51 protein-coding genes and 1 tRNA gene (2 of these 52 cut by a window edge) are annotated in these 57671 nt (G+C 70.3%); 27 read left to right on the top strand and 25 right to left on the bottom strand.

The window, feature by feature from the left end:
- A protein-coding gene (locus PV734_RS32880) for an SDR family oxidoreductase (RefSeq protein ID WP_319198788.1) crosses the window boundary here: on the top strand, positions 1–721 show its 3' portion. 29 nt of this gene lie to the left of the window's left edge; 721 of the gene's 750 nt are visible here — the last part of the coding sequence; the start codon falls outside the window, past its left edge; its stop codon occupies positions 719–721.
- Between the two features lie 48 nt (positions 722–769).
- On the opposite strand, the gene PV734_RS32875 is transcribed toward PV734_RS32880, so the two are convergent.
- Positions 770–1507, bottom strand: coding sequence for an ankyrin repeat domain-containing protein (locus PV734_RS32875; RefSeq protein ID WP_319093629.1), 738 nt, complete (start codon positions 1505–1507; stop codon positions 770–772).
- Positions 1508–1582: 75 nt separating this feature from the next.
- Positions 1583–2542, bottom strand: a complete 960-nt coding sequence (locus PV734_RS32870) for a hypothetical protein (protein WP_319093630.1) — start codon at positions 2540–2542, stop codon at positions 1583–1585.
- 178 nt (positions 2543–2720) lie between these two features.
- Between PV734_RS32870 and PV734_RS32865 the strand changes: the two genes are divergently transcribed.
- The 6 genes from PV734_RS32865 (at position 2721) to PV734_RS32840 (ending at position 11112) form a co-directional block, all read left to right on the top strand.
- Positions 2721–3515 (top strand): serine protease, encoded by a 795-nt coding sequence (locus PV734_RS32865; protein WP_319093631.1) that lies wholly within the window; start codon positions 2721–2723, stop codon positions 3513–3515.
- Positions 3516–3908: 393 nt separating this feature from the next.
- A complete protein-coding gene (locus PV734_RS32860) occupies positions 3909–4910 on the top strand; it encodes an AraC family transcriptional regulator (protein WP_319293303.1) in 1002 nt (333 codons plus the stop codon).
- Entirely contained in the window at positions 4888–5232 is a 345-nt protein-coding gene (locus PV734_RS32855; protein WP_319293301.1) for a chorismate mutase, read from the top strand. Before PV734_RS32860 ends, PV734_RS32855 begins: the two co-directional genes overlap by 23 nt.
- A gap of 289 nt (positions 5233–5521) precedes the next feature.
- The gene (pepN, locus tag PV734_RS32850) at positions 5522–8029 is read left to right on the top strand and encodes an aminopeptidase N (RefSeq protein ID WP_319093634.1); all 2508 of its coding nucleotides are present in this window, start codon (positions 5522–5524) and stop codon (positions 8027–8029) included.
- A 228-nt stretch (positions 8030–8257) separates the two neighbouring features.
- On the top strand, positions 8258–9619 hold the full coding sequence (locus tag PV734_RS32845) for a pyridoxal phosphate-dependent decarboxylase family protein (protein ID WP_319093635.1): 1362 nt from the start codon (positions 8258–8260) through the stop codon (positions 9617–9619).
- Positions 9619–11112 (top strand): lysine N(6)-hydroxylase/L-ornithine N(5)-oxygenase family protein, encoded by a 1494-nt coding sequence (locus tag PV734_RS32840; protein WP_319093636.1) that lies wholly within the window; start codon positions 9619–9621, stop codon positions 11110–11112. Before PV734_RS32845 ends, PV734_RS32840 begins: the two co-directional genes overlap by 1 nt.
- On the opposite strand, the gene PV734_RS32835 is transcribed toward PV734_RS32840, so the two are convergent.
- Entirely contained in the window at positions 11109–12914 is a 1806-nt protein-coding gene (locus PV734_RS32835) for a bifunctional metallophosphatase/5'-nucleotidase (RefSeq protein WP_319093637.1), read from the bottom strand. The two genes, PV734_RS32840 and PV734_RS32835, sit on opposite strands and share 4 nt — an antisense overlap.
- A gap of 150 nt (positions 12915–13064) precedes the next feature.
- Between PV734_RS32835 and PV734_RS32830 the strand changes: the two genes are divergently transcribed.
- Both PV734_RS32830 and pyk read left to right on the top strand, forming a co-directional pair.
- A complete protein-coding gene (locus tag PV734_RS32830; protein WP_319093638.1) occupies positions 13065–13790 on the top strand; it encodes an SIMPL domain-containing protein in 726 nt (241 codons plus the stop codon).
- 133 nt (positions 13791–13923) lie between these two features.
- The gene (gene pyk, locus PV734_RS32825; RefSeq protein ID WP_319093639.1) at positions 13924–15360 is read left to right on the top strand and encodes a pyruvate kinase; all 1437 of its coding nucleotides are present in this window, start codon (positions 13924–13926) and stop codon (positions 15358–15360) included.
- A gap of 25 nt (positions 15361–15385) precedes the next feature.
- Here the strand turns inward: pyk and PV734_RS32820 are convergent, their stop codons facing one another.
- Both PV734_RS32820 and PV734_RS32815 read right to left on the bottom strand, forming a co-directional pair.
- Positions 15386–16150 (bottom strand): transcriptional regulator, encoded by a 765-nt coding sequence (locus tag PV734_RS32820; RefSeq protein WP_319293298.1) that lies wholly within the window; start codon positions 16148–16150, stop codon positions 15386–15388.
- Positions 16151–16256: 106 nt separating this feature from the next.
- Positions 16257–16331, bottom strand: a tRNA-Leu gene (locus tag PV734_RS32815).
- 99 nt (positions 16332–16430) lie between these two features.
- Between PV734_RS32815 and PV734_RS32810 the strand changes: the two genes are divergently transcribed.
- The gene (locus tag PV734_RS32810) at positions 16431–17087 is read left to right on the top strand and encodes an ANTAR domain-containing response regulator (RefSeq protein ID WP_319093641.1); all 657 of its coding nucleotides are present in this window, start codon (positions 16431–16433) and stop codon (positions 17085–17087) included.
- Positions 17088–17173: 86 nt separating this feature from the next.
- Here PV734_RS32810 and PV734_RS32805 read toward each other — a convergent pair whose 3' ends face one another.
- From PV734_RS32805 to PV734_RS32770, 8 genes are all read right to left on the bottom strand, one after another.
- Positions 17174–17890 carry an ABC transporter ATP-binding protein gene (locus PV734_RS32805; protein ID WP_319093642.1) on the bottom strand — a complete coding sequence of 239 codons (717 nt, stop codon included), beginning with the start codon at positions 17888–17890 and terminating at the stop codon, positions 17174–17176.
- On the bottom strand, positions 17887–18759 hold the full coding sequence (locus PV734_RS32800; protein ID WP_319093643.1) for an ABC transporter ATP-binding protein: 873 nt from the start codon (positions 18757–18759) through the stop codon (positions 17887–17889). Before PV734_RS32800 ends, PV734_RS32805 begins: the two co-directional genes overlap by 4 nt.
- Positions 18756–20534 (bottom strand): ABC transporter permease subunit, encoded by a 1779-nt coding sequence (locus tag PV734_RS32795; protein WP_319293376.1) that lies wholly within the window; start codon positions 20532–20534, stop codon positions 18756–18758. The genes PV734_RS32800 and PV734_RS32795 overlap by 4 nt, the downstream gene beginning before the upstream one ends.
- A 5-nt stretch (positions 20535–20539) precedes the next feature.
- Positions 20540–21469 carry a branched-chain amino acid ABC transporter permease gene (locus tag PV734_RS32790; RefSeq protein ID WP_319093644.1) on the bottom strand — a complete coding sequence of 310 codons (930 nt, stop codon included), beginning with the start codon at positions 21467–21469 and terminating at the stop codon, positions 20540–20542.
- Between the two features lie 166 nt (positions 21470–21635).
- Entirely contained in the window at positions 21636–22853 is a 1218-nt protein-coding gene (locus PV734_RS32785) for a branched-chain amino acid ABC transporter substrate-binding protein (protein WP_319093646.1), read from the bottom strand.
- Between the two features lie 234 nt (positions 22854–23087).
- On the bottom strand, positions 23088–23777 hold the full coding sequence (locus PV734_RS32780) for a hypothetical protein (protein WP_319293296.1): 690 nt from the start codon (positions 23775–23777) through the stop codon (positions 23088–23090).
- Between the two features lie 139 nt (positions 23778–23916).
- Positions 23917–24381: a hotdog fold thioesterase gene (locus PV734_RS32775; RefSeq protein WP_319093649.1), complete on the bottom strand. Its 465-nt coding sequence runs from the start codon at positions 24379–24381 to the stop codon at positions 23917–23919.
- Between the two features lie 71 nt (positions 24382–24452).
- Positions 24453–26732 (bottom strand): FdhF/YdeP family oxidoreductase, encoded by a 2280-nt coding sequence (locus PV734_RS32770; protein ID WP_319293294.1) that lies wholly within the window; start codon positions 26730–26732, stop codon positions 24453–24455.
- A gap of 192 nt (positions 26733–26924) precedes the next feature.
- On the opposite strand from PV734_RS32770, the gene polA reads away from it, so the two are divergent.
- Positions 26925–29651 carry a DNA polymerase I gene (gene polA, locus PV734_RS32765; RefSeq protein ID WP_319093653.1) on the top strand — a complete coding sequence of 909 codons (2727 nt, stop codon included), beginning with the start codon at positions 26925–26927 and terminating at the stop codon, positions 29649–29651.
- Positions 29652–30323: 672 nt separating this feature from the next.
- On the opposite strand, the gene PV734_RS32760 is transcribed toward polA, so the two are convergent.
- Positions 30324–31271, bottom strand: coding sequence for a DUF4184 family protein (locus tag PV734_RS32760; RefSeq protein ID WP_319093654.1), 948 nt, complete (start codon positions 31269–31271; stop codon positions 30324–30326).
- A 429-nt stretch (positions 31272–31700) separates the two neighbouring features.
- Between PV734_RS32760 and PV734_RS32755 the strand changes: the two genes are divergently transcribed.
- The 3 genes from PV734_RS32755 (at position 31701) to PV734_RS32745 (ending at position 34803) form a co-directional block, all read left to right on the top strand.
- Complete coding sequence (locus tag PV734_RS32755) at positions 31701–33473, top strand: lytic murein transglycosylase (protein ID WP_319093655.1); 1773 nt, start codon at positions 31701–31703, stop codon at positions 33471–33473.
- Positions 33474–33645: 172 nt separating this feature from the next.
- Positions 33646–33780 (top strand): SPW_0924 family protein, encoded by a 135-nt coding sequence (locus PV734_RS32750; protein ID WP_319093656.1) that lies wholly within the window; start codon positions 33646–33648, stop codon positions 33778–33780.
- A gap of 30 nt (positions 33781–33810) precedes the next feature.
- The gene (locus PV734_RS32745) at positions 33811–34803 is read left to right on the top strand and encodes a DUF3068 domain-containing protein (protein WP_319093657.1); all 993 of its coding nucleotides are present in this window, start codon (positions 33811–33813) and stop codon (positions 34801–34803) included.
- Here PV734_RS32745 and hrpB read toward each other — a convergent pair.
- Entirely contained in the window at positions 34793–37318 is a 2526-nt protein-coding gene (gene hrpB / locus PV734_RS32740; RefSeq protein WP_319093658.1) for an ATP-dependent helicase HrpB, read from the bottom strand. The genes PV734_RS32745 and hrpB overlap by 11 nt on opposite strands.
- Positions 37319–37399: 81 nt before the next feature.
- Positions 37400–38212, bottom strand: coding sequence for a class I SAM-dependent methyltransferase (locus PV734_RS32735; RefSeq protein WP_319093898.1), 813 nt, complete (start codon positions 38210–38212; stop codon positions 37400–37402).
- 405 nt (positions 38213–38617) lie between these two features.
- Here PV734_RS32735 and rpsA point away from each other — a divergent pair, with 405 nt between their 5' ends.
- The 4 genes from rpsA (at position 38618) to PV734_RS32715 (ending at position 42597) form a co-directional block, all read left to right on the top strand.
- Complete coding sequence (rpsA, locus tag PV734_RS32730; protein WP_006381002.1) at positions 38618–40123, top strand: 30S ribosomal protein S1; 1506 nt, start codon at positions 38618–38620, stop codon at positions 40121–40123.
- A gap of 399 nt (positions 40124–40522) precedes the next feature.
- Positions 40523–41461 carry a PAC2 family protein gene (locus tag PV734_RS32725; RefSeq protein ID WP_319093659.1) on the top strand — a complete coding sequence of 313 codons (939 nt, stop codon included), beginning with the start codon at positions 40523–40525 and terminating at the stop codon, positions 41459–41461.
- Between the two features lie 87 nt (positions 41462–41548).
- Positions 41549–42157, top strand: a complete 609-nt coding sequence (gene coaE, locus PV734_RS32720) for a dephospho-CoA kinase (RefSeq protein ID WP_319093660.1) — start codon at positions 41549–41551, stop codon at positions 42155–42157.
- Between the two features lie 50 nt (positions 42158–42207).
- Complete coding sequence (locus PV734_RS32715; protein WP_006383215.1) at positions 42208–42597, top strand: tetratricopeptide repeat protein; 390 nt, start codon at positions 42208–42210, stop codon at positions 42595–42597.
- A 51-nt stretch (positions 42598–42648) separates the two neighbouring features.
- On the opposite strand, the gene PV734_RS32710 is transcribed toward PV734_RS32715, so the two are convergent.
- Positions 42649–42912: a DUF6343 family protein gene (locus PV734_RS32710; RefSeq protein WP_319093661.1), complete on the bottom strand. Its 264-nt coding sequence runs from the start codon at positions 42910–42912 to the stop codon at positions 42649–42651.
- A 112-nt stretch (positions 42913–43024) separates the two neighbouring features.
- On the opposite strand from PV734_RS32710, the gene PV734_RS32705 reads away from it, so the two are divergent.
- The 4 genes from PV734_RS32705 (at position 43025) to PV734_RS32690 (ending at position 45864) form a co-directional block, all read left to right on the top strand.
- Entirely contained in the window at positions 43025–43963 is a 939-nt protein-coding gene (locus PV734_RS32705; RefSeq protein ID WP_319093662.1) for an acyltransferase domain-containing protein, read from the top strand.
- Positions 43964–44037: 74 nt separating this feature from the next.
- Positions 44038–44715: a class I SAM-dependent methyltransferase gene (locus PV734_RS32700; RefSeq protein WP_319293291.1), complete on the top strand. Its 678-nt coding sequence runs from the start codon at positions 44038–44040 to the stop codon at positions 44713–44715.
- 47 nt (positions 44716–44762) lie between these two features.
- A complete protein-coding gene (locus PV734_RS32695; RefSeq protein WP_319093664.1) occupies positions 44763–45305 on the top strand; it encodes an MOSC domain-containing protein in 543 nt (180 codons plus the stop codon).
- Between the two features lie 88 nt (positions 45306–45393).
- Complete coding sequence (locus PV734_RS32690; protein ID WP_319093665.1) at positions 45394–45864, top strand: DoxX family protein; 471 nt, start codon at positions 45394–45396, stop codon at positions 45862–45864.
- Between the two features lie 134 nt (positions 45865–45998).
- Here PV734_RS32690 and PV734_RS32685 read toward each other — a convergent pair whose 3' ends face one another.
- Positions 45999–46523 carry an RNA-binding S4 domain-containing protein gene (locus tag PV734_RS32685; protein WP_319093666.1) on the bottom strand — a complete coding sequence of 175 codons (525 nt, stop codon included), beginning with the start codon at positions 46521–46523 and terminating at the stop codon, positions 45999–46001.
- Positions 46524–46640: 117 nt separating this feature from the next.
- Between PV734_RS32685 and PV734_RS32680 the strand changes: the two genes are divergently transcribed.
- The gene (locus PV734_RS32680; protein ID WP_319293289.1) at positions 46641–47342 is read left to right on the top strand and encodes a uracil-DNA glycosylase; all 702 of its coding nucleotides are present in this window, start codon (positions 46641–46643) and stop codon (positions 47340–47342) included.
- A gap of 75 nt (positions 47343–47417) precedes the next feature.
- Complete coding sequence (gene pip / locus PV734_RS32675; protein WP_319093669.1) at positions 47418–48389, top strand: prolyl aminopeptidase; 972 nt, start codon at positions 47418–47420, stop codon at positions 48387–48389.
- A gap of 25 nt (positions 48390–48414) precedes the next feature.
- On the opposite strand, the gene PV734_RS32670 is transcribed toward pip, so the two are convergent.
- Together PV734_RS32670 and PV734_RS32665 are read right to left on the bottom strand one after the other, a co-directional pair.
- Positions 48415–48834: a (2Fe-2S) ferredoxin domain-containing protein gene (locus PV734_RS32670; RefSeq protein ID WP_319093670.1), complete on the bottom strand. Its 420-nt coding sequence runs from the start codon at positions 48832–48834 to the stop codon at positions 48415–48417.
- Positions 48831–49487 (bottom strand): GntR family transcriptional regulator, encoded by a 657-nt coding sequence (locus PV734_RS32665; RefSeq protein ID WP_319093671.1) that lies wholly within the window; start codon positions 49485–49487, stop codon positions 48831–48833. Before PV734_RS32665 ends, PV734_RS32670 begins: the two co-directional genes overlap by 4 nt.
- A gap of 173 nt (positions 49488–49660) precedes the next feature.
- Between PV734_RS32665 and PV734_RS32660 the strand changes: the two genes are divergently transcribed.
- Together PV734_RS32660 and PV734_RS32655 are read left to right on the top strand one after the other, a co-directional pair.
- Positions 49661–51154, top strand: coding sequence for an NCS1 family nucleobase:cation symporter-1 (locus tag PV734_RS32660; protein ID WP_319293287.1), 1494 nt, complete (start codon positions 49661–49663; stop codon positions 51152–51154).
- A 2-nt stretch (positions 51155–51156) separates the two neighbouring features.
- On the top strand, positions 51157–51873 hold the full coding sequence (locus tag PV734_RS32655; protein WP_319293285.1) for an aspartate/glutamate racemase family protein: 717 nt from the start codon (positions 51157–51159) through the stop codon (positions 51871–51873).
- 235 nt (positions 51874–52108) lie between these two features.
- On the opposite strand, the gene PV734_RS32650 is transcribed toward PV734_RS32655, so the two are convergent.
- From PV734_RS32650 to PV734_RS32630, 5 genes are all read right to left on the bottom strand, one after another.
- Positions 52109–52591: a GNAT family N-acetyltransferase gene (locus PV734_RS32650; protein ID WP_319293283.1), complete on the bottom strand. Its 483-nt coding sequence runs from the start codon at positions 52589–52591 to the stop codon at positions 52109–52111.
- A gap of 44 nt (positions 52592–52635) precedes the next feature.
- Positions 52636–53034 carry a RidA family protein gene (locus PV734_RS32645; protein WP_319093675.1) on the bottom strand — a complete coding sequence of 133 codons (399 nt, stop codon included), beginning with the start codon at positions 53032–53034 and terminating at the stop codon, positions 52636–52638.
- Between the two features lie 209 nt (positions 53035–53243).
- Positions 53244–54203, bottom strand: a complete 960-nt coding sequence (locus PV734_RS32640) for a GNAT family N-acetyltransferase (protein WP_319293280.1) — start codon at positions 54201–54203, stop codon at positions 53244–53246.
- 85 nt (positions 54204–54288) lie between these two features.
- Positions 54289–54990 carry a hypothetical protein gene (locus PV734_RS32635; RefSeq protein ID WP_319293278.1) on the bottom strand — a complete coding sequence of 234 codons (702 nt, stop codon included), beginning with the start codon at positions 54988–54990 and terminating at the stop codon, positions 54289–54291.
- 114 nt (positions 54991–55104) lie between these two features.
- On the bottom strand, positions 55105–55761 hold the full coding sequence (locus tag PV734_RS32630) for a hypothetical protein (RefSeq protein WP_319293276.1): 657 nt from the start codon (positions 55759–55761) through the stop codon (positions 55105–55107).
- A gap of 82 nt (positions 55762–55843) precedes the next feature.
- Between PV734_RS32630 and PV734_RS32625 the strand changes: the two genes are divergently transcribed.
- Positions 55844–57671: the 5' portion of a TIR protein gene (locus tag PV734_RS32625; RefSeq protein WP_415924304.1), read on the top strand. It continues 95 nt past the right edge of the window; only the first 1828 of its 1923 coding nucleotides appear in the window; the start codon lies at positions 55844–55846; the stop codon falls past the right edge of the window.

Raw genomic sequence — 57671 nt, 5'->3', positions numbered from 1 at the left:
CCTTGTCACCGGCGGCACCCGCGGAGTCGGCGCGGGTATCGCCCGAGCCCTCGTCGAGGCGGGTGCGGAGGTGCTGGTCTGCGCTCGCCGACCGCCTGAAGTCCCCGTGCCCGGCGTGGAGTTCAGGGCCGTCGACCTGCGGGACCGGACTGCCGTGTTCGACTTCGTCGGTGGTCTGCCCCGCCTGGACGTCCTCGTCAACAACGTGGGGGGCAGTCCTTATCGGCCGCTGGGCGAGGCTGACATCGAGCGGCATGCCCGGGTCGTCGAGCTGAACCTGATCACACCGCTCACCGTCTCCCTCGCCGCGTACGAGCACCTGAAACGGGCCCGGGGATCCGTCGTGATGATCGGCAGCGTCAGCGGGAGCCGCCCCTCGCCCGGGACCGCCGCGTACGGCGCCGCGAAGGCGGGGCTGGAGCACCTCGCCCGCTCGATGGCCGTGGAGTGGGCCCCCGACGTACGGGTCAACACCCTCGTCGTCGGCATGGTCCGCACCGAGCTGTCCCATCTGCACTACGGCGGCAGCGACGGCCTCGACGCGGTCGCCCGCACGGTACCGGCGGGCCGCCTGGCCGACCCGTCCGACATCGGCGCCGCCGCGGTGTTCCTCGCCTCCGACGACGCGGCGTACATCAGCGGGGCGAGTCTGCTGATGCACGGCGGCGGAGAACGACCGGCGTTCCTCGACGCGGCCACGGCGAACAGGGGTGGGGGATGAGGACGTGGTTCATACCCCCGTCCCGGCCCTGAAGGGGCCACCCCCACCTCACCCCACCCCCAACACCTCCTCCAACACCGTCACGATCTCCGCGTGCCCGGTTCCCTGATCAGCGCCGGCCACCACGTTTCCGTCCCGCACCAGCTCCACGGCCACCCCCTCCGCCCATCGCCGCGTCACGTACTCCCCGCCGAAGCCATGCGCACGCCCCAGCCCCGCCCGCAGCTCCGACGCCACGTCCAGCCGCGTCCACCGGCGGGCCTCCGTCAGCGCCTGCGCCCTCGAACCGGCACCGTGCGCCAGCAGCGACCGTACACAGGCGGGCGAGCCCCGGCGGGCGGCCGTGACCAGCGGGGGCTCGCCGGTGGGGCCGGGGCGGTCCGGGTCGGCGCCCGCTGCCAGCAGAGCCACGGACACCGTCGCGTGACCGCAGCGCAGGGCCCAGTGCAGGGCCGTGAAACCGAACGCCTCCACCGCGTCGGGCGCGGCGCCCGAAGCCAGCAGTGCCCGAACGACCTCGGTGTGCCCGCCGCAGGCCGCCCCGCACAGCGGAAGGTCCGAGCCCGCGCTCAGCCGGTCGGGCACGGCACCGGCGGACAGCAGCAGTCGTACGATGCCGGGCGCGTCGCTCACGGCGGCCACGTACAGGGCGGTCTGCCCGTCCTCGTCCACCGCCTCCGGGCTCACCCCGAGGCGCAGCAGCCGTACGACCGCGTCCTCGTCACCCCCGTACACCGCGGTGAAGAGATCACGCTCGCTGCCGATCGGAGGTTCCTGGCCGCTCATACCTTCCGACCTTCGCTCCCGAAGGGCCGGTGAGGCAAAGGGTTTCGGGGTGAAATGCCCCACGCCTCCCCGCCGTCAGGTGTCACACTCCAGCACCGTCCGGCACACCCCGCACCGTGCCCGCACCCGCCCCCGTACCGGCACCCTGATGCGCTGGTGGCAGGTCGGGCAGGGGAACGAGACCCGCAGCAGCGGACCACGGCTGTCGTGTCCGCCGTGGTCGCCGCGGGAGGTGGACGAGCCGGAGGAATCGGGGGAGCCCGGAGCGAAGCTGTACGGGACACCGGTCGGCCGCGACGCGTCCGGCGCGTGATCGTCCTGGGCGTGGCGGCGGTCGCGTGCGTAGCGGCGGCGGCCCGCCCAGCCCGCCGCCGTCAGCGGGGGCTGGCGCGCGTCGCGGCGGGCCAGCTCCAAGCCCGCCCTGTACGCCGTGTACGCCTGCGGGCTGGTGAACCAGATCGCCGGGTCCTCGTCGAAGACCAGCGCCCGCTTGGCCAGGACGTACCCGAACTCCTCCGGTGTGAGATAGCCGAGCTTCTGCGAGGAGGTCGCGTCCTCGCGGAACGCGTCGAGGAGCAGCCAGCCCGCGCCCAGATACGCCGCCGCCGTGTCCGTGAGGATCTCGTTGTCGCGCGTCCCGGGGAAGGACAGGTCGAGTCGGTGCAGATAGACGTGCATCACCTCGTGCGCGAGGGCCGCGCCGATGTCCCTGCGATGGGTGCGGAAACGGTCGTTCAGCTCGATGAAGTACTCGGGTCCCGCCGCCAGTTCGACGTTCGCCGCGTGGGTCATCTCGCGGAAGCCGACGATCATGCGTGCGTCCGGGAGCCGGTAGTGGCGCACCATCTCGCGGGCCACACGCTGCGCGCCCAGATGCAGGTCGTCGGTGTCGCAGAAGGCCACGTCGACCGGGGCCACACTGGTCGCGAAGGTCCGGACGGTGTCGTACGACAGCCTCTTGTAGAGCGCGTTGATCGCGGCCCGCACCGTCTCCAGGTGTGGGTAGCCGTGCTCGACCGGTCCGCCGTTCGCCACGTCCGTACCCCCAAGACGCCCTGAACTCTCTTCCACACCACGTGCCGGGGAGCTGTCGGTAAGAGCGGATTTCCTGCCGTCCGGTTCCGCCGTGGGCACGTGAGATCCACCCTTGTTTCACACCGCCCCGATCTTCATACTTGCGTTCTTTGTCGTCACCCTCACGAAAGGACGTACGTTGACCCACACCTCGTCGGTCGGAAGAGGTTTCTCCCTGGTCAAGCGAGCCGCGGCGGTCGGTGCCGCGGCCCTCACGATCGCGAGCCTCCAGCCGCTCGCCGCACAGGCCGCGCCCGCGCCCGTCGTAGGAGGAACGCCCGCCGCGCAGAGCGAGTTCCCGTGGCTGGTGCACCTCTCGATGGGCTGCGGCGGCGCGCTCTACAAGAAGGACGTCGTCCTGACCGCCGCCCACTGCGTGGACGGCTCCGGCGCCAACACCGGCATCACCGTCACCGCCGGGGTCGCAGACCTGAACGCCTCGGGGGCGATCAAGGTCAAGTCGACCAAGGTCCGCCAGGCGCCGGGTTACGACGGCAACGGAAAGGACTGGGCGCTCATCAAGCTCGCCCGGCCGATCAACAAGCCCACTCTGAAGATCGCCACGACCACCCGGTACAACCGCGGCACGTTCACCATCGCGGGCTGGGGCGACACCTCGGAGAACGCCGGCACCGGCACGACCAAGCTCCTGAAGGCCACCGTCCCCTACGTCAGCGACGCCGGCTGCAAGCTGCACTACGGCAAGCGGCTCGTGCCCGGCGACGAACTGTGCGCGGGCAACCTTGAAGGCGGCGTCGACACCTGCCAGGGCGACTCGGGCGGGCCCATGTTCCGCAAGGACGACACCGGCGCCTGGATCCAGGTCGGCATCGTCAGCTGGGGCGACGGCTGCGCGCGGCCGGGCGTACCCGGCGTCTACTCCCAGGTGTCCACGTTCGCGAAGGACATAGCCCGGGCGGCGTCCGCGCTGTAGGGCCCCGACTCCGGCGGGGCCGCACGGCCTCGCCGGAATCACGGGCACGCGCGCGTGCGAGGGCGTCAGCACCGGTACGCGCAGGTCACTCACTGCCCGACTGCCCGACTGCCCGACTGCCCGGCTGCCCCGGGACGGGGACCGGCCGTGCGGCTCCGTCCAGCTCCAGCGCCCACACCTCGTTCACGCCCTCCCGCGCGGCAGCGGCCCAGGCACGTACTGCGAGCCGCCGACGAGCCGCTCGCGTGCCCCACCCTCACGTCCGGACTCACGTCTGGCGGCGGACAGCGTCCATGGACGAAGATCAGCGTCAGCGCCAGTCGGACCGGGTTCTCGACGGCTCTCGATCGTCGGCCGGGAAGGACGATCACGGCACAGGCGGGAGGAACGCGGATGTACCGCACCTGGATGCGCTTCTTCAGCCCCGCGCCCGCCCACCACCGGCTCGGCCTCGTCTGCCTCGGCGTCGGCCTCCAGCACGGCGCCCTGCCCACCGTCGGTCCGCGCGTCCTCGACCACCACGTGGCCGTCGTCGTGAGCAGCGGCCGGGGCTGGTTCCAGGGCGCCGACGGACACCGCCGGCCCGTCACCGCGCCCACCCTGATCTGGCTCACCCCCGGCACCGCCCACCACTACGGACCCGACCCCGACACCGGCTGGGACGAGGCGTTCGTCGACTTCACCGGGCCCGCGACCGCCACGTACGCCGAACTCGGCTACATCGAGCCGGAGCGGCCCCTCGTGCCCCTCACCGACGCCGGGCCCGCCCGGGCGGTGATCGGGCGCATGGCCCGCGCCGCACGCCGCGACAACCCCATCCTGGAGGTCGAGACGGCCGCCGCCGTCCACGAGCTGCTCGTCGCCCTGCGCCGTACCCGCGCCGATCTCGCCCCCGACGGCGACCAGGTCCTCGCCGCCCTCGCCCGTGACGCCTGCCGCCCCCTGACCGTCGCCGAACACGCCGCCCGGCACGGCATGACCCCCGCGGAACTGCGCACCGCGGTACGACGCGGCGCCGGATGCAGCCCCAAGGACTACATCCTGGGCATCCGCCTCGGCCGCGCCAAGGAACTCCTCGCCGCCACCGCACTGCCCGTCGCCGCCGTCGCCCGCCGCGTCGGCTACGACGACCCCGCCTACTTCTCCCGCCTCTTCACCCGCCGCGTCGGCATGGCCCCCGTCCACTTCCGCGCCCAGCAGGGACGCACGGTTCCCGGCGGCTGGAGCGACCGGGTGCCCGACTCCGCCGCCCCCCCCGACGATCGAACACCCGTACACCGGGTAACGCCGGGATCCCGCCGGTCCCACCCACCCCGCGAAACCCCGACGCCCCCACAAGGCCCCCGGACCGCGCCACGTAATGTGGACGCCCATGACCACCAGCAACAACCGTGAAGTCGACCCCGCGATCCGCGCGGAACTGGGCCGGCTGCGCGAGAGCATCGACAACATCGACGCCGCCGTCGTCCACATGCTCGCCGAGCGCTTCAAGTGCACCCAGCAGGTCGGCCACCTCAAAGCCGCACACCAGCTGCCGGCCGCCGACCCGAACCGCGAGGCCCAGCAGATCGACCGCCTGCGCCGCCTGGCCGAAAGCGCCAACCTCGACCCCGCGTTCGCCGAGAAACTCCTCAACTTCATCATCGCCGAGGTGATCAGACACCACGAGCGCATCGCCGACGACGCCCTCCACGGCGGGAAACCACCGGTGAACTGACCCCCGGGGCGGGACAGCCGGGCACCCGCAGGGGCATGCTGCGCAGCTGACGAGCACTGCGCGTCAGCGTCGCGGGCGCCCGCTGGTTGTCCCACCGCCGCCACCTGGCCCTCGAAGAGGAGGTGCGGAAACCGCGCGCCCGCGTCAAGGACCATGACGTACCAGGCAGCGCCCGGGCCTCGCAAACGGCCCCACAGGCCGGACCTGAGGCAGGGGCGCGCGCACGGACAAAGGCCGTGTACCGATCCGCCCCTGTGCCCTGTCAGCGGCATCAGGCAGCATGTCCTCCATGTCCGTACTGACGCGCGACGAAGCGCAAGCCCGTGCCACCCTCCTGGACGTCCACCGGTACACGGTCGAACTCGACCTCACCACCGGGGACGACACCTTCGACTCCCGTACCGTGATCCGCTTCGCGGTGACGGCGGGCCACAGCGGCGCGGACACGTTCGTCGAGGTCAGGCCCGCCGAGCTGCGCTCCGCCACCCTCGACGGCCACCCCCTGGACACCAGCGGCCTCCGCGACGGCCGACTGCCCCTGACGGGCCTCGCCGAGGGCGAGCACGAACTGCGCGTGGACGCCGCGATGCGCTACTCCCGCACCGGCGAAGGCATGCACCGCTTCACCGACCCCGTCGACGACGAGACCTACCTCTACACCCAGATGTCCCTGGAGGACGCGGCAGCCGTCTTCGCCAACTTCAACCAGCCCGACCTCAAGGCCGTCTTCGAGTTCACCGTGCGCGCCCCCGAGGGCTGGACCGTCCTCGCCAACGGCATCACCACCGAAACCGCCGACGGCCTCTGGCAGGCCGCCCCCACCCCCCGCATCTCCACCTACCTCGTCGCCGTCGCCGCCGGTCCCTGGCACTCCGTCCGCAGCGAACACCGCGGCCTCCCGTTCGGCCTCCACTGCCGCCGCTCCCTCGCCCCCCATCTCGAGAGCGACGCCGACGAACTCCTCGCCATCACGCGCGCGTGCTACGACCGCTACCACGAGAAGTTCGAGGAGCCCTACCCCTTCGACTCCTACGACCAGGCGTTCGTCCCCGAGTTCAACTTCGGCGCCATGGAGAACCCCGGCCTCGTCACCTTCCGGGACGAGTTCGTCTACCGCTCCGCCGTCACCGACACCGAACGCCAGACCCGCGCCATGGTCATCGCCCACGAGATGGCCCACATGTGGTTCGGCGACCTCGTCACCCTCCAATGGTGGGACGACATCTGGCTGAACGAGTCCTTCGCCGAGTACATGGGCTACCAGACCCTCACCGAAGCCACCCGCTACACCGACACCTGGACCGACTTCGGCGTCTCCCGCAAGGCCTGGGGCTACGACGCCGACCAGCGCCCCTCCACCCACCCCGTCGCCCCCGAGGCCGTCGACGACACCGCCGCCGCCCTCGTCAACTTCGACGGCATCTCCTACGCCAAGGGCGCCTCCGCCCTTCGCCAACTCGTCGCCTGGCTCGGCGAGAAGGACTTCCTCGCCGGCATCAACACCCACTTCGCCCGGCACAAGTTCGGCAACGCCACCCTCGCCGACTTCATCGACTCCCTCGCCGCCGCCACCGAACGCGACGTCCACGCGTGGGCGGACGCCTGGCTGCGCACCACCGGCGTCGACACCCTCACCCCCCGCCTCACCAACGGCGACGCCGGCGTCTGCACCCTCAGCGTCCGCCACGACGGCAGCCGCCCCCACCGCGTCGCCGTGGGCCTCTACGACCACGACGTCGCCGGCGACGGCACCCTCGCCCTGCGCGAGCGCCTCGACGTCGACGTCCCCCAGGACGCCCCCCAGCCCATCGGCAAGCGCCCCGCCCTCCTCCTCGTCAACGACGGCGACCTGACGTACGCCAAGGTCCGCTTCGACCCCGAGTCCTTCAAGACCGTCCGCACCGCCCTCTCCGGCCTCCCCGACCCGCTCACCCGCGCGGTCGTCTGGAACGCCCTGCGCGACGCCGTCCGCGACGGCCAACTCCCGCCCGCCGAGTACCTGGAGACCGTCCGCGCCCACCTCCCGCGCGAAACGGACCTCGCCCTCGTCCAAGGCGTCCTCACCTTCGCCTCGACCGTCGTCGCCGACCGCTACCTGCCCTCGCAGGAACGCCCCGCCGCGCTCGCCGCCCTCGCCGCCCTGTGCCGCGACCTCATCCGCCGCACCGAGGACGGCGACCACCCCGGCCTGCGCCTCATCGCCGTACGCCACTTCATCGACGTCGCCGCCCACCCCGACACCATCGCCGCCTGGCTCGCCGACGGCACCGTCCCCGGCGGTCCCGAACTCGACCCCGAACTGCGCTGGCGCGTCCTGGCCCGGCTCGCGGTACTCGGCGCCACCGACGAGACGGCCATCGACGCCGAACTCGCCCGCGACCCCAGCGCCTCCGGCCAGGAAGGCGCCGCCCGCTGCCGGGCCGCCCTGCCCGACCCCGAGACCAAACTCCGGGCCTGGGAACAGATGTTCACCTCGGACGACCTCTCCAACTACCTCTTCGTCGCCACCGCCCAGGGCTTCTGGCAACCCGAACAGACCGACCTCACCGAGGAGTACGTCAAGCGGTACTGGACCGACGCCGTCGCCGTCGCCGCCCGCCGCGGCCCCGCCATGGCCGACGCCGCCGGCCGCTGGGCCTTCCCGGCCCACTCCGTCACCTCCGACACCCTCCGCCTAGGCGAGAAGTGCCTGCGCGACGACGCCCCGATACCGGGCCTGCGCCGCAAACTCGTCGACCAGCTCGACGACCTGGGCCGCGCACTGCGCGTACGGGAAGGGGCACAGGAACGGGCGTAACGCCCCCACGGGGCCCGGAACGGGTACGCGGGGTCGATACCGCGTACGGGTGACGCGTAGGAGCTCAGGAGCACGTGTGGGGCCCCGGGGACACCCCCTGCCCCACACACCCTCCCCACAGCAAGCCCCGTACCCCCTTTCGGGTTCCGATCGTTGGTCTTCCCGGGCGCGTCGCCCCCGTCCCGTCCAAGCTGGAACTCCCCAGCCACGCGCCCCGGGAGGACCACCATGCGTACGCCGCCCCTCGCCTCCGGCGCCGAAGGCCCCGACGCCCTACGGCCGTTGCTCGACACGGTCCTCGGCGCCCTCGCGGACGGCGGACACGCGCGTGGCGGCCCCCTCCCGGCCGGCGGGCCGGCGACCGTCGCCAGACGGGTCCGCGACGCCGTAGGCGACGTACTGCCCGACAAGGGCGACGACAACGCTCTCTACGACGTCGTACGCGCCCTCGCCGAAGGCGCCGCCGACCCCGCACACCCCCACTGCGCCGCCCATCTGCACTGCCCACCGCTCGCCGTCGCCGTCGCCGCCGACCTCGCCGCCAGCGCCCTCAACCCGTCCCTCGACTCCTGGGACCAGGCCCCGGCCGCCTCCGAGCTGGAAACCCTCGTCACACGCGCCCTCGCCGCCGAGACCGGCGCCGCGGACGCCCTCGTCACCACCGGCGGCACCGAGTCCAACCAACTCGCCCTGCTCCTCGCCCGCGAGGCACACCCCGGCGTTCGCCTCCTCCACGGAGCCAACGCCCACCACTCCCTGCCCCGCGCCGCCTGGCTCCTCGGACTCCCCGAACCCGTCACCGTCCCCGCCCCCGCCGGCACCCTCGACCCGGCCGCCCTCGACGAGGCACTCACCGAACTGCCAGGCCCCCGCGGCTCGGTCCTCGTCGCCGCCACCGCCGGAACCACCGACGCCGGACTCATCGACCCACTGCCCCAGATCGCCGCCCTCTGCGCCGCCCACGGCGCCCGGCTCCACATCGACGCCGCCTACGGCGGCGGACTCCTCTTCAGCGGGCGCCACCGCACCAAACTGACCGGCCTCGAACACGCCGACACCGTCACCCTCGACCTGCACAAACTCGGCTGGCAACCCGTCGCCGCAGGCCTCCTCACCGTCAAGAACCCCCACGACCTGACGGCACTCACCCACCGCGCCGACTACCTCAACGCCGACGACGACACCGAAGCAGGCCTCCCCGACCTCCTCGGCCGCTCCCCGCGCACCACCCGACGCCCCGACATCCTCAAGATCGCCGTCACCCTCAAAACCCTCGGCCGCGAAGGCCTCGGCGCCCTCGTCGACCAGGTCTGCGCGCACGCCCAGGAGTTCGCCCGACTCGTCGACACCCACCCCGGCTTCGAACTCCACGACACGCCCACCATCAGCACCGTCCTCTTCCGGCCCGCCGGCGCATCGGACGACACCGTCGCCGCCGTACGCCGAAAACTCCTCCACGACGGACGCGCCGTCCTCGGCCGCGCCCACCTCGACGGCCACCTCTGGCTCAAGGCCACCCTCCTCAACCCCCACACGCGGCCCGACGACCTGGCCGCACTTCTGAAGCTGGTGGAAGGAAACACCCCCTGATGACACCCCCCACACCTCCCGTACCTCCCACACCCACCGACAACCCCGCCACCACCCCCACCCCCGACACCCCCCACGACCTCGTCGGCATCGGCATCGGCCCCTGCAACCTCTCCCTCGCCGCGCTCGCCCACCCCCTCACCGGCCTCGACACCGTCTTCTACGAACAGCACCCCCGCTTCGACTGGCACCCCGGACTCCTCCTCGACGGCGCGACCGTCCAAGTCCCCTTCCTCGCCGACCTGGTGACCCTCGCCGACCCCACCAGCCCCTGGTCCTTCCTCAACTACCTCAAGAGCCGCGACCGGCTCTTCCCGTTCTACTTCGCCGAGCGCTTCCACATCCGACGCGCCGAATACGACGCCTACTGCCGCTGGGTCAGCGAGAACCTGCCCCGACTCCACTTCGGACACCAGGTCGACGCCGTCCGCTGGAACCCCGAACGCGACGTCTTCGAAGTCGACTTCACCCAACTCGACGCCGACGGAGAGGCCGAGGCCCTCGGCCGGACCTACACCAAGAACGTCGTCCTGGGCATCGGCAGCGAGCCCTACATCCCCGAACCCCTCAAACCCCTCGTCGAAGCCCCCACCGTCCCCGTCCTGCACGCGGCCGACTACCTCGCCCACCGCGACCGGCTCCTCACCGCCGAACACGTCACCGTCATCGGCTCAGGACAGACCGGCGCCGAGATCTTCCTCGACCTCCTGCGCCACCGCCCCGCCGGACGCGACAAAATCCACTGGCTGGGACGCACCGAGGCCTTCGCCCCCATGGAGTACTCCAAACTCGGCCTCGAACACTTCACCCCCGACCACACCCGCTACTTCCACGCCCTCGCCGAACCCGTACGAGACCGCCTCGTCGCCGCCCAATGGCAACTCCACAAAGGCATCGGCGCCGACACCATCGCCGCCATCCACGACGAGCTCTACCACCGCACCCTCCACGGGGGCTGGCCCGAAGCCGTCCTCACACCCGGCGTCCACGTCCGCACCGCAGGCCGCGTCGCCACCACCAGAGTCGAACTCCACCTCGAACACACCCAGCAGGGCACCCGCTCCCGCCTCACCACCGACGCCGTCGTCCTCGCCACCGGCTACCGCGACCGCCCCCTCGACCGCATCCTCGCCGGCCTCGACCCCTACCTCCGCCGCGACAACTCCGAACGCCCCCGCATCGACGAACAGTTCAGACTCGACCTCGACCCCGCCATCACCGGCTCCGGCAGCCACGTCTACGTCCAGAACGCCGAACTCCACACCCACGGCGTCGGCACCCCCGACCTCGGACTCGTCGCCTGGCGCAGCGCCGCCATCCTCAACTCCCTCACCGGTGAAACCCCCTACCCCCAGCCCACCAGAACCGCCTTCACCACCTTCGGCCTCGACCAACCACTGCCCACGGTCCCGACCCCCCGCCAGAGCCAGGAGCGGGACAAACGCGAAAAGGGCCAGCACCAAGTGCTGACCCCCCTCGTCGACGGAATCTAGAACACCGGCGTACCGTCGCGCGTCAACTTCCAGTCCACCGAAGCGAACTCCTTCGGATCCAGCACACCCTTCGCCGTCACCCACTCGGAGATCCGCGTCCGGATCTCCGTCGACTCCGACCACAACTCCGGCGCCGACGCCACATGCGGGAACGCCCCACCACCATTGGCACGGTAGTTGTTCACCGCGAACACGAACTGCTGCGCGTCATCCAGCGCCGCACCGTTCCAGGCCAGGTTCTTGATCCGCGAACCCGCCGCCTGCGCGATGTCGATGTCGTACGTCAGCCCCGACACGTAGTCGTAGTTGTAGTCCGGCCGGTTCGCCGCGTTCGTCAACTTGTCGACGTCGACCACCGCGCCCGCCGCCGTCTGTACGAAGTACTGCGCCGAGTACTCCAGGTACGCCCGCACCTGCGCACCCGTCAGCAACTTCGCGACCAGCGTGTTGTCGTACACGTACAGGCTCGACAGATCCCGGATCGTCACCTCGCCCGCCGGGATCTCCGAGGTCCGCGAGAACGGCGACGCCTGTGCGATCACCGGCAGCGAGGCGTACGACGTCCCCGCCAGGGCCGCCTTCACCACGTCCTCCTGGACCTTGGTGATCAGATCGATGATCGGCGCGTCCTTGTACCGCGCCTCCACCGTCGTCAGCGTGGCGGTCGCCGTACCGACCACCTGATTGACGTACGCCACGACCACGTCGTGCTCGTCCTTCAGCAGCTTGGTGATCCTCGGGTCGTCCGCGACCGTCTTCGAGTCGCGTACGGTCGCCGCCACCGACTCGACGGCCCACTTGCCCTTCTCGAACACCAACTCGATGTCGAACAGCGACAGCCGCTCCGCGTACGCCAGCGGCTCCGACAGGATCACGGTCTTGCCGGTCGCCGTGTTGGTGACCTTCAGCTCGGCGATCTCCGTGTGCGCGTGCCCCACCAGAATCGCGTCGATACCCGGCACCTGCTGCGCCACCAGCGCCGCCGAGTTCTCGACGTACGGCAACTGGTCACCGTACGAAGACGTACCCGAAGACCCCGAGTGCGCCGACACCACAACAACATCCGCGCCCATCGAACGCAGCTTCGGCACCCACTTCGCCGCCTGCTCCTCCAGACCCGGGAACGTCAGCTTCCCCTGCACATACGCCTTGTCCCAGATCGCGATACCCGGGTTCGTCAGCCCCAGCACCGCCACCTTGACCGGCGGAGCACCCTTCACGCGGAAGGTCTTCATGAAGTACGGAGGGAAGGCGGGCTTCAACGTCTTCGCGTCCAGCGCGTTCGCACCCAGCAGCGGGAAGCGGCACTGCGACTCGAACTTGCGCAACGTCTCGATGCCGTAGTTGAACTCGTGGTTGCCGAGCGCCACCGCGTCGTACCCGATCGCGTTCATCGCCTGCGCCATGGGGTGCACCGGACCACCCTTGGCGGTGATCGGGTCGACCTTCGCGTAGTAGTACGTCAGCGGAGTGCCCTGAATCGTGTCGCCCGCGTCGAGCAGCAGCGTGTTGCAACGCCCCTTCTCCCTGCGGACCTGCTCCACCAGCGTCGAGATACGGGCCAGCCCCTGCGCGTTGCCCTTCGCGTCGGAGTACTCCGCGTTCTTGAAGTAGTCCCAGTTGAAGATGTGACCGTGCAGGTCGGTCGTCCCCATCACGGTCAGGGAGTACCGCTTCACCGGCTTCACGGGCTTCCTCGCCTCCGCGGCCTGCGCCGCCGGAGCCACGACAGCACTGGTCAGCGCCACCCCCGCCCCGGTCACAGCGGACTTCGTCAGGAACTTCCGGCGGTTCAACGGCATGTTTCGGGCTCCTCGGGGAATGGTCAACGACGCGCGTAGATTCTGACCCGAGCACGACCGGCCGCAACAGTCCCCGAAGGTTTCGATCTGGTGACCGGCAGACACCGGAACACCATCCGCAACCGCCCTACGGCTGACAGAGTGGGACGTATGACCTCCACCCCGGAGCACCCCACCACCCCGACCGCCGTCCCCTACGGCACCCCCGACGCCCCCCGCATCGCCGTCCGAGGCGAAGCCCACCTCGAAGTCGACCCCGAGATCGCCCGCATCGGCATCACGGTCGGAGCACGAGGCACCGACCGCCGCTCAGCGCTGGACGACCTCACCCGCCGCAACGCCACCGTTCTCGACCTGGTGAAATCGTACGGCGACGCCGTCGAACGCCTCGAAACAGGCGCCTTCTCCATCGCCCCTGAACTCACCAAACACGGCCGCGGGGAACGCGTCCGCGCCTACCACGGCCGCGTCCACCTCACCGCCGAACTCACCGACTTCACCGCCCTCGGCGAACTGACCAGCAAACTCGCCGACCTCGACCTCACCGCGGTCGACGGCCCCTGGTGGGCCTTGCGCCCCGACTCCCCGGCCCACCGCGACGCCCGCCGACAAGCGGTACGAGAAGCGGTACAACGAGCCCGCGAATACGCCGAAGCCCTCGGCACCACACTGGCGGCCCTCGTGGAACTGGCGGACGTGGGCGCCGAGGCCGCACAGCCCATGGGATACGAGGCCCAGTCACGCTCACTACGCCGCGCGGCCTTCGCCGGCGCCCAGGTCGCGGACGAGGCGGCACCACTCGACCTGGAGCCCCAGCGCCAGCAGGTCTACGCACAGGTGAACGCCCGCTTCACCATGGCGCCCCCACAGCTGTGATCAGGTCACTCAAATGCTCATCGGAGCGATGGCGCGCACACATAAACGGTTGTCAACAACCCTTCATACAACGGTTGTTGAGTCGTCATGCGCCGCCAATTCGCTACCCACCGGTAAGGCCTACGCTCGAAGTATGCGCCGAGCAAAAATCGTCTGTACCTTGGGCCCCGCCACCGACTCCTACGACCAGATCAAAGCACTGGTCGACGCCGGAATGGACGTAGCCCGCTTCAACCTCAGCCACGGCACCTACGCCGAACACGAGGTGCGATACCAGCACGTCCGAAAGGCCGCCGACGAAACCGGCCGCAGCATCGGCCTCCTCGCCGACCTTCAAGGCCCGAAGATCCGACTCGGCCGCTTCACCGAAGGCCCCGTACTCCTCGAACGCGACGACACCTTCACCATCACCGTCGAGGAAGGAATCGAAGGCGACCGCCAGACCTGCGGCACCACCTACGCGGGCCTCGCCGCCGACGTCACCCCCGGCGAACGCATCCTCGTCGACGACGGCAAGGTCTGCCTCGAAGTCACCACCGTCGACGGACCCCGCGTCCACACCAAGGTCGTCGAAGGCGGAATCGTCTCCGACCACAAGGGCCTCAACCTCCCCGGCGTGGCTGTCTCCGTCCCCGCCCTCTCCGACAAGGACGAAGCGGACCTGCGCTGGGCGCTGCGCACGGGCTTCGACGTCATCGCCCTCTCCTTCGTCCGCAGCGGACGCGACATCGACGACGTCCACCGCATCATGGACGAGGAACACCGCCGCCTCCCCGTCATCGCCAAGGTCGAGAAGCCCCAGGCCGTCGACGCGATCGACGACATCGTCGCCGCCTTCGACGGCATCATGGTCGCCCGCGGCGACCTCGGCGTCGAGATGCCCCTCGAACAGGTCCCCATCGTCCAGAAGCGCGCGATCAAACTGGCGAAGCGCAACGCCAAGCCGGTCATCGTCGCCACCCAGATGCTCGACTCGATGATCGAGAACTCCCGCCCGACCAGGGCCGAGGCCTCGGACGTCGCGAACGCGGTCATCGACGGCACGGACGCGGTGATGCTGTCCGGCGAGACCAGCGTGGGCAAGTACGCCATCGAGACGGTCCGGACGATGGCGAAGATCGTGGAGGCGGCCGAGGAGGACATCCTGGCCAAGGGCCTCCCGCCCCTCACGGACCGAAACAAGCCCCGCACCCAGGGCGGCGCGGTGGCCCGGGCGGCGGCCGAGATGGGCGACTTCCTCGGCGCGAAGTTCCTGGTCGCGTTCACCCAGTCCGGCGACACGGTGAAGCGCCTGTCCCGCTACAGGTCCCCGATCCCTCTCCTGGCCTTCACCCCGGACCCCGCGACCCGCTCCCAGCTGACACTGACGTGGGGCGTGGAGACGTTCCTCGGCCCGCACGTCGACTCCACGGACGCGATGGTCGACCAGGTGGACGAGCTGCTCCTGAAGTACGGCCGCTGCCAGAAGGGCGACGTGGTCGTGATCACGGCCGGCTCCCCGCCCGGCGTCTCGGGCTCCACCAACCTGGTCCGGGTCCACCACATCGGCGAGGACGACAGCCCCAAGTAGGCGTCGGCTGAGGGCCCCTCGCGGTTCAGTGCTTGGGGCCCACGTGGGCGTCCATCAGGGCTACGGAGGCTTTGCGGGCTACGGAGATGTTCTTGGCGTTCGGCTGCTTCCAATCGACGCCGACCTTGTCGAGGGTGTCGGTGTAGAGCTGCTTGATGTCGGGCGAGAGATTCGTGAAGAAGTAGCGCGGGTATTCGTACCGCTTTCGTTCACCTCCGATGACCTTCTCGGTCCAGTTGGTGATTCGGCAGCCGTCGGAGTGGACGAGTCCCCGGATGAACTCCCATGGATGCGAGTCGACGATTGCCTGCTGCCAGTTGTCGAGAACGATCCGGCGCTTGTGCTTCTTGCCGGGCCCGTGCTGTGGGAAGAGGCAGGGCCAGTGGGCGCTGTAGCCGACCACGGAAACGTAGCCCTGGGCTTGGACTCGGTACGCGCGCTTTCCCGGGTTGAGTGTCTGTACGGCCGCTTCGCACGCGTCGATCAGACCCGGCCACGCGTCCGCGCACGCGATGCGCAAGTAGTGCCCCGTGCGTGGATGGGCGCTGATGCAGCCGTCGCCGAGATACAGCCCGAGAAGGTAGGAATAGGCGGCCGTGTCTTCGGGATGGCTCGGGACAGGCCGGCATCGGACGCACGGACTCACCTGCATACGCGGCAATGGGTCGACTCGCGTCTGCCAGGAGCGGATTGCGGCACGGGATATCCCTGTCTCCTTGCTGACGGAGTTCAGGCTGCGTCCCTGACTCACCAGCACCAGGGCTCGCTTGCGAGTGCCAATCTCGTACATGTAGTCAGCCTGTGGGGGTGATCGCGACGACACGCAGCAAAAAGCGGATGTTCACCAGAACGGGAACATCCGCTTCCAGGCGTCAGCCTTAGAATCTAAGGAAAAGTGCCCCGGGTCGGACTCGAACCGACACTGTATGGGTTTTGAATCCATTGCCTGCTGCCAATTGGGCTACCGGGGCCCAGTGAATCGAAGGTTTGCCTCGACCCACTGCCCGACTACCTTACCGCAGCTAGGTACCCTGCTGGGAGCAGCACCCCGCCCTGATCAAGGAGCCCCCGTGACCGCCCCCGAGTCGCCCCAGCCCGCAGACGCGCCCGACGACGACAAGTCGCACGTGCCTCCGCTGACGACCCGTGTCGTCATTGCCGAGGACGAGGCGCTCATCCGACTCGATCTCAAGGAGATGCTCGAAGAGGAGGGCTACACCGTCGTCGGTGAGGCCGGTGACGGTGAGCAGGCCGTGGAGCTTGCCCGTGAGCACCGCCCCGATCTCGTCATCCTCGATGTGAAGATGCCGAAGCTCGACGGCATCTCGGCGGCCGAGAAGATCGCCGCGGAGTCCATCGCGCCGGTGCTGATGCTGACCGCGTTCTCGCAGCGCGACCTCGTCGAGCGGGCCAGGGACGCCGGGGCCATGGCGTATCTCGTGAAGCCGTTCAGCAAGAGCGATGTCGTGCCGGCGATCGAGATGGCGGTGTCGCGGTTCAACGAGATGCGGACGCTGGAGAAGGAGATCGCGGATCTCACTCTGAGGCTGGAGACCCGCAAGCTCGTCGACCGTGCGAAGTCGGTCCTGCAGACGGAGTACGGCCTGTCCGAGCCCGCCGCGTTCCGGTGGATCCAGAAGACGTCGATGGACCGGCGTATGTCGATGCAGCAGGTCGCGGAGGCGGTCATCGCGGACGCCGAGGAGAAGAAGGCCGCCAAGGGTTAGTCGTGGGCCGGACCGGCCCGGTACAGCGGAAGAGGCCCGCGCCCCTGACAAGGGAGCGCGGGCCTCTTCGTGGTCCTGGGGCGGACTCAGTCCTCGCCCAGGTACGCCTTCCTGACCGAGTCGTCGGTCAGCAGGTGCTGGCCGGTGCCGGAGAGCACGATGTTGCCGACCTCCATGACGTGTCCCTGGTCGGCGAGGGAGAGCGCCGCCTGGGCGTTCTGCTCGACGAGGAGGATGGTCGTACCGGAGGCCTTGAGTTCGGCGATGGTGGCCATGATCTTCTGCATCATGATCGGCGAGAGGCCCATGGAGGGCTCGTCGAGCATGAGCAGCTTGGGCTGGGACATGAGGGCGCGTCCCATGGCGAGCATCTGCTGTTCGCCGCCCGAGAGGGTGCCTGCTGCCTGCTTCCTGCGTTCGCCCAGGATGGGGAAGAGGTCGTAGGCGCGCTGGATGTCCTTCTCGATGCCTGCCTTGTCGGAGCGCAGGAACGCTCCGAGCTGGAGGTTCTCGGTGATCGTCAGCCGGGGGAAGATGTGGCGTCCCTCGGGTGAGTGGGCGAGGCCGAGGGCGACGATCTTGTGGGCGGGGGTGCCGGTGATCGGCTTCCCGTCGAAGAGGACGCGGCCGCTGCTGGGCTTGAGGAGCCCGGAGAGGGTGCGCAGGGTGGTGGTCTTGCCGGCGCCGTTGGTGCCGATGAGGGTGACGATCTGGCCGGCTTCGACGGTGAAGGAGATGCCCTTGACGGCTTCGATCTTGCCGTAGGCGACCTTGAGGTCTTCGACCTCCAGCAGTGCGGTCACTGGGCGGGTCCTTCCGTGCTGGTGGTGCTCTGCGCTTCGGCGGCTTCGACTTCGGCGATCTCTTCGGCGCCGGGGGCGCCTTCGAAGGGGGTGCCGAGGTAGGCGGCGATGACGCGGTCGTCGTTCTGGACGACTTCCGAGGTGCCTTCGACGAGCTTTTCACCTTGGACGAGACAGGCGACGCGGTCGCTCAGATTGAAGATGAAGCGCATGTCGTGCTCGATGACGAGGACGGCCATGCCCCGGTCGCGGATGGCGAAGACGAGGTCTTCGGTGGCCCGCGTCTCCTGGGGGTTCATACCGGCGGTGGGCTCGTCCAGGAGGAGGAGGCCGGGTTCGCTGGCCATGGCCCGGGCGATCTCCAGCTTGCGCTGTTCGCCGTAGGGGAGGTTGCGGGAGAGGTGATCGGCCTTGTGGGCGAGGCCGATGAACTCGAGGAGTTCCATGGCGCGTTCGCGGGAGGTGGCTTCGGCCTTGCGGAAGCCGGGACCGCGCAGAAGGGCCGACCAGAGGCCTTCCTTGGTTCTGGTGTGGCGGCCTACGAGGACGTTTTCCAGGACGGTCATGTTGGCGAAGAGCCGGATGTTCTGGAAGGTGCGGGCGATGCCGGCGCTGGTCACGAGGTGGGGTTTGGGCGGGAGGACCTTGCCCTTGTAGGCGACCCTGCCCTCGGTGGGTACGTACAGGCCGGTGAGGCAGTTGAAGAAGGTGGTCTTGCCCGCGCCGTTGGGGCCGATGAGGCCGACGATCTCGCCGGTGTTGACGGTGAGGTCGACGTTGCGTACGGCGGTGAGGCCGCCGAAGCGCATGGTGACGCCGGTGGCTTCGAGGACGGGGCTGGTGGTCGTGGTGGTGGTCATGCTCGTCACGCCCCTGCCTTGGTGACGCCGACGGTGGTGTCGGGGAGGCCGGTTTCGGGCTTGTCGAGTTGGCCTGTCTCGTGGAATTCGAGCTGGCGGCGCCGGTTGGCGATGATGCCTTCGGGCCGGAAGCGCATGAGGACCACGAGGGCGAGGCCGAACGCGAAGAGCTGGTACTCCTTGAGGAAGCCGAGCTTCTCGGGGAGGAGGTAGAGGAGCGTGGCGCCGAGGATGGGGCCGTTGACGGTGCCCATGCCGCCGAGGACGACCGCGGCGAGCAGGAAGGCGGAGTTCGGCGGGACGGAGCCGGCGAACTGGTAGGGGGCGGGGTTGACGCTGTAGCCGACGTGGGCGCTGACCGTGCCGGCGAGGCCGGCGAGGGAGGCACCGAGCGCGAAGGCGATGAGCTTGACGCGGAAGCCGTTGATGCCCATGGCGGTGGCGGCGGTCTCGTCCTCGCGGATGGCGATCCAGGAGCGACCGATGCGGGAGTCCGCTGCCCTGTTGAAGACGACGACGACGATCGCGGTGATGATCAGCATCAGTAGGAAGTAGTTCGCGAATCGGCCGATGGTGATCGAGCCGATGTCGTGGGCTGTTCCGAAGTTGAAGCCGAAGATCTCCAGGTCGGGGATCATCGAGATGCCGTTGGGGCCGTTGGTGATGTTGGGGCCGGAGGTGCCGTCGAGGTTGTTGACGGTGATGCGGAAGATCTCTCCGAAGCCCAGGGTGACGATGGCGAGGTAGTCGCCGCGCAGTCGCAGGGTGGGGGCGCCGATGAGGACGCCGAAGACGAGCGAGGCGAGCATGCCGGTGAGCATGGCGGCCCAGAAGGGGAACTGGACGCCGGAGAACCGGGAGAACTCGGAGCCGGAGACCAGGGCCGCGGCGTAGGCGCCGACGCCGAGGAAGGCGACGTATCCGAGGTCGAGGAGTCCGGTGAGGCCGACGACGATGTTGAGGCCGAGGGCGACGGTGGCGACGACGAGGATGTTGACGCCGATGTTGGAGTTGTGTTCGTCGTTCTCGACGAAGGGGAAGAGCGCCGCGGCGAGGAACGCCATGGAGGTGGCGAAGCCCTTGTGGCGGGCGTTGAGCTGCGAGATGCGGTCGAAGAGGCCGGCGGTGAGCAGTGCCCAGGAGCCGAGGATCAGGAGCAGCAGGTAGCCGAGGAACGTTTCGCTGGCCTCGGGGTCGACGCCGATGCCGTAGGCGAAGACGAGCAGGGCCAGGGCGGTGGCGGCGGTGACGACGAGGCGTTCGACCCAGCCGGGGAGGCCGGCCGCCGCGGGGATGTTCTCGGGCTTGGTGATGTAGCTCTTGGCCGTGTCACCGGGCTGGGGGAGTGCGAGGGCGCCGAGGAGTGCCACCAGTGAGGAGATCGCGACGACGTAGGCGCCGGGGTCGAGGGCGACGAGGCCCTTGAGGTCGACGACGATCGCGATGGTGGTGAACCAGCTGACGGCGAACGCGGAGGCGGCGGCGAGGGCGACGGGCGCGGTGGCGCCTGCCGGGTTGAGCCACTTGAGTCCGCGGACGTTCCAGAGGGTGAGCGCGTACAGGAGGGTGAGTGCGCCGGCGACGAGGGCGAGGATCTGGAGTCCGGCCGGGGAGCCGTAGTAGGTGAGGTCCCCGGGGAATTCGGCTGTGTAGGTCCACGACATGAACGTGCTGGCGATGGTGCCGACGGCGCCGATGGCGATGAGGGCGCGTGCGGTGTTCTGGGGAAGTGCGATGAGGCCGCGGGGGGCGGGTGCGGCCGTGGTCCGGTCGGTGGTTGCCATGGTGCTCACGCCCTGTCCGCGACGCGTTCGCCGACCAGGCCTTGTGGCCTGAACAGCAGTACGAGGATGAGGAGGACGAAGGCCCACACGGATGCCCAGCCGCCGCCGCCGAGCTGCTGCATGCCGGGGATGCCGTCGATGTAGGAGGTCGCCATGGTTTCGGCGAGGCCGAGGACGAGGCCGCCGATCATGGCGCCGTAGATGTTGCCGATGCCGCCGAGGACGGCGGCGGTGAAGGCCTTGAGTCCCATCTGGAAGCCCATGTCGTACTTGACCGAGCCGTAGCGCAGGCCGTACGCGACCGCGGCGACCGCGGCGAAGAATCCGCCGATGGCGAAGGCGATCACGATGATGCGGTTGGTGTCGATGCCCATGAGCTGGGCGGTGTCGGGGTCCTGCGCGGTGGCCTGCATGGCGCGGCCGGTGCGGGAGAGGTTGACGAAGAGGGCGAGGGCCGCCATGCAGAGGGGGGCGGCGACGATGACGAACACGGAGCCGCTGCTGACGCTGACGGAGCCGATGTGCAGGGGGCCGAAGTCGAGCTGCGGGAAGTTCCGGTCGGTCTTGGCGTCGGGGTACCAGTTGAAGACGGCCTGCTGGAGGGCGAGGGAGAGGCCGATGGCGGTGATGAGAGGTGCGAGGCGTGGCGCTCCGCGTAGTGGTCGGTAGGCGAAACGTTCTGCCCCGACCGCGATGAGGACGGAGACGAGTCCGCCGCCGATGAGCATGGCCGGTAGGGCTAGCCACATGGAGGTGCTGTCCGGGAACAAGAGGTAGACCGTGAGTGCGCCGAAGCCGCCGGTCATGAAGATCTCGCCATGGGCGAAGTTGATGAGCTGGACGATGCCGTACACCATCGTGTAACCGATGGCGATCAGCCCGTACATCGAGCCGAGGAACAGCCCGTTGGCCAGCTGCTGCGGCAGGGTGTTCACCGCATGGCCTCCATGTGGGTGATGGGGAGTGAGCAGGGCGTGAAGCGGGCCGCGCGGTGACGTGTGGTCGTGGCCGCGCGGCCCGGGGGTGGTGGGCCTGTCGTCACATTCGCGTCGTCCGCCCAGAGGGCGGGAATGTGACGACAGGCCCAAGCGGCGCTGGGGATCAGCCGTTGAACGTGCCGCTCTTGACGGCCTTCCACTTGCCGTCGACAACCTGGTAGACGGTGAGCTGCTTGTTGGTGGTGTCACCGTACTCGTCGAAGGCGACGGGGCCGGCGATGCCCTCGAACTTGGTCTTCTGCACCTCGTTGACGATCTGGGCGCGGGCGTCGTCCGGGACCTTGCCGTCCTTCACGACGTTGCCGATCGCCTTGATGATGGCGGTCGCGGCGTCGTAGGAGTAGCCGCCGTAGGTGCCGTAGTCGCCCTTGAGGCCGGAGGCCTTGTACTTCTTGATGAAGTCCGCGGCGGAGGGCAGGGAGTCGACGGGCGCGCCGACGGAGGTGACGAGGTCGCCTTCGGCGGTCGCGCCGGCGGACTCGATGTAGGTCGGGGTGAACATGCCGTCACCGCCGAACAGCGGGATCTTGGCGCCGCCGTCCTTGAGCTGCTTGGTGAGCTTCTCGGACTCGTCGTACTGGCCGCCGTAGTAGACGAGGTCGGCCTTGGAGTTCTTGATCTTGGTGACGAGGGCCGAGAAGTCCGTGTCGCCGGTGTTGACGTGGTCCTCGCCGGCGACCTTGCCGCCGGAGCCGGTGAAGCCGGCCTTGAAGAGCTTGGCGAGGCCGGCGCCGTAGGTCTGCTTGTCGTCGACGACGAAGACGTTGCGCTTCTTGAGTGTGCCGTACGCGTACTCGGCCGCGAAGCCGCCCTGGAGGGCGTCGGTGGTGGCGGTGCGGAAGTACGTCTTGAAGGGGCGGGACTTCGCCGTCTGCCAGTTCTTGCCCTGGGTGAGCTCGGGTGCCGTGTTGGAGGGCGAGACCTGGACCAGGTTGGCGGTGGCGAAGACCTGCTGCATCTGGGTGGCGACGCCGGAGTTCAGCGGGCCGACGACGCCGAGGACCTTGGCGTTGCTGACGAGCTGGGTGGCGTTCGACTGGCCCTGGGCCGGGATCGCCTTGTCGTCCAGCGCCTGGACCTTGAAGGTCACGCCGGGGACGGTGTTGTTCTTGTTGGCGTCGTCGACGGCGATCTGGACGCCGCCCTGGATGCCGAGGCCCGTGGCGGAGTTCTGGCCGGTCAGCGGGGCGTCGACGCCGATGATGATCTCGGTCTTACTGTCGCTCTTGTCTCCGCTGTCGTCGCGTGAGCCGCATGCGGTCAGTGCGAGTGCTCCTGTGGTGAGCATGGAGGTGAGTACGACCAAAGAACGCTGACGCACGATTAAATCCTCTCCCTGGCGCAGCGGCCCTGCTGGGCTGCCGTGTGTCTCGCCGGGCCGTACTGGGGTGGAGCAGGTCGTGCTGTAGACGCGCCCGGCGGCGCGGTGACTGGCCGTGACTCTAAGCCCCGCTGTGGGTGGGAGCATATGGGAGAGCTTGCTTGTGACTTTCTTGTTATGACGTGTCGGTTGATGATCCTTGGCGATAGTGGATCTCAGCCACTTTGGCCGGAATTACTCTCCGTCCATATTTTGAGAATCCGCGTGTCCGGTTGCCTCTGCCTGTGGCCTTGTGCTTGGCCGCGGGGGCAACGGGCGGCAGGCCGTGTGGAGGAGCTGTGAGAGGTCGTCGGGGTAGTCGCTCCCGAAGATGAAACTCCGATGCTGTATTGCGCGTGTGTTACGCAGCGTTACGGCGAGAAATGGCTGATCCGTGTCGAGGGTGAGGCGGGCGCAGTCGACGACGGATATCTGGACGGTGATCCGCCGGGTGGTCCCGGCGTCGACGGTCGAGGTCTCGGCGGGGGAGATGCGGGCGGTGAGACCGGCGAGGCCGGTGCCGGTCACGCGCAGGGTGACGGGTGGTCCGCTGTGTACGGTCACCGCGAACCGGAAGAGGCCGCTGGCGGGCGTGGAGTCGAAGGTCGCGGCGAGTCCGGTGTACCGGAGCGTAGTGGCGTTCGCGGGCCAGGGCATGGCGATGAGGGTGTGGGTGGGGGCGGGGGTGGACGGCTCGGGGGGCAGGAGGGCGATCACCGCGGCTGTCGTGGCGCCGAGCGCGGCGGCGCCGACGACGGCTCTGCGGACGCGCGGCGACAGGGTCTGCCAGCGTTCTGTGAAGTGTGGTGTGTCGGCACCGATGACTTCGTAAGTCTCTTGCGTGTCCGGCGAGTTGACGGGCTCGACGGGGCCGATGCCGGTCATGGTCGCAGCCTCATGGGGAAACGGTAGCCGCCCAGCCTGCCCGGTGTCGGAGGGCGAGGCCTGTTCAGGCCGTGGGGGGTCTGGGGGTGCGGCTTCCGGGGTGGGGCGGGCAGGGGCGGCGGGGGTCGGGGAGGCGCTCTCAGCCCGCCGTGGGCGCGTCCCGCAGCAGGCACGTGAGACGTGCCGTGCATACGCGTTTGTCGGCCTCGTCCGTGATCACGATCTCGTACGTCGCCGTCGACCGCCCCCGGTGCACCGGTGTGGCCACGCCGGTGACCAGGCCGGAGCGCGCCCCGCGATGGTGGGTGCAGTTCAGGTCCACTCCCACGGCGATCTTCGAACTGCCCCCGTGCAGCATCGCCCCCACGGACCCGAGCGTCTCCGCCAGCACCGCGGACGCGCCTCCGTGCAGCAGCCCGTACGGCTGTGTGTTGCCCTCGACGGGCATCGTGCCGACGACACGGTCGGCGGACGCCTCCACGATCTGCACGCCCATCCGGTTGCCGAGGTGGCCCGCGGAGAACATGGCGATCACGTCGATACCCAGTGCCGTGTACTCGTCGATGACATGCTGCGGGAACTTCACGTGCTGCTGCTCGCCCATGGGGCCCGGCTCCGTTCGTCGTGATCGGTGCGGTGTCCGCACGTCTGTGTCCTCGTCCACTGAGCAAACGCTCAGTCGGTGGCCGATTGTTCCAGACGCACGACCACGGACTTGCTGGCCGGGGTGTTGCTGGTGTCGGCGGTGGCGTCCAGCGGGACCAGCACGTTGGTCTCCGGGTAGTAGGCCGCCGCGCAGCCCCGTGCTGTCGGGTAGAACACGATCCGGAACCCGGGCGCCCGCCGTTCGACGCCGTCCTTCCACTCGCTCACGAGATCGACGTACGACCCGTCCGCGACGCCCAGAGCCGTCGCGTCCTCGGGGTTGACCAGGACGACCCGGCGGCCGTTCTTGATGCCCCGGTACCGGTCGTCCAGGCCGTAGATCGTGGTGTTGTACTGGTCGTGCGAGCGCAGGGTCTGCAGCAGCAGACGGCCTTCGGGAAGCCGGGGGAACTCGACGGGCGCGGCGGTGAAGTTGGCCTTGCCGGTGGCCGTCGGGAAGCGGCGTTCGTCGCGCGGGGCGTGCGGGAGCGCGAATCCTGCCGGGTCGGCCACGCGCGCGTTGAAGTTCTCGAAGCCGGGGATCACGCGCGCGATGCGGTCACGGACCGTGGCGTAGTCCTTCTCGAACTCCTCCCAGGGCGTGCGGGACGCCTCGCCCAGGACCCGCCGGGCCAGGCGGGCGACGATGGCCGGCTCGGAGAGGAGATGCCTGCTCGCCGGGTCCAGGCGGCCCCTTGAGGCGTGCACCATGCCCATGGAGTCCTCGACCGTCACGAACTGCTCGCCACTGCCCTGGAGGTCGCGCTCGGTACGGCCGAGGGTCGGCAGGATCAGTGCACGCGCGCCCGTGACGGCGTGCGAGCGGTTCAGCTTCGTCGACACGTGCACGGTGAGGCGGGCGCGGCGCATGGCCGCCTCGGTGACCTCCGTGTCGGGGGAGGCGGAGACGAAGTTGCCGCCCATGGCGAAGAAGACCTTCGCGTCGCCGTCGCGCAGGGCGCGGATGGCCCGTACGACGTCGTAGCCGTGTTCGCGGGGCGGGGCGAAGCCGAACTCCTTCTCCAGGGCGTCCAGGAAGGCGGGCGCGGGGCGTTCGAAGATGCCCATGGTGCGGTCGCCCTGCACGTTCGAGTGGCCGCGCACCGGGCACACGCCGGCGCCCGGGCGGCCGATGTTGCCGCGCAGGAGAAGGAAGTTGACCACTTCGCGGATGGTGGGCACGGAGTGCTTGTGCTGGGTCAGGCCCATCGCCCAGCACACGATGGTGCGTTCGGAGGCCAGCACCATGGCGAGGGCTTTCTCGATCTCCGCGCGCGTGAGGCCGGTCGCGGTGAGGGTCTCGTCCCAGTCGGCGGCGCGGGCCGCTTCGACGAACTCCTCGTAGCCGTGGGTGTGTTCGCGGACGAAGTCCTCGTCGACCGCGCCCTCGGTGTCGAGGACGAGCTTGTTGAGGAGGCGGAAGAGTGCCTGGTCGCCGCCGATGCGGATCTGCAGGAACAGGTCGGTGAGGGCCGCGCCCTTGATCATGCCCTGGGGGGTCTGCGGGTTCTTGAACCGCTCCAGGCCCGCCTCGGGCAGCGGGTTGACGCTGATGATCCGCGCGCCGTTCGCCTTCGCCTTCTCCAGGGCGGAGAGCATCCGGGGGTGGTTGGTGCCGGGGTTCTGGCCGGCGACGATGATCAGATCGGCCCTGTAGAGGTCCTCCAGGAGGACGCTTCCCTTGCCGATGCCGATGGTCTCGTTGAGCGCGGAACCCGATGACTCGTGGCACATGTTCGAGCAGTCGGGGAGGTTGTTCGTGCCCAGTTCGCGGGCGAACAGCTGGTAGAGGAAGGCCGCCTCGTTGCTGGTGCGGCCCGAGGTGTAGAAGAGGGCCTCGTCCGGCGAGGCGAGGGCCTTCAGCTCCTCGGCGACGATGTCGAAGGCACGGTCCCAGGAGACCGGTTCGTAGTGGTCGCCGCCCTCGGGCAGGTACATGGGGTGGGTGAGACGGCCCTGCTGGCCCAGCCAGTAGCCGCTGCGGCCGGCCAGGTCGGTCACGGTGTGGGCGGCGAAGAACTCCGGGGTGACGCGGCGCAGGGTGGCTTCCTCGGCGACGGCCTTGGCGCCGTTCTCGCAGAACTCCGCGGCGTGCCGGTGCTCGGGCTCGGGCCAGGCGCAGCCCGGGCAGTCGAAGCCGTCCTTCTGGTTGACGCGCAGGAGGGTGAGCGCGGTGCGGCGGACGCCCATCTGCTGCTGGGCCATACGCAGGGTGTGGCCGATGGCGGGCAGGCCTGCCGCGGCGTGCTTGGGGTCGGCGACCTGCGGCGCGTCCTGGACCGGATCACTTTTCGGCGGCTTGCTGGCCATGGCTGAGCCCCTTCGCTTGCACGTGTGTCTCCGCACGTGGATCTCCGCTTGCGCGTGGTGGGCGCGCGCATGGTTCACCCTGCGTGTGTGCCACCTGTTTCGATCCTCGCACGGGGCGGTGACAGCGGCGTAGACAGGTCCGGGCGGCTCGGGCGTCCCGCGTTGTCAGTGGCACGTGGCAGGATCGGGGTCGTGGCAGAAACAGCAGCGAAGAAGACCGAGAAGACCTCCGGCACGGGCCGCCCCCGGCTGATGCTCATGGACGGGCATTCGCTGGCGTACCGCGCGTTCTTCGCGCTGCCCGCGGAGAACTTCACGACCGCGACGGGCCAGCCGACGAACGCGATCTACGGCTTCGCGTCGATGCTCGCCAACACGCTGCGCGACGAGGCGCCCACGCACTTCGCGGTGGCGTTCGACGTGTCCCGCAAGACCTGGCGCTCCGAGGAGTTCACGGAGTACAAGGCGAACCGGTCGAAGACGCCGGACGAGTTCAAGGGGCAGGTCGAGCTGATCGGCGAGCTGCTCGACGCGATGCACGCGGAGAGGTTCGCGGTCGACGGGTTCGAGGCCGACGACGTCATCGCCACGCTGACCACGCAGGCCGAGGCCGAGGGCTTCGAGGTGCTGATCGTCACCGGCGACCGGGACTCCTTCCAGTTGGTCACCGAGAACACGACGGTGCTGTATCCGACGAAGGGCGTCTCCGAACTGACCCGGTTCACTCCGGAGAAGGTCTTCGAGAAGTACGGGTTGACGCCGGCCCAGTACCCGGACTTCGCGGCGCTGCGCGGCGACCCGTCCGACAACCTGCCGGGCATTCCGGGGGTCGGTGAGAAGACGGCGGCGAAGTGGATCAACCAGTTCGGGTCGTTCGCGGAACTGGTCGAGCGGGTCGACGAGGTCAAGGGCAAGGTCGGGCAGAACCTGCGTGACCATCTGGATGCAGTGAAGCTCAACCGCCGGCTCACGGAGATGGTCCGGGACGTCGAACTACCGAAGACGGTCACGGACTTGGAGCGGGCGGCGTACGACCGTACGGCGGTGGCCGTGGTCCTCGACACCCTGGAGATCCGGAACCCCTCGCTGCGCGAGCGGCTGCTGGCCGTCGACCCGGGCGCCGAGGAGGTCGAGGCCGGTCCGGTGGCCGAGGCCGGCGTCGAGGTGGACGGGACGGTGCTCGGCGCGGGCGAGCTGGCTCCCTGGCTCACCGAGCACGGCACACAGGTGCTCGGCGTCGCCACGGTCGACACCTGGGCGCTGGGCAGTGGCTCGGTCGCCGAGGTCGCACTCGCGGCGGCCGGGGGAGCGGCGGCCTGGTTCGACCCGGCGGAGCTCGACGAGGCCGACGAGAACGCCTTCGCGGCCTGGCTGGCCGACGCGGACCGGCCCAAGGTGTTCCACAGCGCCAAGGGCGCGATGCGGGTCTTCGCGGAGCACGGCTGGACCGTGGCCGGGGTGAGCATGGACACGGCGCTGGCCGCGTACCTGGTGAAGCCGGGCCGGCGTTCCTTCGACCTGGACGCGCTGTCCCTGGAGTACCTCGGCCGTGAACTGGCGCCCGCCGCGACGGCGGACGGCCAGCTGGCCTTCGGTGCGGATGAGGGCGCGGAGGCCGATTCCCTGATGGTGCAGGCCCGCACGATCGTCGACCTGGGCGAGGCGTTCGGTGAGCGCCTCGACGAGGTCGGCGCGGCGGAGCTGCTGCGGGACATGGAACTGCCGACGTCGGCGCTGCTGGCCCGTATGGAGCGGCACGGCATCGCGGCGGACCGGGCCCACCTGGAAGCCATGGAGCAGATGTTCGCGGGCGCGGTGCAGCAGGCGGTGAAGGAGGCGCACGCGGCGGTCGGCCACGAGTTCAACCTCGGCTCGCCCAAGCAGCTCCAGGAGGTCCTCTTCGGTGAGCTGGGCCTGCCGAAGACGAAGAAGACCAAGACGGGCTACACGACGGACGCGGACGCCCTGGCATGGCTGGCGACGCAGACGGACAACGAACTGCCGGTCGTCATGCTCCGCCACCGTGAGCAGGCGAAGCTGCGCGTCACCGTCGAGGGCCTGATCAAGACGATCGCGGCGGACGGCCGCATCCACACGACGTTCAACCAGACGGTGGCGGCGACGGGCCGGCTGTCCTCCACGGACCCCAACCTCCAGAACATCCCGGTCCGCACGGACGAGGGCCGGGCCATCCGGCGGGGGTTCGTGGTCGGCGAGGGCTTCGAGTCGCTGATGACCGCGGACTACAGCCAGATCGAACTGCGAGTGATGGCCCACCTCTCGGAGGACGAGGGCCTGTTGGAGGCCTTCACGTCCGGTGAGGACCTGCACACCACGGTCGCCTCCCAGGTGTTCGCGGTGGACCGCTCGGCGGTGGACGCGGAGATGCGCCGCAAGATCAAGGCGATGTCGTACGGCCTGGCGTACGGTCTGTCGGCCTTCGGCCTGTCCGGACAGCTGAACATCGACGCGGGCGAGGCACGCGGCCTGATGGACACCTACTTCGAGCGCTTCGGCGGCGTACGGGACTATCTGCGCCGGGCGGTCGACGAGGCACGGGCGACGGGCTACACGGAGACCCTGTTCGGCCGCCGCCGGTATCTCCCCGACCTGAACAGCGACAACCGCCAGCGCCGTGAGATGGCCGAGCGCATGGCCCTGAACGCCCCGATCCAGGGCACGGCGGCGGACATCGTCAAGATCGCCATGCTGAACGTGGGCCGGGCGCTGGAGGAGACGAAGCTCAAGTCCCGCATGCTGCTCCAGGTCCACGACGAAATCGTCCTGGAGATCGCCCCGGGCGAGCGCGAGGCGACGGAGGAACTGGTCCGCCGCGAGATGGCGGGCGCGGTGACCCTCCGGGCACCCCTGGACGTGTCGGTGGGTTCGGGGCTCGACTGGGAGTCGGCCGCACACTAGCGGCTCCGCCGGGCAGGCGGTCAACGGACGGTTCGTTGTCTGCGGGCGGCGGCGGGCGGCCGGTGAGGTGCTCGTCGTCCGCCCGCGCGCGACCCGGGCACCGCCCCCGGCAGCAGGCCGCGGTGCCGCATCCGGCACCCGACCTGGCCCGGTCCGCCGCGTCAGCCGCGGGGCGGACCGAGCCTGACGTGCCGGGAGTGGGCGGGCCGTTTCGGTGCTCCCGGCCAGCGCCGGGTCCGGTGCGGCTCGGGTCCCGATCCGGGGTCCGTGAGCTCGTCCCGGACGGCTCTCCCCCGACGCCCGCCGGGTCCGTCACCCGCGTGGCCCCCGCGAACACGCCTCGCCAGGGCCCGCCCGACAGGATGCGGGCATGGGTATACGCACGCTCATCCGCCGGACGGCCCTCACGCGGGCCTCCCCGCTACCGGCATTCGCGGCCGACGCGAGCACCGCCCGCGTTCCTGGCGGCAGCCCAGTCACCGACTCCCTCGGCCGCCGTGCGGAAACCCTCCGGCGCGCACTCGCGCCGCACTCCTCTACTCGTCGGCCTCGCCGTTCGCTCCGTGCCCACCTCGGGCCACGCTTCGGCCCGCCGGTGCCCGGCCGCGCCCGGACCTGGCGCCTATGGACAGGCTGGGGGCGAGGCTGGCTGCGCCGCCCGCTCCGCAGCGGTCAGCGGGAACCCGCACGGCCTCCGGCCCGCCCACCGGCGTGATCCCGCGTCTCCTCCGCCGAGAGACCCGCTGAACGACCTTTCGCAGGACCTTCTGCGGGGTCTTCCGTACGAAGGTGACGGCCTTCGGCGGCACGAGCCCCTGCCCGCTCCCCGGGACGCCAGGCCCTGACACCCGCCGCGTACAGGACCAATCCCGACAGCAGGCCCGCCCCCACCCCGAAGCACAGCGTCGGGATCACCTCCCAGAGCTTCGCCTGCGCACCCCAGTGCGACCACCAGCGCAGCACCCGCTGTACCGCTCCCACCGCCGCGCAGCCGCCGATCACGGCGCAGGCCAGCCACCGGTCCCGTACCGACAGCACCGGTACGCCCGTCGGTTCGCCCGCGCCGGTCCGCCGTAGCGCGTGGTACACGAACCCCGCGATGACCACCGCGGCCAGCGCCGAACTGCCGTACTGCAGGTACCAGTACAGAGGCGAGCCCCGCAGGCCGCTGTCGAGAACGGGGAACAGCCGCACCCCCCACCGGTCGTGGTGTGTGAACGCGTCCCAGACGACATGGGTGAGGGCACCGAAGGCGGCCGAGGCGTACCACCGGAGTGCCAGGGACGGTGTCACGCGCGCGCGGGGAGTGCCGCAGCGCAGCAGGGCCGCGGTCCGGCTCTGCCCGGCGTGTGGCAGCAGGGCCACCAGCGGTTCGCGCAGGAACAGCCACAGGGCCACCAGCGCCCAGGCGACCACCACGTCGATCGTGAAGACGCCCGGGAAGGAATGGGTGACTTCGCCGAACTCCATCGCCCGGGGAAGGACGCTCGCCGCGAAATAGGTCAGGTCGGGAGAGAAGGAGCCGGCGACGAGCACCGCCGGAATCAGTCGGCCGCGGCCGGTTCCGTCGGCGCGTACGACGGGCAGTACGGCCGCCGCGTGGCTGAGAGTGAACGGCAAAGGGGCTCCCTGGAGCGGATGTTGGCGAGGGCGAACCGTCCCGACGATCACCGGCGTCCAGTATGCGGGACGGCTACAACCTGCGGCGGGGGTTACGAGTCAGTAGGGGAGTGCGGGGAACAGCCGCAGGGGGCTACCCGGCCCTGCGGCCCGCTGGAGAATCACAGTTGGCCAATCGGTGAATATCGGGCACGAACGGGTGTCCGTGCAACACAAGTTGTCGTAGGGTCGCCTGGGCCGGCCTGCTGGGGAGCATGGACGAGTACGGGCGCGTAATGAAGGCGTAACGCACGAACAAGGCGTGGAATCGGGCGAAATGGCCGATTTGCGGGACTGACCGAGATCGGTTGGGAACGGTCGATATCGGCTGCGACCGACCGACAACAGGCGGAACGGGGCGACTTGTCGCCCCCGGGAGGGGTTCTCTGTATGGCGGCGTACATCGGCAGGAGGCTCCGCAAGGGGGCGGCGACCACCGCTGTGGCCGCGCTCGCGGTCGCGGCTCTGTCCGCGTCCCAGGCGCCGGGGGCGACGGTCGACGACCAGGGCAGACGGACCGCCAGCGACTCCCAACCCACGTCGGAGACGACGACCGACGACAGTGCGAGCGCGACCGGTAACTCGCCGCCGTACTACACGGACCTTCCACCGCTCCGCAGCCCGAATCCCAGCCCGAGCCCGGCGCAGTCGTCCGTCATAGGCACGCCGGTCTCGATCGGCGAGGCCGAGGCGGGCATACCCGCGACCGTCCTCGACGCCTACAAGAAGGCCGAGACGGTACTGGCCACGGCCAAGCCCGGCTGCAACCTTCCCTGGCAGCTCCTCGCGGCCATCGGCAAAGTCGAGTCCGGTCAGGCCCGCGGCGGCCGGGTCGACGCGAACGGCACCACGACCAGTCCGATCCTCGGCCCGCAGCTCGACGGCAACGGCTTCGCGCTCATCAAGGACACCGACAACGGCGCCTACGACGGCAACAGCAGCTACGACAGTGCCGTCGGGCCCATGCAGTTCATCCCGTCCACCTGGGCGTGGGCGGGCCGCGACGGCAACGGTGACGGCCGCAAGGACCCCAACAACGTCTACGACGCCGCGCTCGCCGCCGGCCACTACCTGTGCCGGTTCGGCTGGGACCTGTCGACGCAGGCCGACCTCAACCGGGCGATCCTCAGCTACAACAACTCGACGGAGTATCTGAACCTCGTCCTGTCGTGGCTGGAGTACTACCGCAAGGGCATCCACGAGGTTCCGGACGGCACGGGAACGCTGCCCGCGGGCAACGGTGACCACAACTCCGGCGCGAGCCCCACTCCGTCGCCGGGCGGGACGACGCCGAGCCCCGGCCCGAGCACGCCGGGGACGAGTACCCCGGCACCGGCGAAGCCGGGCAAGCCCACCGTGCCGACCCCGACCCCGGTGCCCACCCCCGCGCCCACGCCCACCGACACGGTGGACCACCTGGAGGACGCGGGGACCGCCAAGCTCACCGCGATGGCGGGGGACGCGTTCACCAAGAGGATCAGCACCCGCGCGGAGACCTCGGCCGGCAAGGCGGTCGGCAAGGTCAGGATCCGCTTCACGATCGTCGGCGACACCGACACCACCTTCACCGGCGGTGAGAGCGTGGCCACGGTCGTCACCGGCAGCACGGGAGTCGCCGTCGCGCCCTCGCTCAAGGCGGGCGAGAAGACGGGCGACTTCACGGTCCGCGCGATCGTCGTCGGCCGTACGGTCACCGGCGTCGACTACACGGCCACCGTCACCGCCCGCGCCGCCGACACACTCGCCCGCACCGCCACCACCGCCCTCACCTGCGTGGCGGGCGGCGAGTTCGCCGACCAGGTCGAGGTCAAGGCGACGTACGACGGCGCCCTCGCGGACAACGTCGCGGCCACCGCGACCCTGGTCACCTCGGCCGACGACGCGACCGTGAACGCCAAGGGCCCCTACTTCAAGGACGCGGACGGCAAGACGGTCCGCACCCTCACAGGGCTCAAAACGGACGCGAACGGCCTGCTCAAGCTGCCCAAGCTGTACGCGGACGACACGGTCGGCACCTTCCTGCTGCGCATCACCACCACCGGCGGCGCCACCCTGACCGTCGAACTGACGGTGACGGCGGCACCCACCCCGACCGAATCGGCGGGATCGACGGCTCCGACCGAGTCGGCCGACCCCTCGGCCTCCGCCTCCCCGAGCGCGTAGGCCGCCGTCCCCCCTCAGCCACACACGTTCACACGCAGGACAGCGGCACCCCGTTCACGGCGAGGGGTGCCGCTTTCCTGCGTACGAGTTGTTCTCATCTCGGCCGACCGTTGCTACGGTGCCCCGACCTGACACCCCATCAGCAAACCGCCGACAGCCGGGGAGGCCACCCATGCGAGCCCTGATCGCCGCCGCGACCGGCCTCGCCCTCGCGTTCGCGCTCGTCCTCACGATCACGGCCCTGGGCACGCCGACGGGCACGACGTCGCCGAAGCCGCTGCTCACGACCGTTCCGCCACATCCCTAGCCGCCGTACCTCTTTGGGAGGGAGGCCGAGATGCGCCGAAAGTCCGGCCTGATCCTGCTCGCCCTCGCCGTGTTCTTCGCGGCGCTGTCCCCTCTGACGCGCTGGTACGCCTTCCCGCGCCTCGCCAAGGTCCCGGCGAACCAGTACACGGACATGGTCCTGGAGGCGAAGGGCGCGACCCTTCTCGACTACGACTCGTTCCAGGCCAAGAAGGTCTCCAAGGTCACCATCGTGCAGACCCTCAAGGGCAACGTCGAAGCCTCGGAGAAGATCGAGAAGACGGCCGGGCGGGACGTGGTCGTCTGGGACGGCCTCTCCTACGTCCAGGGACCCGACGGAAAAATGGTCTCGAAGATCCCCGAGCGCTACATCTTCGACGCCCACACCCAGGAACCGGTGCACGCCACCGGGGAGATGGTCGACGGCGACCCGGTGAAACGGGAGGGCATCGAGTTCAAGTGGCCCTTCCTGGTGGAGAAACGGGACTACGAGTACTTCGACGCGCAGGCCCGTATGACCGCCCCCATCCACTACAAGGGCACGCAGAATTTCCGCGGCGTCTCGGTCTACTACTTCGAGCAGACCATCCCGTGGACGAAGGTTCCCTTCCCCAAGGACCTGCCGATCAAGGGCGTCACCGCCGAGACGGTCGCCGCGACCGGTATGACCCGCTGGTACACCACGGTCCGCAAGTTCTGGGTGGAACCGGTCACCGGAGCTCCCGTCTACGGCGAGGAGATCCACCAGGAGGAACTGCGCGGAGGCGCTCTCCTGAGGGGGCGCGACAAGGTGACGGCCTTCTCCGGACACGTGAAAATGCGCGAGGACTACATCGAGTCGACGGTCGCCCTCGTCAAGTCCCAGCGCGTACAGGTCCTGCTGCTGACGTCGTATCTCCCCTGGGGCTTCCTGACCCTGGGCGTGCTCCTGCTGGCCCTCGCCCTCTACCTGGAGGCCCGCGGGCGCAAACCCGCGGACCCCGTCCCCACGGAGACCTCCGCCCCCGAGCCGGTCACCGCCTGAGCCGCGCGTTCGTGTGCCGGGTCGGCTCGGCGGTCGCCGGGTCCTCCGGCCACGGATGCTTGGGATACCGGCCGCGCAACTCGGCACGAACGCCCTTGTAGCCGTCCTTCCAGAAGGAGGCCAGGTCGGCGGTGACAGCGGCGGGCCGCCCGGCGGGCGACAGCAGATGGACGACGATCGGCACACCGGCCACGACGGGCGACTCCCGAAGGCCGAACATCTCCTGCAACTTGACGGCGAGCACAGGCCGTTCGGGATCGGAGTAGTCGATCCGGATCCTGGACCCGCTCGGCACCGCCAGCCGCTCGGGTGCCAGCTCGTCCAGCCGCCCGGCCTCCCCGGAGGCCCACGGCAGAAGCCGGTTGAGTGCCTGCCCCGCCTCGATCCGCCCCAGGTCCGCCCGCCGCCGCGCCCGGCTCAGCTCGGGCTCCAACCATGTGTCCACGCGCGCGTGGAGGGCGCTTTCGGAGACGTCGGGCCATGGACCGCCCAGTCGCAGATGGAGAAAGGCGAGCCGCTGCCGGAGGTTCTCGGCGTCCGCGGACCACCGCAGCAGCCCCAGCCCCTCCCGCCGCAGGCCCTCAAGAAGCGCGTCGCGTACGAGTACGGGGTCGGGGTCTCGCAGGGGGCGCACCGCCAGTTCCACCGCCCCGAGCCGCTCGACCCGCCGGGCGACGACGTCACCGTCCGCCCAGTGGACCTCCTCGCCCGTGGCGTGCAGGGCGCCGGCCGCCGACCGCGCGGTGTCCTCGTCGACGGTGGCGGCGAGCCGCACGCGCGCGTGCCCGGCCCCGACCGGCCGGTCCGCCACGGCGACCGCGATCCAGGGGGCGCCACGCAGCGCCGAACCGTCACCGGCCTCGGCCCGGGTACCGGACACCATCAGATACGAGCCGCCCTGAGCCCTGGCGACCCGCTCGGGAAAGGCGAGCGCGGCGACGAGCCCGACCGCACGGTCGTCCCCGGCGGACGTGGCGGAGCCGTCGGTGGATCCCTGACGCACGGCGTCCGGCGCCGCCGAGCGCAGCCTGCGGGTCTCCGTCCGCCAGCGGGCCGCGTACGCGTCGCTCCCACGCCGGGCCGCACGCCAGGCCGCCGCCAGATCGTCGCCGTACTCCCGGGGCGGCTCCTCGCTCAGCAGAGCGACCACCTCCGCGGCCCGGGCCGTGCCCACCACCGGTGCCGCGTCCAGCAGGGCCCGGGCCAGCCGGGGGTGCAGGCCGAGACGGGACATACGCACACCCCGGTCCGTGGGCCGCCCCGCCGCGTCCACCGCGCCGATCGCCGTCAGCACCGCCCGGGCCGCCGCCATCGCACCGCCCGGCGGCGGATCCAGCAACGCGAGGCCGGAGGCGTCGGGATCACCCCAGCAGGCCGCCTGGAGGGCGAACGCCGTCAGGTCGGCCACCTTGATCTCAGGAGACGGAAAGCGCGTCAGGCGCGCGTCCTCGGCCTCCGCCCAGCAGCGGTACACCGCCCCCGGCGCCTCACGCCCCGCCCGCCCCGCCCGCTGGCGCCCCGCCGCCTGCGAGGCCCGTACCGTCGTCAGCGCGCTCAGCCCGCGCGCGTGGTCCACCCGTGGCTCCCGTGCCAGCCCCGAGTCCACGACCACCCGCACCCCCGGAACCGTCAGCGACGACTCCGCCACGGACGTCGCCAGCACCACCCGGCGGCCCGCCCCGCCCGACAGCACCGCGTCCTGCACCGCGGCCGGAGCCCGCCCGTGCACCTGGAGCACCTCCACCGCGGGCCCGAGATCCCGCAACTGGCCCGCCACGCGCGCGATCTCCCCCACGCCGGGCAGGAAACACAGAACGTCCCCCGCCCGCTCGGCCAGCGCCCGCCTGACCACCGACGCCACCTGCGTCAGCAACGCCGGGTCGACGCGCATACCGTGCGGCGGCCGTACGGGACGCGCCGGCGGCGCCCACACCACCTCGACCGGATACGACACACCCGCGGCCTCGACCACCGGCGCGCCCCCCAACAGCTCCGCCCAGCCCTCGGCATCGGTCGTCGCCGACGCCGCCACCAGCCGAAGTTCGGGGCGCAGCGCAGCCCGTACGTCGACCAGGAACGCCGCCGTCGTGTCGGCGTCCAGATGCCGTTCGTGGCACTCGTCGAGCACGACGACATCGACGCCCGGCAACTCCTGGTCCCGCTGCAACCGTTGCAGCAGCACACCGGTCGTGACGACCTCCACGCGCGCGCGTGGCCCGACCACCCGCTCTCCGCGCACGGTGTAGCCGACGCTCCCGCCGACCTGTTCGCCCAGCAGCCACGCCATCCGCCGCGCCGCAGCCCGCGCGGCGATTCGCCTCGGCTCGGCGACCACGACCCGCCGCACCGGCCCGCCGGCCTCCAGCAGCCCCGCCAGCGCCAGCGGCACCAGCGTCGTCTTGCCGGTCCCGGGCGGCGCCACGAGGACGGCGGCGCCGTGCGCGTCGAGCGCGTCGGTCAGGTCGGGCAGGGCGCCGCGTACGGGCAGGACGTCCAGGGCGTCGTAACGGATCACGCCCCCAGTGTCGTACGTCCACGCGAAGCGCCCTCCACACACGCGTGGAGGGCGCTTTCGGCGTCGGTCGTCTCAGCCGTCTCAGTCGCGCTCGCAGACGAAGATGGCTGTCCCGGGGATGAGGTTGCCCCGCAGCGGGGACCAGCCGCCCCACTCGGAGGTGTTCCAGGCCGGCCACTCCGGCTCGACCAGGTCGACCAGGCGGAAACCGCCGGCGACGACGTCCCGGACGCGGTCGCCGATCGTCCTGTGATGCTCGACGTACACCGCGTTGCCGTCGTCGTCCTGCTCGACGTACGGCGTCCGGTCGAAGTACGAACCCGAGACGGACAGGCCCTCGGGACCGGGCTCGTCGGGGAACGCCCAGCGGACCGGGTGCGTCACCGAGAAGACGAAACGCCCGCCCGGGCGCAGCACCCGGCGGACGTCGCGCAGCACCAGCACCGGATCGGCGACGAAGGGCATGGCCCCGTAGGCCGAGCACACCAGGTCGAACGAGCCGTCCGCGAAGGGCAGGGCGCCCGCGTCGGCCTCCACCAGAGGGACACCGCCGCCGATCCGCAGGGCGTGCTGGAGCTGACGGTGGGAGAGGTCCAGGGCCACCGGGCGGGCGCCCTGGGCGGCCAGCCAGCGTGAGCACTGGGCCGCGCCGGCGCCGATCTCCAGAATGTCCTTGCCCTTGAGGTCCTCGGCCGGGCCGAGGAGTTCGGCCTCCACCTCGTCGAGGCCCTCCGGGCACCAGACGAAGCGGTCGTCGCCGAGGAAGGTGCCGTGCTCGTTCTGGTAGTCGTCCGCGTTCCGGTCCCACCAGCCCCGGTTGGCCCGGGAACTCTCGGTGACTCCGGCGGACCGCCGGGTGGCCTCCGGCTCGGACGATTCGGGCTCTTGGATGATCGGCTCCCTCGTATTAGTGTGCGGGTTCTTCGGCTTAGTGTGCGGGTTCTTCGGCCCGACCTGTCCCCGGCGGCCGTCACCCGTGGGGCGTCATCACGCCCTCGTGGCCTCCTGGGACACGTCTTGTGCCGGGTATGCGGTGATGCGCCCCGGGTGTGCGCCTTCGCGCATTGACCCTGCCCGGCTGCCCCCGTATGCTACAAGTTGCGCTGCGGGCCTGCGCACCTCAGACCTAGCAGGTTGCGCTCGCATCTGTATGTATGTCCCCTCGGTTGTCGAGGCGCCACCGGATCTTCGGGTCCTGGTGTGGCGCTTCCTTGGCTGTCCGGCCTTCTGCAGAGCGAAACGGGCTCCCGGCGCAAGCAGTACCTACGACTCTCTGTCCGTACCGGAGCCCTTTCCCACATGACGAGCAGCACCGAGATCACCGCCACCACTCCGCAGGTTGCGGTCAACGACATCGGTGACGAGGAAGCATTCCTCGCCGCTATCGACGAGACGATCAAGTACTTCAACGATGGTGACATCGTCGACGGCGTCATCGTCAAGGTTGACCGGGACGAGGTTCTCCTCGACATCGGTTACAAGACCGAAGGTGTCATCCCGAGCCGTGAGCTCTCGATCAAGCACGACGTCGACCCGAACGAGGTCGTCAAGGTCGGCGACGAGATCGAAGCCCTTGTTCTCCAGAAGGAGGACAAAGAAGGCCGCCTGATCCTCTCGAAGAAGCGCGCCCAGTACGAGCGCGCCTGGGGCACCATCGAGAAGATCAAGGAAGAGGACGGCATCGTCACCGGTACCGTCATCGAGGTCGTCAAGGGTGGTCTCATCCTCGACATCGGCCTCCGTGGCTTCCTGCCGGCCTCCCTCGTCGAGATGCGTCGAGTCCGCGACCTCCAGCCCTACGTGGGCAAGGAGCTCGAGGCGAAGATCATCGAGCTGGACAAGAACCGCAACAACGTGGTCCTGTCCCGCCGTGCCTGGCTCGAGCAGACCCAGTCCGAGGTGCGCCAGACGTTCCTCACGACCCTGCAGAAGGGTCAGGTCCGCTCCGGCGTCGTCTCCTCGATCGTCAACTTCGGTGCCTTCGTGGACCTGGGTGGCGTCGACGGTCTCGTGCACGTCTCCGAGCTCTCCTGGAAGCACATCGACCACCCCTCCGAGGTTGTCGAGGTCGGCCAGGAAGTCACCGTCGAGGTTCTCGACGTCGACATGGACCGCGAGCGTGTCTCCCTGTCGCTGAAGGCGACGCAGGAAGACCCGTGGCAGCAGTTCGCCCGGACGCACCAGATCGGTCAGGTCGTCCCCGGTAAGGTCACGAAGCTCGTTCCGTTCGGTGCGTTCGTCCGCGTGGACGAGGGCATCGAGGGTCTGGTCCACATCTCCGAGCTGGCCGAGCGCCACGTGGAGATCCCGGAGCAGGTCGTCCAGGTCAACGACGAGATCTTCGTCAAGGTCATCGACATCGACCTTGAGCGTCGCCGGATCTCGCTGTCCCTGAAGCAGGCCAACGAGTCCTTCGGTTCCGACCCGGCCTCGGTCGAGTTCGACCCGACGCTGTACGGCATGGCCGCGTCGTACGACGACCAGGGCAACTACATCTACCCCGAGGGCTTCGACCCCGAGACCAACGACTGGCTCGAGGGCTTCGAATCCCAGCGCGAGGTGTGGGAGAACCAGTACGCCGAGGCGCAGCAGCGCTTCGAGCAGCACCAGGCTCAGGTCATCAAGTCCCGCGAGGCCGACGCTCAGGCGGAGGCCGAGGGCACCAGCACCACGGGTGCGGCTCCGGCCGCCTCCGGCGGTGGCGGCGGCTCGTACTCCTCGGAGTCGGACGACACGTCCGGCGCCCTGGCGTCCGACGAGGCCCTTGCGGCGCTCCGCGAGAAGCTGGCCGGTGGCCAGAGCTGATCGCTGCCGCTGAGGCATAGCAGCCAGTCGAAGGGCCCGCACCCACAAGGTGCGGGCCCTTCGGTCTTGTGCGCCCTGGCTCGTGCGCTCCGGTGGGCCGTCGGCTGCCGTTCTGTGGTGCGACGCAAACGTGTGGGACGCGGCGGCAACCGGCGTGCCGTGACGGGCCCTTGGGCGGCATGCCCGGCAACAGGTGCGCCGGGCATGGGCACTTCACCGCGACCGGCTCGGGCACGCCGGTGCCCGGCGGTAACAGCCCTCCACGCGCGCGTGGTGTCCGTGTGACGGTCATGCGTGAGTCCCACGCGGGGTAAGTCGTACCTGTGAGCGGGTGCCGGGCGGGAATGCCGGTGCTCCGTTTCACGTTGTGCAGTACGAACACGAGGAGGAGCGGTCACAGTGCTTGATCCGCAGGGTTTGTACGCATGGGAGCCGAAAGGCCTGGCCGTCGTCGACATGGCGCTGGCGCAGGAGTCGGCCGGTCTTGTCATGCTCTACCACTTCGACGGATACATCGACGCGGGTGAGACAGGCGACCAGATCGTCGACCGACTGCTCGACACGCTGCCCAACCAAGTGGTGGCCCGCTTCGATCACGACCGGCTCGTGGACTACCGCGCGCGCCGCCCGCTGCTGACGTTCAAGCGCGACCGGTGGACCGACTACGAAGTCCCCACGCTCGATGTGCGGCTCGTCCAGGACGCCACGGGGGCGCCCTTCCTGCTGCTGTCCGGACCCGAGCCGGACGTCGAGTGGGAGCGCTTCGCCGTGGCCGTCCAGCAGATCATCGAGCGCCTCGGTGTCCGCCTGGCGGTGAACTTCCACGGCATCCCCATGGGTGTTCCGCACACGCGCCCCGTGGGCCTCACCCCGCACGGCAACCGCAACGAACTGGTGCCGGGCCACCGCAGCCCCTTCGAGGAGGCACAGGTTCCCGGCAGCGCCGAGGCGCTCGTCGAGTACCGCCTCATGGAGGCCGGCCACGACGTCCTGGGCGTCGCCGCGCACGTCCCGCACTACATCGCCCGCTCTCCGTACCCGGACGCCGCTCTGACCGTTCTGGAGGCCATCACGGCCGCCACCGGTCTGGTCCTGCCCGGCATCGCGCACGCGCTGCGCACGGACGCCCACCGGACCCAGACCGAGATCGACCGTCAGATCCAGGAGGGCGACGAGGACCTCGTCGCCCTCGTCCAGGGCCTTGAGCACCAGTACGACGCGGCTGCCGGCGCCGAGAGCCGGGGCAACATGCTGGCGGAGCCCGTCGAGATCCCGTCCGCCGACGAGATCGGCCTGGAGTTCGAGCGGTTCCTCGCGGAGCGGGAGGGCGAGGGCTGAGCCGCCGACGGCCGACCTGCCAGGGGCCGAGCCTTCGGGGCCGCCCTGTCGCAGCGGCTGTCAGCGGCAGGCCCTAAGCTGCCGGGCATGCTGACAGTGGGCCTGACCGGCGGCATCGGGGCCGGCAAGAGCGAGGTGTCACGACTCCTCGTGGAGCGCGGCGCCGTCCTGATCGACGCGGACCGCATCGCGCGCGAGGTCGTCGCGCCGGGGACCGAGGGCCTCGCGGCGGTCGTCGACGCCTTCGGCACGGAGATCCTCGCCGAGGACGGCGGCCTCGACCGGCCCAGACTGGGCTCGATCGTCTTCGCCGACCCGGAGAAGCTCGCCGTTCTCAACTCGATCGTGCACCCCTTGGTGGGCGTCCGCTCCCGCGCTCTCGAAGCCGCCGCGGCGGACGACGCCGTCGTGATCCACGACGTACCGCTGCTCGCGGAGAACGGCCTCAAGTCGCTGTACGACCTCGTGATCGTCGTCGACGCGAGCCCCGAGACCCAGCTCGACCGGCTGGTCCGGCTGCGCGGCATGACGGAACACGACGCACGCGCGCGCATGGCGGCCCAGGCCACCCGCGAGCAGCGCGTGGAGATCGCGGACGTCGTCATCGACAACGACGTTCCGCTGCGGGAGCTGGAGAAGCGGGTAACGGACGTATGGGCGGAACTCGTACGTAGAGCGCGGGCCGCGCGGGAATAGCGTTGCCGCGGCCTGGCGTTGAACCGCCGTAGTGAGGGAAGGACTCAGCCGTGCCCGAGACCAGCGGATGGACCGGACGTACTCCGGAGACGCATGTCATCGACTTTCGCGCGGCCGAGCGACTGCTCGAAGCCCGCGATCCCCGTGGCGCGGTGAAACTGCTCGACTCCGTGATCGCCGCGCACCCCGAGAACACGGCCGCCCGGCTGCTGCGCGCGCGTGCCTTCTTCGCCGCCGCCCAACTGCGCCCCGCCGAGCTCGAGTTCACGATCGTCCTGGAGCGCGAGCCGGACAACGCCTTCGCGCACTACGCGCTCGCCCGTACCTACGAGCGCCAGCGCCGCCCCGAGCAGGCCAAGCGGCACTTCCGGCTGGCGGCCGCGCTCGACCCGAACCCGCGCTATCTGGAAGCGGCGCGCTTCGACGACTCACCGTCCTGAGCCGTCGGTGGTGGACGGTCGACTCCGATGAGTACACCCGCGCGCGTGAGGTCACGGGCCGTGTTCAGGCGGCCGGTACGGCGGGATGTCGGGGCCCGGCTGGTAGTGCGGGCCCTGTCGGATGTGCCGCAGGATCATGGTCATGTCGACCGTGACGACCAGCCACAGCACGCCGCAGGCAGCCGCCCACCCGGGACGCCCGGCGAGGGCGAACACGGCCGTCCCCGCGATCGCCCAGACCAGCCCCCACACACTGAGCCACAGCCGCGCCCGCAGAGCACTGCGCGCTGTCATGGGCTCACTGCCTGTACGCATCGGGACCACTGCTCCTTTCTGAAACGTACTCTTCGCGCCGGACGTTGACCAAGGGCCGTGGGCCGGACCGACGGACCGCCGGCCCACCGAGACGACAAGGGAGAACCACACCGTGCTGCCGGACGCCGACGACCTCCCCGAGATCCTGCTCGACCTGGCCGTGCCCCATGAGGACATCAACGAACTGGTCGCACTGCGGAGCCTGTTGGCCCGTGACTCCGCCGCGATGGGACTCCTGGAGGAGTGCGTCGAGGGGCTGGCCCGGAACATGGGAGAGATCGGCGGGGCGGCGCCCTGGCCCGACGACCGGATCGCGGAGCTGTTCACCGGGCGGGCGGACGGGGCGTCGGCCGCCCTGGGCCGGTACTTCGCCGTGTACGTGTACGTCGCGGCGCTTCCCCGCGTACGCGCCCATCACCATGCCCTGGGAATCCCGCCCGAGGTGTCCCGCCGGACGCTCGCCGACGTCGGGCGGAACATGGCGTCGCACCGCAGAAGACACGGCCAGGGCGGTGTCCAGGCCCCGTGGTGGCTCGCTCTGCACTTTCACGGGGAGCTGTTCCAGCTGGGGCGGCTGCAGTTCCAGCGGGTGCGTGCGGAAGAGCATGCGGCGGGGCCGCTCTCCACCACCGGCCTGGCCTCGGACGCCGACGCCATGTGTCTCAGTTTGCACATCCCCGACTTCCACGGACCGCTGTCCCCGGCCGCCTGCGACCGGTCCCTGGCACTGGCCCCGGACTTCTTCGCACGGCACTTTCCGGGCGAGCGGTACACGGCCGGGGTCTGTCACTCCTGGCTGCTGGATCCGCAGCTGAAGCGGTATCTGGGTGCGGACTCCAACATCGTCCGCTTCCAGGAACGCTTCCGGATCGCACCGGAGGCGGGAGAACCGGCCGACACGCAACCGGTCCAGTTCGTGTTCGGGAACCCGGACCTCCCGGTCGCCGAACTGCCCCGGCGGACCACGGTGGAACGGGCTGTCGGGGACCATCTGCGGGCGGGCGGCCACTGGTACATCGGGCACGGATGGTTCCCGCTCCCACCGGTTTGACTCGAACGGGTGAACAGGCGGAGGGCGGGAACGCCCGTGCGGCTGCGGGCCGTTGTGCGGGCATGCGACTCGAAATGCGTGAAGGACATGAGGGCACGGGACCTGGTGCGATCACCCCGGACGGCTGCGCGGTCGAGCTCTACTCGCGGCTGCCGATCGGGGACGAGCCGGACATCATCGCCGCGTCGGCGCCGGGAGGCGCGCACATCCTGGAGCTGGGCAGTGGCGTCGGACGGATGACCCGCCCGCTCCTGGGGCGCGGTTTCACGGTCACGGCGGTCGACGAGTCGGCCGAGATGCTGGAGCGCGTCAGGGGAGCGCGCACGATATGCGGCCCGATCGAGGATCTCGATCTGGGTGAGAAGTTCGACGTGGTGATGCTCGCGTCGTTCCTCGTCCACGCCGGGGACGCCGAGGTGCGGCGGGGGCTGCTGCGCACCTGTGCCCGCCATCTCGCGGAGGGCGGCCAGGTGCTGATCCAGCGGGAGGGCGCGGACTACCACACGAACCTGCCCCGCGAGCGGGTCGGCCCGAGTGGTTCCACGATCCGGATCGTGTCGTCCGAGCCTGTCGGGGACGGTGTCAACTCGGTGCGCGCGGAGTACGAGTTCCCGGACGCGGTGTGGACCCAGACCTTCCTGGCCCGGCCGTTGACACCGGAGCAGTTCGAGGAGGCGCTGGGGGAGGCGGGGCTGCGAGTCGACCGGTATCTGACGGAGGACGGGGTCTGGGTGAGAGCGGTCAGTGGGTAGGGGAAGGGTGTAGCGCACCGGGATACATGACGCAGGGGGTTCTGAGGATGAGCGGCACAGTGGCGGCGGTCAGCAGCAACGGCGGGTACTCGTTCAGCAAACCGAACAGGGACAGCGTCCGACTGCTGGCCGGGCTGGGCGTGGAGGGCGACGTGCACGCCGGCACGACCGTCAAGCATCGATCGCGGATGGCGGCGGACCCCACGCTGCCGAATCTGCGCCAGGTCCACCTGATACACGAGGAGCTCTTCGCCGAGGTCGGTGAGGAGGGGTTCGAGGTGGCCCCCGGACAACTCGGCGAGAACATCACCACCCGGGGGGTCGATCTGCTCGCGCTTCCGGTCGGCACCCTGCTGCACATAGGTGACGACGTGGTGCTGACGGTGACCGGCCTGCGCAACCCCTGTCTGCAGATCGACCACTTCGAGGGCGGACTGCTGAAACGGATGGTCGGACGGGACGCCACCGGCAACGTCGTCCGCAAGGCCGGAATCATGAGCATCGTGACGGAAGGAGGCGAGGTGCGCCCCGGAGACACCATCAAGGTCGAGCTTCCCATCGGGCCGCACCAGGCTCTGCGCCCGGTCTGAGAAATCCCGCCGGGTGGCGATGAGTTCTGGGCCGGCGGGTGGTCTATCTCTGTGACAGCGACGCGAACCGCTTCACACAGGAGACTCCATGTCCGAGACCACCGCTCCCGTCACTCCCCTCACCGCCGACGCCTCCACCACACAGGTCGCCTCCGGCAAGTCCGTGTCCGCCCGTGGGCGGCGTGCCTGGATCGCGCTGCGGGCGCTTCAGGTGGTGCTGGCACTCTTCTACGGGTTCGCGAGCGCGCTGCCCAAGCTGATCGCGCACCCGTCGGCCGTCGAGTCCTTCGACAGGATGGGCTGGGGCAACCCCGGGATGTACACCATCGGACTGCTCGAACTGGCCGGAGCCGTCGCGCTGTTGATCCCGATGCTGCAGTCGGTGGCCGCGATGGCACTGAGTGCGCTGATGGTGGGCGCGTTCGTCGTGCAGGTCGCTGTCTTCGACGGGCAGTACGCGGCGACGCCCCTGATCCTCATCGTCCCGCTCACCCTCATCGCCTGGGCCCGCCGAGGACACAACGCGGACCTGCTCCGGCTGGTGCGGCGACGGGTGTGAGCTGCCGGCGTACGGCGGGGGGCGTTCGGCGGGTCGCGGGGGACCCTGCTGGACGCCGCCGCCGCGTCTCGGGCCCCGGCCCTGCGGGGTCACGTCCGTGAGGGCTCCGCGAGGACAGGGGAGCTCACCGGCTCCTACGAGTCCTCGTCGGGGCCGGTGAGGCCTCGGAGGCGATCCATCTCTCGGCGGTCACGCTTCGTCGGGCGGCCCGTGCCGCGGTCACGGATGCCCGCGGGGGCGACCGCCTCGCGGGGTGGCGGCGGAGGGCTGTTGTCGACGTAGCACTCGACTGCCACCGGTGCTCCGACCCGCTTGCGGATCAGACGCTTCACCACGACGATCCGCTCGTGACCGGCATGGCGGTAGCGGACCTCGTCGCCGACTCGGACGGCGTACGCGGGCTTCACGCGCTCGCCGTTGACGCGTACGTGGCCGCCTCGACAGGCGGTCGCGCCCATGGAACGGGTCTTCACGAGACGTACGGACCAGATCCAGCTGTCGATACGGACGCTCTCACCGCTCGCCGGACGGGCGGCGTCGGCCGCGGCCACCGCGGGGGAGGCCGGTGCGGTACCCGTCACGGCGCCGTCCTGGGTGCCCTCTTCGGTGGGCGCGCGACCTTCGGTGTCCGGGTCCTCGGGAGCCCTGCCAGATGCCATGCCCTCGACTTTAGTACTCCGGTTCATCGCCCCGGGCCGGACGGACCGGACGGGTTTTCCGGTCCCTGGCGGCACCCGTGCTGCGCCGCTGTAGCCCAGCCGATCTACCGTGGACCCATGGACACCAGCCTGTCGGGGCTCGACGAGCGGATCGTCGGGTGCCGGACCTGCCCTCGGCTGGTCGCCTGGCGGGAGGAGGTCGCCCGTACCAAGCGGGCCGGCTTCGCGGACTGGGACTACTGGGGGCGGCCGGTGCCGGGGTTCGGGCCGGCGGACGCCCGGCTGCTGATCGTCGGGCTGGCGCCCGCCGCCCACGGCGGGAACCGCACCGGCCGGATGTTCACCGGGGACCGCTCCGGAGACGTGCTGTACGCGGCGCTGCACGAGGTCGGGCTCGCCTCGCAGGCCGGTTCGGTGAGCGTCGACGACGGGCTCGAACTGTACGGCGTACGCATCACCTCGCCCGTGCACTGCGCCCCGCCCGCCAACAAGCCGACGCCCGAGGAGCGGGACGCGTGCCGGCCGTGGCTGGTGCGCGAACTGGAGTTGCTCCGGCCGACCCTGCGGGCCGTGGTGGTGCTCGGGGCGTTCGGCTGGCAGGCGGCGCTGCCCGCCCTCGACGCGGCCGGTTGGAGCGTGCCGCGTCCGCGCCCCGCCTTCGGACACGGGGCGCGGGTCACACTCGGCGGCGGACCGCGCCTCTTCGGCTGCTTCCACGTCAGCCAGCGCAACACCTTCACCGGCCGCCTCACACCCGAGATGCTCCGGGATGTGCTGCGGGACGCGGCGAGCGCGGCCGGCCTCCCGCACGAGCGGTGAGAGCGACCGCGCCGGCCCGGGCACCCGCGCGAAATTCACGCGACCGGACCGGCGTACGCACGTTACGTTGCCCTGATGGGCCTGTATCCGGAGATCGAACCGTACGACCACGGCATGCTCGACGTCGGGGACGGCAACCGAGTCTACTGGGAGGTCTGCGGCAACCCACGGGGCAAACCGGCGGTGTTCCTGCACGGTGGGCCGGGGTCCGGAGCGAGCGCGTTCTCCCGGCGGTACTTCGATCCGGCCGCGTACCGGATCGTGCTGCTCGATCAGCGGGGCGCCGGGCGTTCGACGCCGCACGCGAGCGCGTACGACACCGATATGAGCGTCAACACGACGGACCACATCCTGGCCGATCTGGAACTGCTGCGGCGGCACCTGGGGATCGAGCGGTGGCTGGTGTGGGGGGTGTCGTGGGGATCGGTGCTCGGGCTGCGGTACGCGCAGACCCACCCGGAGGTCGTGTCCGAACTGGTGCTCACCGCTGTCGCCACCGGCTCCGACGCCGAAGTGGCCCTGCTGACCAGAGGACTTGGGCAACTGTTCCCCGAGGGGTTCGAGAAGTTCCGCGCCGGGGTGCCCGAGGACGAGCGGGACGGGAACCTGGCCGCCGCGTACAACCGGCTGCTGGAGTCGCCCGATCCCGAGGTACGAGAGCGGGCCGCGCGGGCGTGGACGGACTGGGAGACGGCCATGATCCCGGCGCCGCCCCGTTCCGTACCGCGCTACGAGGACCCCGTGTTCCGCATGGGCTTCGCCCGGACCGTCACCCACTTCTGGGGCAACGACCACTTCCTGGGCGAGGGCAGCGAGGGCGCGCACGGCGTCGTACTGCGCGACGCGCACCTGCTCAAGAACATCCCCGGCACTCTCGTCCAGGGCAGCCTCGACCCCGGGAACCTGCTGGGCACGGTGTGGCGGCTCCATCACGCCTGGCCCGGCAGTGAGTTGATCGTCGTCGACGAGGTGGGGCACAACGCGGGGGCGCCCGGCATGGTGGACGAGCTGGTGGCGGCCACGGACCGGTACGCCGCCCGCGGCTGAACCGGGGGCCGACTGTCGCTGTCGGCTAGCGACCGCGTCGGGTCCGGTCCCGGGTGCGCTCGCCCGAGGACTGGACGAACTGGAGTTCCAGCGTGGCCGGGGGAGGGGCGATTCCCGGGCCGCCCGCCTCCGCCCACCGGAGTATCTCGTCGGTGCAGTCGTCGCCCATCGACCAGCCGATCCACACGGCTTTGCCGCCACGACCCCGGCCCTCGCCGGACGGTTGTACGACGATGACGTTGGCCTGGTCGCAGGGGCCGAGGCAGTCCGTCGTACGGACCGCGAGGCGTCCGGCGGAGGCGGCGGCCGCAGCACGCAGCCGGTCCAGCTGCCAGTCGTGGTCGTAACCGGGGTACTTGCGCGAGTCGCCGCAACAGCAGCCACGGCAGACGACCAGTGTGCAGGGGCGGGTGCGGGCGGCGCCGATCACCGTACGGGCGCTCACAGGTCGCCTTCCGTTCCGAAGAGGTGCCGTACCGTCGAGCGGTGGTTGGCCTGGACGTGGGTCAGGGCGTGGGCGCGGGCCCGCGCCGGGTCGCCGGACGCGATCGCGTCGTACAACTCGCGGTGTTCGGCGAGGAGATGGGGCCACTCCTCGTTGCGGCGGGTGAGCCAGCGCAGCCGGCCGTCGACCGGCTCCATGACCGAGATCAGCAGGCTGTTGCCGGCCGTGGCCAGGATGCGGTCGTGGAAGCGGGTGTTGACGTCGGTGATGGTCTCGGCGTCGTCCGCCGCCGTCGCCGCGGCGGCCCGGTCGAGGAGTTCCGCCAGTTCCGCCAGGTCCACCGGGGTCGCGCGGGTCGCGGCGAGGCCGGACGCGTAGACCTCCAAGGCCTCGCGCAGTTCGAAGAGTTCGGCCACGTCGGTCCGGGTGAGACGGCGTACGACCGTGCGCCGCGGGGTCTCGAAGAAGACGAAACCCTCGGCGACCAGGGCCCGGATCGCCTCGCGGACGGGGACCCGGGAGACCCCGAAACGTTCGGCCAGTTCCCGTTCGACGAGCCGGTCCCCGGGCCCGAGCCGGCCCGCGATGATCTCCTCCCGCAGGGCCGCCAGGACCCGCTCGCGCACCGCTCCGAGCGGTTCGATCTTCGTCATGGGCCCATCTTCGCCGACCTGGGGGTGATTTACGGAGCCGTAACGGAGCGGATACCGGACCGGACTCTTGACGGAGGGACCATGGCGGCAGTTTGGTATACCAAACCGGCCCGCCTTTCGCTCCTTCATCCCCCCACCCCCGTCTGCCTCGTCCCCTCGCCCCTGGAGTCACCGTGTCCCTAGCCGACCGCGCCGAAGTCACCGGTACCCCAGCCTTCGTCCCCGACCCCCGGCTCACCAACGAGGACCTCGCGCCCGCGGGCAAGCGCAACTGGAAGGTCTTCGACCTCTTCGCGATGTGGATGTCGGACGTCCACAACCTCGGCAACTACACGTTCGCGGCGGGCCTGTTGGTCCTCGGCATGAACGTCTGGCAGATCTTCACCTCCCTCCTCGTCGGCTTTGTGATCATTTACGTCGGCATGAACTGGATGGGGAGGATCGGCCAGCGGCACGGCGTTCCGTTCCCCGTCATCAGCCGGATCAGCTTCGGCGTCTGGGGCGCCAACATCCCCGCGCTGATCAGGGCCGTCATCGCCATCATGTGGTACGGCATCCAGACCTACCTGGCCTCCGTCGCCGTCAACGTCATGCTCCTCGCTGCCTGGCCGGGGCTCGAATCATGGACACACAGCTCGTTCCTCGGGCTCGACGCGCTCGGCTGGCTCTCCTTCGTCTCGCTGTGGCTGATCCAGGCGCTGATCATCAGCCAGGGGATGGAGTCCGTACGGAAGTTCCAGGACTTCTGCGGTCCGGCCATCTGGCTGGTCATGATCGCGCTCGCTGTCTGGGTCCTCTCCAAGGCGGGCTGGACCATCTCGCTCACCTCCACCCCGCACCCGGTCTCCGTCGGCGAGCAGTGGCGGCAGTGGTTCGGCGCGATCGGGCTGATCATCGCCACGTACGGCACGCTGATGCTCAACTTCTGCGACTTCTCCCGCTTCGCGCCCGACTACAAGACCGTCAAGCGCGGCAACTTCTGGGGACTGCCCTTCAACTCGACCGCCTTCGTGATCGTTTCGGTCATCGTCACGGCCGGCTCCATCGAGGTGTTCGGCGAGGCCATCACCGACCCCGCGGAGCTGGTCGCCAAGGTCGGCAACACCTGGGTGCTCGTACTGGCGGCCCTGACCTTCGCCGTCGCCACCATGGGCGTCAACATCGTCGCCAACTTCGTCTCACCCGCGTACGACCTGGCCAACGTCTGGCCACAGAGGATCAGCTTCAGGATCGGCGGCATGATCAGCACGGTGGCCGCGCTGGTGGTGACCCCGTGGAACCTCTTCTCCAACCCCACGGTCGTCCAGTACTTCCTCGGCGGTCTCGGCGCCTTCCTGGGACCGCTGTTCGGCGTGATCATGCTCGACTACTTCTGGGTCAAGAAGGGCCGCATCGACGTCGACGAACTCTTCAACGGCGAGCCCGGTTCGCGCTATTACTACCGCAAGGGCGTCAACCCCAAAGCCCTGTGGGCCTTCCTGCCCGCGGCCGGTGTCGCGGCGGTCCTCGCCCTGGTGAAGGACTTCCATGATGTGGCCCCGTACTCGTGGTTCATCGGCACGGCGCTGGCGGCGGGGCTGTACGCGCTCCTGTGCCGGGACGAGCGGGCCGAGTCGCCTGCCGTCGAGGCGTCGTCCGCTTCCGCTTGCGCTTCTGCGGCGGGCTGAGCGTGCGGATCGTCGTCACCAACTGCAATACGACGCGGACGATGACCGAGGAGATCGTACGAGGTGCCCGGGCCGCCGCAGGCCCGGGCACCACCGTGCACGGTCTCACCCCCGCGTGGGGCCCCGGGTCGGCGGAGGGCTGGCTCGACAGCTATCTCTCGGCCGCCGCCGTCCTCGACACCCTGCGGACGTACGAGGGTCCCTGCGACGCCGTCGTCATGGCCGGGTTCGGTGAGCACGGGCGGGAGGGTGTACGGGAGTTGATGGACGTACCCGTCGTCGACATCACCGAGGCCGCGGCGCACCTCGCGTGTCTGCTCGGGCGGCGCTACGGGGTCGTCACCACCCTCGAACGCTCGTGCGGCCAGATCGAGGACAGCCTCGACATCGCCGGCGTCGGACGGAACTGCGCAGCCGTCGTCGGAACCGGCCTCGGCGTCCTCGAACTCGGCGACGACCGGCGCACCGAGGAGGCGTTCCTCGCGGCGGCCGAGCGGGCGGTGGCGGTGGGGGCCGAGGTACTGGTCCTGGGCTGCGCGGGGATGACCGGTCTGCAGCGGGCGGTGGGGGAGAAGCTGGGGCTGCCCGTGGTCGACGGGGTGGGTGCGGCGGTCAAGCTGGTGGAGTCACTGGTCGCTCTGGGGCTGACGACGAGCCGGGCGGGGAGCTATGCGAAGCCGTTGCCCAAGAGCCGGAGGTGGGGACGACCGGCGGAGTGAGGTCCGGCTCATGAGCGGGAACTCCGGGGCGCAGGTGGGTTGGTCTCGGGGCGGCTCGGGGGTGATGTGCGGGGGCACGGGACGGCGGTGACCGCGTGCTCCGGGGCTGGGGGCTGGGGGCTTGTGGGTTGGGGTTGGGTTTGGGCCCACGACGGTCACCGACCGGAAAGCAGCAGGTGTCGTACGCCCTCGGCCCGGTCCGCAACGCACGGTAGTGAGTCCGGGCCCGCCGCGACTATGCGAGGTTCGGCTGCCAGACATACCGCACGTCCGGTTCCCGCTCCTCGTTCTCCCTGCCGTCCGTGTGCTCGACGGCGACGAAGCCGTGGCGCTCGTAGAAGCGGTGGGCGGGCTTGTTGACCTGGAAGGTCCACAGGGTCAGTCCGCCCGGGCTGCGTTCCTTCGCGAGGGCGACGAAGAGGTCACCGATGCCGTGCCCGCGCCAGCCGGGGAGCAGATACAGCTGGGACACCTCGTCTCCGGCGAGCACCATCACGCCGACCGTCCCGTCCCCGGCCGACGCCTCCGCGACCCAGGTCTCGCGGTGCGGCACCACCACGTCCCGGAAGTAGTCGCGGACCTCGTCGTCGGACCGCGGCCAGGCGACGGTGGGCAGGGCGGCGGTTCTGGACCGCAGCAGCACGTCGGCCGCGGCACCGGCGTCGTCGGCCGTCGCGCGGCGGAGGGTGATCTTCGGAGCGGGGGCTGCGTGGGTCACGGGGGCGGAGCCTGCCATACGCGCCGTACCGAACGCACCTGGATTTACGGGACGGCGGCCGTCGCCGTGATCTCCACCAGCTGTCCGGTGTAACCGAGGCAGGCCACCCCGAGCAGAGTCGACGAATGCGGTCCGGTGGACAGGCCGGACGCCTCGACGACCTCCCAGACGGCGCCCAGTACCCCCGGCTCGCCGCTCACGACGTACACATCGGTCGCCAGGACATGCGAGAAGTCGCTGCCCACCGCCCGGAGTTGTTCGCCCAGATTGGCGATCACCTGCTCCGCCTGCCGCACCGGATCACCCACCCCGACAATCCGCCCCTCCGCGTCCAGCGGCACGGAACCGGCGAGAAACGCGATACGTGTGCCCGCCTCGACGACGGACGCATGGGAGTACGTGGGCGGCGGGAACAGACCGGGGACGGTGACGCGCTTGACCATGGCGGGCTCCTGCAGAGGTGAGTGGTGGGACGGCGGACGGAGAACGGAGAACGGAGAGAGCGGACGCGAGGGGCGCCCGCAGGGCAACCTGCCGATCATGCGGAATGCCGGGTGTCGGGCGCACCCGGATTTTCGTCGAGTGCACGCTGGGGTGGTCGTACGGCGGCTGACGTCCGGTCCGTCCGTCGCGGGTAGGCGCGGGTGGGGTGTCAGTCGCGGCGCGAGTGGGACGACCGGCCGTACAGGCCTGTCAGTCGCCAGCCGTCGTCTCGCGCCACCTGCTCGAAGGCCTCGATCCTCCGCGCGAGACCCTCCGGGGCGCCGATGTCGCACCACCGGCCCGCGAGCGCCTCGGCCCACTCCTCCTCCCCTCTCACCAACGGCAGCCCGCGCACGGCGAGATGCAGCGAGAGTGTCGAGAGTGCGTAGTGACGGACGGCGTTCAGCTCGTCGCGGGTACGGGCGTACCGCTCGGTCTCCCGCAGCCGCAGCCGGCCGTCGGCGGAACCGGCGACGAGCAGCGGGACCGCCGCTTCGGGCGCGTTCGCCTCCGGATCCGCCACCAGGAACGTCAACTGGCCCTCGGTCTCCCTGACTTCGTACCGGGGCAGGTACGACAGCCGGGCGAGCCCGAGCGCGCGCTTCCACGACGTCACCCACAGGCCCCGGTTGAGGTAGTAGCGAACGCTCCGCTGCCAGGTCCAGCACGTGTCGAGCCGGAAGCCGTGCAGGCCCTCGGCGCGGCACGCCTCGTACACCGTGTCCAGCGTCGACGAGGCGAGGCCGCGTCGACGGGCGACGGGATGGACGTACAGGGACGAGACGCGCAGCGAGCCCACGCCGCTCGGCCAGGTGTCCACGGCGACGGTCCCGAGCGGTCCCCTCGGCCGCCCGCCTCCAGTGTCCTCGCTGGGGTCCCGGATCCAGTACCTCCTGCAGTAGTCGTCGTTGTGCGTGTACGCCCGCCCGGTCGCCCCCAGCCGAAGGCGCAACCGCTTCTCGTGCGAGGCCGTGAGCGAGTCCGGGTCGGCGCACTCGCCGAGGGCGCCCTCGGCGAGTGAGGCCAGGTCCCACAGGTCGAACCGGTGTCCTTCGGCGGCCCCGACCGGGCGCAGGCCGGGGCACGCCGCCAGACGTTCGTGCACGCGCAGGGCGAGATCATCTTCCATGGCCGGAGCGTAGGGACGTGAGCGGGGCGCATGTCCGGCCCGGGAGGGGATCTCACCTGGGGATTCACCTTCGCGGTGGACCCGCTCATTGGTCGCGCGTTTGCCTCTCGCACTCCTGTTCAAGTGGCGGGTACGCCTCGGCGATGGCCGCACAGATCCGTCGCCGGAGCAGTTCCGCGGCCTCGGCCCGGCCGGAGTCCCGCTCGCCTCCCGGCAGACCGTCCAGAAGCCCGTCGTAGTGGCTCATCAGGTGCCGTAGGTAGTCGACCTTCCAGGGGGCGAGAGAGGCGCGATGGGCGCGGCCCGTGTCCTGCGCGGAGTCGTCGTCGGTCAGCTCGATCCGGCAGCCGGCCGCCGCCTCCCGTCGTGCCCGGTGTTCCACCGCCCGCAGGGCGAGTTTGCCCGGATCCAGACGCGGTACCTCGATCGGCTCGGTCCTGACGCGCTCCAGGACCTCCAGACGTCGGCGACGTACCGCGTTGCGCACCGCCTCCGATCGACGCGCCGAGAACGCCGCCACCCTCCGGAACTCGTCGGTCCGCTCGGCCGCCTCGACCCGCTCGACGCGATACAGCCGGACCTGCGGCGCCGCCCTCAGCCGCGGATTGACGCTGAGTCGGTCCGGTGTCCCGAGCAGCCGGTGCACCATCCCGCCGGTCCACCCGCGGGCCCGCAGTCCCGCCAGGGAGACGTACCGCTGCCCGTCCTCCTCGTAGCCTTCACCGCTCTGTGGGCTTTCCTGCTCCCGACTGTCCTCGTAGCCCCGATCGCTGGCATGGCAATCCATGACTACCTCCCCCGTAGCTCGGTCGTGACGCTCTGTGACGACACCTCCCATTGAAGCGCCCACCACTGACAATCACCCGAGCCGCCCTGGAGCCAGGAGTCGAACGGTGCGCTCTCAGGCGGTCAGGACGAGACCGAGCCCGTCGCCGACCGTGCCCTCAACGACCCTCAGAAGGGCTCTGAGCTGCGGGGGGGGGTGCCCCAATCCGCGACCCAGCCCCGGTGAGCGCGGTGCCGGCAGGTCGATCAGGTCGCTGACACCGGCCACCTTCTGCAGGGTCCGGGCCAGTGACGCCAGCGTCTGGCGGACCGCCGCGATCTCCGACCGCAGGGCGTCCGCGTGTTCCCAGGCCCGTTCGTACGCGACCGGGTCCACATCCGTGGGCCGGCTCGACTCGTACGCGGTCAGGCGGGGATGCCAGGACGCGAGCAGGGGGCGCAGGACGCGGTTGAGGACCGTGACGGCCAGGACGCCGAAGCTGACGTGGCCGGGAGCGAGCGGCGGGGCGATGTCGGGGCCGTAACGGCGCAGGATCTCGCGGGTGGTGCCGAAGAAGGTGTACAGGGAGGAGAGCGCCTCGCGCAGGAATCCCTCATCGCGGTCGAGTTCCTCGACGGACACCCTGGTGACCAGCTCCAGGTACAGCTCCCAGGCCGCGCTGCGCTCCGCGTCGGCCGGAACCCAGGTACCCGAGATCTCGCCGACGAAGGGAATCGCCAGCGTGGCCGTTATCTGCGACGGACCCCTCGGTCCGCGCCGCCTGCGTCTCATGATCGCCCTCCCCGCGCTCACAGTAGGGTAATCCGTCGTGTGGGATGTCTTCCTCAGTTACAGCCGCGGCGATGTGGACCGGGTGCGTCCGCTTGTCCGGGCGCTGTCGGACGGCGGACTCTCCGTGTTCACCGACGAGACCGGAGTCGCGTCCTTCGCCGGCATCAGCGACACGATCCGGCGTGAACTGGCCCGTTCGAAGGCCCTCCTGGCCTACTACTCCGCCGGTTACCCGGAACGCGAGGCCTGTCAGTGGGAGCTGACGACCGCCTATCTCGCGGGACTCGGTGAGGGTGATCCACGCCGACGCGTCATGGTCGTCAACCCGGAGCACGGGAACGGTCACATCCACCCCGTCGAACTGCGGGACGCCCGGCACGCCTCCGCCGACGACCTGGACACCCTCACGACCGACGTGCGCGAACATGTCGGCCGGCTCGACGGGCCGATGCCCGTCAGGGAGTACGGCGCCGTGCGCCGTACTCGGGGAACGCCCCAACCGTTCCCCGAGTTCCTCGGCCGGCTCCCCGAGTTGTGGCAGGTGCACTCCGCACTGCACGCCCACTCCGCACCCCTGGTCACCGGCCGCGCCGCCGCACACGCCGTGCAGATCCGAGGCATGGCGGGCATCGGCAAGACCCGGCTCGCACAGGAGTACGCGCTGCGCTTCGAGGCGGCGTACCCAGGCGGCGTGTACTGGCTGAGCGGTGAGTCGTACGAGGAGTACGAGGAACGGTTCGACGAGTACGCGGCGCACACGGGGTCCGCGGCGCACCCCGGGAACACGGAGCCGGGACACGTCGGGACCACCGGCGAACCGTTCCTGTGGATCGTCGACGGGATGCCCGACGCGCGGCTCTCCGGCCGCGAGCTCGCCCGCCTCGCCGCACCCCGCCCGGGCGGTCACACCTTGTTCACGCTGCGCAGCCGGGCGTACGACGGACTGGGCACTTCCGTCGACCTGGGACCCCTCGACGCGGCACGCGCGCGTGTGCTTGTCGGCGACGACGTGCTCGCACAGGCGGTCGGTGGGCACCCGGGGGCATTGGATCTCCTCGGCCGGGCGGTTCGCGCCGGTCATCGCCCCGCGTCTCTCTACGACGGGCTGCATGGACCGGGCGCGTCCCCCCTCGACACGCTCGCAGACAGCGAGAGCGGAAACGGGATCGCGCACGTGACCGCGTCACTCGTCCGGGACGTCGACACCCCGGACGCGGCCGACGTACTGCGCTGCGCGGCGGCCCTGCACCCGTTGCCGCTGGGTGTCGACGACGTGGCGGCCGTGCTGGCCGCGACCGACGCCGTCCCGCACGTGGTGGCCCACCGGCGTGCCGCGACGGGCATCGCCGAACTGCGCGTACGCAGCCTGCTGAGCCCCCTCCCCGAGGACCGCTGGCAGCCGCATCCCGTAGTCCTGCACGCCTGGCGCCACCACGACCCCGCCCCCGCCCGCGCCGAGGCCCTGCGGCGCGCGGCCCTGCGCACCCTGTGCGGTCGGCGCGGCCCGGTTACGCTGGCCCTTCCCGGAAGCCGGAGGGAGGTCCCCATGGCGGTACCCAGCGAGTCGGAGCGGATGGCGGCCTTCGACATCCAGATCGAACTGGTCACCCGTATCGGCGTGCAGGAGCTGGCGCCCGGCACAGGCAGTCTGCGCGAGGCACTGACGTCCCTGAAATCGCTGATCGACTTCACGCGCGGCACGCTGCACACGTACAACATCGGTCTGCAGCCGGGTTCGACGGCCGGCGCCGTGACGGTGCAGAGTCTGGCGTACGCCCTGATCAACGACACGATCCGGCCCTTCACGACCACCTGGCATCCCCGGCTCGCCGCGCACGAGACCGGCCGCCCGGCCGCTGTGGCCCCCCTCGACCACGAGGCGGCCTGGTCGCAGGCGTCCGCGATGCGCG

Source organism: Streptomyces sp. AK08-02 (assembly GCF_033795085.1).
In the GTDB taxonomy this organism is placed as follows: Bacteria; Actinomycetota; Actinomycetes; order Streptomycetales; family Streptomycetaceae; genus Streptomyces; species Streptomyces echiniscabiei.
The sequence above is the reverse complement of the archived record's forward strand: the minus strand, read 5'-3'. Positions and strand labels throughout refer to the sequence as shown.

Bases quoted from the DNA above. Each gene is read 5' to 3' on its own strand.
- PV734_RS32875 (WP_319093629.1), bottom strand. From the start codon at position 1,507: ATGAGCGGCCAGGAACCTCCGATCGGCAGCGAGCGTGATCTCTTCACC.
- PV734_RS32860 (WP_319293303.1), top strand. From the start codon at position 3,909: ATGTACCGCACCTGGATGCGCTTCTTCAGCCCCGCGCCCGCCCACCAC.
- PV734_RS32855 (WP_319293301.1), top strand. From the start codon at position 4,888: ATGACCACCAGCAACAACCGTGAAGTCGACCCCGCGATCCGCGCGGAA.
- pepN (WP_319093634.1), top strand. From the start codon at position 5,522: ATGTCCGTACTGACGCGCGACGAAGCGCAAGCCCGTGCCACCCTCCTG.
- PV734_RS32845 (WP_319093635.1), top strand. From the start codon at position 8,258: ATGCGTACGCCGCCCCTCGCCTCCGGCGCCGAAGGCCCCGACGCCCTA.
- PV734_RS32840 (WP_319093636.1), top strand. From the start codon at position 9,619: ATGACACCCCCCACACCTCCCGTACCTCCCACACCCACCGACAACCCC.
- PV734_RS32835 (WP_319093637.1), bottom strand. From the start codon at position 12,914: ATGCCGTTGAACCGCCGGAAGTTCCTGACGAAGTCCGCTGTGACCGGG.
- PV734_RS32830 (WP_319093638.1), top strand. From the start codon at position 13,065: ATGACCTCCACCCCGGAGCACCCCACCACCCCGACCGCCGTCCCCTAC.
- pyk (WP_319093639.1), top strand. From the start codon at position 13,924: ATGCGCCGAGCAAAAATCGTCTGTACCTTGGGCCCCGCCACCGACTCC.
- PV734_RS32820 (WP_319293298.1), bottom strand. From the start codon at position 16,150: ATGTACGAGATTGGCACTCGCAAGCGAGCCCTGGTGCTGGTGAGTCAG.
- PV734_RS32795 (WP_319293376.1), bottom strand. From the start codon at position 20,534: ATGGCAACCACCGACCGGACCACGGCCGCACCCGCCCCCCGCGGCCTC.
- PV734_RS32780 (WP_319293296.1), bottom strand. From the start codon at position 23,777: ATGACCGGCATCGGCCCCGTCGAGCCCGTCAACTCGCCGGACACGCAA.
- PV734_RS32775 (WP_319093649.1), bottom strand. From the start codon at position 24,381: ATGGGCGAGCAGCAGCACGTGAAGTTCCCGCAGCATGTCATCGACGAG.
- PV734_RS32770 (WP_319293294.1), bottom strand. From the start codon at position 26,732: ATGGCCAGCAAGCCGCCGAAAAGTGATCCGGTCCAGGACGCGCCGCAG.
- PV734_RS32755 (WP_319093655.1), top strand. From the start codon at position 31,701: ATGGCGGCGTACATCGGCAGGAGGCTCCGCAAGGGGGCGGCGACCACC.
- PV734_RS32750 (WP_319093656.1), top strand. From the start codon at position 33,646: ATGCGAGCCCTGATCGCCGCCGCGACCGGCCTCGCCCTCGCGTTCGCG.
- PV734_RS32745 (WP_319093657.1), top strand. From the start codon at position 33,811: ATGCGCCGAAAGTCCGGCCTGATCCTGCTCGCCCTCGCCGTGTTCTTC.
- rpsA (WP_006381002.1), top strand. From the start codon at position 38,618: ATGACGAGCAGCACCGAGATCACCGCCACCACTCCGCAGGTTGCGGTC.
- coaE (WP_319093660.1), top strand. From the start codon at position 41,549: ATGCTGACAGTGGGCCTGACCGGCGGCATCGGGGCCGGCAAGAGCGAG.
- PV734_RS32710 (WP_319093661.1), bottom strand. From the start codon at position 42,912: ATGCGTACAGGCAGTGAGCCCATGACAGCGCGCAGTGCTCTGCGGGCG.
- PV734_RS32700 (WP_319293291.1), top strand. From the start codon at position 44,038: ATGCGTGAAGGACATGAGGGCACGGGACCTGGTGCGATCACCCCGGAC.
- PV734_RS32695 (WP_319093664.1), top strand. From the start codon at position 44,763: ATGAGCGGCACAGTGGCGGCGGTCAGCAGCAACGGCGGGTACTCGTTC.
- PV734_RS32690 (WP_319093665.1), top strand. From the start codon at position 45,394: ATGTCCGAGACCACCGCTCCCGTCACTCCCCTCACCGCCGACGCCTCC.
- PV734_RS32685 (WP_319093666.1), bottom strand. From the start codon at position 46,523: ATGGCATCTGGCAGGGCTCCCGAGGACCCGGACACCGAAGGTCGCGCG.
- PV734_RS32680 (WP_319293289.1), top strand. From the start codon at position 46,641: ATGGACACCAGCCTGTCGGGGCTCGACGAGCGGATCGTCGGGTGCCGG.
- pip (WP_319093669.1), top strand. From the start codon at position 47,418: ATGGGCCTGTATCCGGAGATCGAACCGTACGACCACGGCATGCTCGAC.
- PV734_RS32665 (WP_319093671.1), bottom strand. From the start codon at position 49,487: ATGACGAAGATCGAACCGCTCGGAGCGGTGCGCGAGCGGGTCCTGGCG.
- PV734_RS32645 (WP_319093675.1), bottom strand. From the start codon at position 53,034: ATGGTCAAGCGCGTCACCGTCCCCGGTCTGTTCCCGCCGCCCACGTAC.
- PV734_RS32640 (WP_319293280.1), bottom strand. From the start codon at position 54,203: ATGGAAGATGATCTCGCCCTGCGCGTGCACGAACGTCTGGCGGCGTGC.
- PV734_RS32635 (WP_319293278.1), bottom strand. From the start codon at position 54,990: ATGGATTGCCATGCCAGCGATCGGGGCTACGAGGACAGTCGGGAGCAG.
- PV734_RS32630 (WP_319293276.1), bottom strand. From the start codon at position 55,761: ATGAGACGCAGGCGGCGCGGACCGAGGGGTCCGTCGCAGATAACGGCC.